This is a genomic window from Kitasatospora sp. NPDC086009 (assembly GCF_044540385.1).
Taxonomy (GTDB): Bacteria; Actinomycetota; Actinomycetes; order Streptomycetales; family Streptomycetaceae; genus Kitasatospora.
In genome coordinates this window covers 435,255-492,925 of sequence record NZ_JBITSA010000004.1, presented here as the reverse complement: position 1 = coordinate 492,925, position 57,671 = coordinate 435,255, and the positions used below count along the sequence as shown (strand labels likewise).

Annotated in this window: 49 protein-coding genes and 3 pseudogenes (2 of these 52 cut by a window edge); 25 read left to right on the top strand and 27 right to left on the bottom strand. The window is 72.7% G+C overall.

The features are described from left to right. The 8 genes from mmsA to ACIF6L_RS14030 form a co-directional block, all read left to right on the top strand. On the top strand, positions 1–413 hold the end of the coding sequence (mmsA, locus tag ACIF6L_RS14065; protein WP_329485145.1) for a multiple monosaccharide ABC transporter ATP-binding protein. It extends 1,135 nt beyond the left edge of the window; 413 of the gene's 1,548 nt are visible here — the last part of the coding sequence; its start codon lies beyond the left edge, outside the window; the stop codon is at positions 411–413. A gap of 3 nt (positions 414–416) precedes the next feature. Continuing rightward, entirely contained in the window at positions 417–1,652 is a 1,236-nt protein-coding gene (gene mmsB / locus ACIF6L_RS14060; RefSeq protein WP_329485146.1) for a multiple monosaccharide ABC transporter permease, read from the top strand. A gap of 430 nt (positions 1,653–2,082) precedes the next feature. After that, positions 2,083–4,731 carry an RICIN domain-containing protein gene (locus tag ACIF6L_RS14055; protein ID WP_396491054.1) on the top strand — a complete coding sequence of 883 codons (2,649 nt, stop codon included), beginning with the start codon at positions 2,083–2,085 and terminating at the stop codon, positions 4,729–4,731. A 139-nt stretch (positions 4,732–4,870) separates the two neighbouring features. After that, entirely contained in the window at positions 4,871–5,917 is a 1,047-nt protein-coding gene (locus ACIF6L_RS14050) for an expansin EXLX1 family cellulose-binding protein (RefSeq protein WP_396491053.1), read from the top strand. A 131-nt stretch (positions 5,918–6,048) separates the two neighbouring features. Beyond that, positions 6,049–6,579 carry a SigE family RNA polymerase sigma factor gene (locus tag ACIF6L_RS14045; RefSeq protein ID WP_396491052.1) on the top strand — a complete coding sequence of 177 codons (531 nt, stop codon included), beginning with the start codon at positions 6,049–6,051 and terminating at the stop codon, positions 6,577–6,579. Further along, positions 6,576–7,385, top strand: coding sequence for a hypothetical protein (locus ACIF6L_RS14040; protein WP_396491051.1), 810 nt, complete (start codon positions 6,576–6,578; stop codon positions 7,383–7,385). The genes ACIF6L_RS14045 and ACIF6L_RS14040 overlap by 4 nt, the downstream gene beginning before the upstream one ends. A gap of 768 nt (positions 7,386–8,153) precedes the next feature. Further along, entirely contained in the window at positions 8,154–9,626 is a 1,473-nt protein-coding gene (locus ACIF6L_RS14035) for an endo-1,4-beta-xylanase (RefSeq protein ID WP_396491050.1), read from the top strand. A 169-nt stretch (positions 9,627–9,795) separates the two neighbouring features. Continuing rightward, the gene (locus ACIF6L_RS14030; RefSeq protein ID WP_396491049.1) at positions 9,796–11,214 is read left to right on the top strand and encodes a non-reducing end alpha-L-arabinofuranosidase family hydrolase; all 1,419 of its coding nucleotides are present in this window, start codon (positions 9,796–9,798) and stop codon (positions 11,212–11,214) included. A gap of 267 nt (positions 11,215–11,481) precedes the next feature. Here the strand turns inward: ACIF6L_RS14030 and ACIF6L_RS14025 are convergent, their stop codons facing one another. After that, positions 11,482–12,210, bottom strand: a complete 729-nt coding sequence (locus tag ACIF6L_RS14025) for an SDR family oxidoreductase (protein ID WP_396491048.1) — start codon at positions 12,208–12,210, stop codon at positions 11,482–11,484. Between the two features lie 174 nt (positions 12,211–12,384). On the opposite strand from ACIF6L_RS14025, the gene ACIF6L_RS14020 reads away from it, so the two are divergent. After that, complete coding sequence (locus ACIF6L_RS14020) at positions 12,385–12,855, top strand: hypothetical protein (RefSeq protein WP_329485155.1); 471 nt, start codon at positions 12,385–12,387, stop codon at positions 12,853–12,855. A 158-nt stretch (positions 12,856–13,013) separates the two neighbouring features. Here ACIF6L_RS14020 and ACIF6L_RS14015 read toward each other — a convergent pair whose 3' ends face one another. The 4 genes and pseudogenes from ACIF6L_RS14015 to ACIF6L_RS14000 all read right to left on the bottom strand — a co-directional run bounded on the left by ACIF6L_RS14015 (position 13,014) and on the right by ACIF6L_RS14000 (position 15,944). Continuing rightward, positions 13,014–13,184, bottom strand: a complete 171-nt coding sequence (locus ACIF6L_RS14015; protein ID WP_396491047.1) for a hypothetical protein — start codon at positions 13,182–13,184, stop codon at positions 13,014–13,016. After that, complete coding sequence (locus ACIF6L_RS14010; protein ID WP_396491046.1) at positions 13,181–13,795, bottom strand: hypothetical protein; 615 nt, start codon at positions 13,793–13,795, stop codon at positions 13,181–13,183. Before ACIF6L_RS14010 ends, ACIF6L_RS14015 begins: the two co-directional genes overlap by 4 nt. Before the next feature lie 624 nt (positions 13,796–14,419). Beyond that, a pseudogene (locus ACIF6L_RS14005) lies at positions 14,420–14,772 on the bottom strand (aldo/keto reductase); the annotation flags it as partial. 524 nt (positions 14,773–15,296) lie between these two features. Further along, positions 15,297–15,944 carry a TetR/AcrR family transcriptional regulator C-terminal domain-containing protein gene (locus ACIF6L_RS14000; protein WP_396488948.1) on the bottom strand — a complete coding sequence of 216 codons (648 nt, stop codon included), beginning with the start codon at positions 15,942–15,944 and terminating at the stop codon, positions 15,297–15,299. Positions 15,945–16,024: 80 nt separating this feature from the next. Here ACIF6L_RS14000 and ACIF6L_RS13995 point away from each other — a divergent pair, with 80 nt between their 5' ends. Continuing rightward, a complete protein-coding gene (locus tag ACIF6L_RS13995; protein ID WP_396488949.1) occupies positions 16,025–16,465 on the top strand; it encodes an ester cyclase in 441 nt (146 codons plus the stop codon). Between the two features lie 146 nt (positions 16,466–16,611). Here the strand turns inward: ACIF6L_RS13995 and ACIF6L_RS13990 are convergent. From ACIF6L_RS13990 to ACIF6L_RS13980, 3 genes and pseudogenes are all read right to left on the bottom strand, one after another. Then, a pseudogene (locus ACIF6L_RS13990) lies at positions 16,612–16,710 on the bottom strand (IS5/IS1182 family transposase); the annotation flags it as partial. A gap of 319 nt (positions 16,711–17,029) precedes the next feature. Further along, positions 17,030–17,548: a DinB family protein gene (locus ACIF6L_RS13985; protein ID WP_359811704.1), complete on the bottom strand. Its 519-nt coding sequence runs from the start codon at positions 17,546–17,548 to the stop codon at positions 17,030–17,032. 94 nt (positions 17,549–17,642) lie between these two features. Beyond that, positions 17,643–17,924 (bottom strand): annotated as a pseudogene (locus ACIF6L_RS13980) (helix-turn-helix domain-containing protein); the annotation flags it as partial. A 790-nt stretch (positions 17,925–18,714) separates the two neighbouring features. Here ACIF6L_RS13980 and ACIF6L_RS13975 point away from each other — a divergent pair. Further along, positions 18,715–18,825, top strand: coding sequence for a hypothetical protein (locus ACIF6L_RS13975; protein WP_396488950.1), 111 nt, complete (start codon positions 18,715–18,717; stop codon positions 18,823–18,825). Positions 18,826–19,132: 307 nt separating this feature from the next. Further along, positions 19,133–19,564 carry a hypothetical protein gene (locus ACIF6L_RS13970; RefSeq protein ID WP_396488952.1) on the top strand — a complete coding sequence of 144 codons (432 nt, stop codon included), beginning with the start codon at positions 19,133–19,135 and terminating at the stop codon, positions 19,562–19,564. A gap of 311 nt (positions 19,565–19,875) precedes the next feature. Here the strand turns inward: ACIF6L_RS13970 and ACIF6L_RS13965 are convergent, their stop codons facing one another. From ACIF6L_RS13965 to ACIF6L_RS13920, 10 genes are all read right to left on the bottom strand, one after another. After that, a complete protein-coding gene (locus ACIF6L_RS13965; RefSeq protein WP_396488953.1) occupies positions 19,876–20,217 on the bottom strand; it encodes a hypothetical protein in 342 nt (113 codons plus the stop codon). 15 nt (positions 20,218–20,232) lie between these two features. Continuing rightward, positions 20,233–20,607, bottom strand: coding sequence for a hypothetical protein (locus ACIF6L_RS13960; protein ID WP_396488955.1), 375 nt, complete (start codon positions 20,605–20,607; stop codon positions 20,233–20,235). Positions 20,608–20,791: 184 nt separating this feature from the next. Further along, on the bottom strand, positions 20,792–21,664 hold the full coding sequence (locus ACIF6L_RS13955; RefSeq protein WP_396488956.1) for a hypothetical protein: 873 nt from the start codon (positions 21,662–21,664) through the stop codon (positions 20,792–20,794). A 1,071-nt stretch (positions 21,665–22,735) separates the two neighbouring features. Beyond that, positions 22,736–23,089, bottom strand: coding sequence for an STAS domain-containing protein (locus tag ACIF6L_RS13950; protein WP_396488957.1), 354 nt, complete (start codon positions 23,087–23,089; stop codon positions 22,736–22,738). Positions 23,090–23,170: 81 nt separating this feature from the next. Beyond that, on the bottom strand, positions 23,171–24,817 hold the full coding sequence (locus ACIF6L_RS13945; protein ID WP_396488959.1) for a SpoIIE family protein phosphatase: 1,647 nt from the start codon (positions 24,815–24,817) through the stop codon (positions 23,171–23,173). Next, complete coding sequence (locus ACIF6L_RS13940) at positions 24,814–26,568, bottom strand: ATP-binding protein (RefSeq protein WP_396488960.1); 1,755 nt, start codon at positions 26,566–26,568, stop codon at positions 24,814–24,816. The genes ACIF6L_RS13945 and ACIF6L_RS13940 overlap by 4 nt, the downstream gene beginning before the upstream one ends. A gap of 32 nt (positions 26,569–26,600) precedes the next feature. After that, positions 26,601–27,806, bottom strand: coding sequence for an ATP-binding SpoIIE family protein phosphatase (locus ACIF6L_RS13935; protein ID WP_396488962.1), 1,206 nt, complete (start codon positions 27,804–27,806; stop codon positions 26,601–26,603). Then, positions 27,794–28,177, bottom strand: coding sequence for an ATP-binding protein (locus ACIF6L_RS13930; RefSeq protein ID WP_359811710.1), 384 nt, complete (start codon positions 28,175–28,177; stop codon positions 27,794–27,796). Before ACIF6L_RS13930 ends, ACIF6L_RS13935 begins: the two co-directional genes overlap by 13 nt. A 38-nt stretch (positions 28,178–28,215) precedes the next feature. Beyond that, entirely contained in the window at positions 28,216–28,596 is a 381-nt protein-coding gene (locus ACIF6L_RS13925; RefSeq protein WP_359811688.1) for an STAS domain-containing protein, read from the bottom strand. After that, positions 28,593–29,438 (bottom strand): STAS domain-containing protein, encoded by an 846-nt coding sequence (locus ACIF6L_RS13920; protein ID WP_396488964.1) that lies wholly within the window; start codon positions 29,436–29,438, stop codon positions 28,593–28,595. The genes ACIF6L_RS13925 and ACIF6L_RS13920 overlap by 4 nt, the downstream gene beginning before the upstream one ends. 300 nt (positions 29,439–29,738) lie before the next feature. On the opposite strand from ACIF6L_RS13920, the gene ACIF6L_RS13915 reads away from it, so the two are divergent. The 3 genes from ACIF6L_RS13915 (at position 29,739) to ACIF6L_RS13905 (ending at position 35,327) form a co-directional block, all read left to right on the top strand. Continuing rightward, complete coding sequence (locus ACIF6L_RS13915) at positions 29,739–33,914, top strand: SpoIIE family protein phosphatase (RefSeq protein WP_396488966.1); 4,176 nt, start codon at positions 29,739–29,741, stop codon at positions 33,912–33,914. Beyond that, on the top strand, positions 33,914–34,228 hold the full coding sequence (locus tag ACIF6L_RS13910; protein WP_396488968.1) for an STAS domain-containing protein: 315 nt from the start codon (positions 33,914–33,916) through the stop codon (positions 34,226–34,228). Before ACIF6L_RS13915 ends, ACIF6L_RS13910 begins: the two co-directional genes overlap by 1 nt. Before the next feature lie 220 nt (positions 34,229–34,448). Next, entirely contained in the window at positions 34,449–35,327 is an 879-nt protein-coding gene (locus tag ACIF6L_RS13905) for a nuclease (RefSeq protein ID WP_396488970.1), read from the top strand. A gap of 97 nt (positions 35,328–35,424) precedes the next feature. Here the strand turns inward: ACIF6L_RS13905 and ACIF6L_RS13900 are convergent, their stop codons facing one another. Continuing rightward, positions 35,425–35,832, bottom strand: a complete 408-nt coding sequence (locus ACIF6L_RS13900; RefSeq protein ID WP_359811616.1) for a helix-turn-helix domain-containing protein — start codon at positions 35,830–35,832, stop codon at positions 35,425–35,427. Positions 35,833–35,932: 100 nt separating this feature from the next. On the opposite strand from ACIF6L_RS13900, the gene ACIF6L_RS13895 reads away from it, so the two are divergent. From ACIF6L_RS13895 to ACIF6L_RS13880, 4 genes are all read left to right on the top strand, one after another. Beyond that, positions 35,933–36,784: an alpha/beta fold hydrolase gene (locus ACIF6L_RS13895; RefSeq protein ID WP_396488972.1), complete on the top strand. Its 852-nt coding sequence runs from the start codon at positions 35,933–35,935 to the stop codon at positions 36,782–36,784. A 195-nt stretch (positions 36,785–36,979) separates the two neighbouring features. Then, positions 36,980–37,306, top strand: coding sequence for a hypothetical protein (locus ACIF6L_RS13890; protein WP_396492521.1), 327 nt, complete (start codon positions 36,980–36,982; stop codon positions 37,304–37,306). Between the two features lie 91 nt (positions 37,307–37,397). Further along, a complete protein-coding gene (locus ACIF6L_RS13885) occupies positions 37,398–37,694 on the top strand; it encodes a DUF3253 domain-containing protein (RefSeq protein ID WP_359811608.1) in 297 nt (98 codons plus the stop codon). A 160-nt stretch (positions 37,695–37,854) separates the two neighbouring features. Further along, the gene (locus tag ACIF6L_RS13880) at positions 37,855–40,200 is read left to right on the top strand and encodes an excinuclease ABC subunit UvrA (protein ID WP_396488975.1); all 2,346 of its coding nucleotides are present in this window, start codon (positions 37,855–37,857) and stop codon (positions 40,198–40,200) included. A 130-nt stretch (positions 40,201–40,330) separates the two neighbouring features. Here ACIF6L_RS13880 and ACIF6L_RS13875 read toward each other — a convergent pair whose 3' ends face one another. Both ACIF6L_RS13875 and ACIF6L_RS13870 read right to left on the bottom strand, forming a co-directional pair. Continuing rightward, positions 40,331–41,806 carry a SulP family inorganic anion transporter gene (locus ACIF6L_RS13875; RefSeq protein ID WP_396488977.1) on the bottom strand — a complete coding sequence of 492 codons (1,476 nt, stop codon included), beginning with the start codon at positions 41,804–41,806 and terminating at the stop codon, positions 40,331–40,333. A gap of 43 nt (positions 41,807–41,849) precedes the next feature. Continuing rightward, on the bottom strand, positions 41,850–42,452 hold the full coding sequence (locus tag ACIF6L_RS13870; protein WP_329485180.1) for a carbonic anhydrase: 603 nt from the start codon (positions 42,450–42,452) through the stop codon (positions 41,850–41,852). 560 nt (positions 42,453–43,012) lie between these two features. On the opposite strand from ACIF6L_RS13870, the gene ACIF6L_RS13865 reads away from it, so the two are divergent. Beyond that, positions 43,013–44,518, top strand: coding sequence for an alkaline phosphatase family protein (locus tag ACIF6L_RS13865; RefSeq protein WP_396488978.1), 1,506 nt, complete (start codon positions 43,013–43,015; stop codon positions 44,516–44,518). Between the two features lie 314 nt (positions 44,519–44,832). Here the strand turns inward: ACIF6L_RS13865 and ACIF6L_RS13860 are convergent, their stop codons facing one another. Both ACIF6L_RS13860 and ACIF6L_RS13855 read right to left on the bottom strand, forming a co-directional pair. Beyond that, on the bottom strand, positions 44,833–45,639 hold the full coding sequence (locus ACIF6L_RS13860; RefSeq protein WP_396488980.1) for an LPXTG cell wall anchor domain-containing protein: 807 nt from the start codon (positions 45,637–45,639) through the stop codon (positions 44,833–44,835). 271 nt (positions 45,640–45,910) lie between these two features. Next, positions 45,911–46,099, bottom strand: coding sequence for a hypothetical protein (locus ACIF6L_RS13855; RefSeq protein WP_329485184.1), 189 nt, complete (start codon positions 46,097–46,099; stop codon positions 45,911–45,913). Positions 46,100–46,386: 287 nt separating this feature from the next. Here ACIF6L_RS13855 and ACIF6L_RS13850 point away from each other — a divergent pair, with 287 nt between their 5' ends. The 4 genes from ACIF6L_RS13850 to ACIF6L_RS13835 all read left to right on the top strand — a co-directional run bounded on the left by ACIF6L_RS13850 (position 46,387) and on the right by ACIF6L_RS13835 (position 50,488). Further along, positions 46,387–46,923: a hypothetical protein gene (locus ACIF6L_RS13850; RefSeq protein ID WP_396488981.1), complete on the top strand. Its 537-nt coding sequence runs from the start codon at positions 46,387–46,389 to the stop codon at positions 46,921–46,923. A gap of 34 nt (positions 46,924–46,957) precedes the next feature. After that, complete coding sequence (locus ACIF6L_RS13845; RefSeq protein ID WP_396488983.1) at positions 46,958–48,259, top strand: NucA/NucB deoxyribonuclease domain-containing protein; 1,302 nt, start codon at positions 46,958–46,960, stop codon at positions 48,257–48,259. Next, positions 48,228–48,758 carry a hypothetical protein gene (locus tag ACIF6L_RS13840; protein WP_396488985.1) on the top strand — a complete coding sequence of 177 codons (531 nt, stop codon included), beginning with the start codon at positions 48,228–48,230 and terminating at the stop codon, positions 48,756–48,758. Before ACIF6L_RS13845 ends, ACIF6L_RS13840 begins: the two co-directional genes overlap by 32 nt. Before the next feature lie 353 nt (positions 48,759–49,111). Next, the gene (locus ACIF6L_RS13835; protein WP_396488986.1) at positions 49,112–50,488 is read left to right on the top strand and encodes a glucose-6-phosphate dehydrogenase; all 1,377 of its coding nucleotides are present in this window, start codon (positions 49,112–49,114) and stop codon (positions 50,486–50,488) included. Positions 50,489–50,552: 64 nt separating this feature from the next. Here ACIF6L_RS13835 and ACIF6L_RS13830 read toward each other — a convergent pair whose 3' ends face one another. Beyond that, positions 50,553–50,903, bottom strand: a complete 351-nt coding sequence (locus tag ACIF6L_RS13830; protein ID WP_359811583.1) for a beta/gamma crystallin domain-containing protein — start codon at positions 50,901–50,903, stop codon at positions 50,553–50,555. A gap of 1,056 nt (positions 50,904–51,959) precedes the next feature. Here ACIF6L_RS13830 and ACIF6L_RS13825 point away from each other — a divergent pair. After that, positions 51,960–52,358, top strand: coding sequence for a hypothetical protein (locus tag ACIF6L_RS13825; protein WP_329485191.1), 399 nt, complete (start codon positions 51,960–51,962; stop codon positions 52,356–52,358). Positions 52,359–52,506: 148 nt separating this feature from the next. On the opposite strand, the gene ACIF6L_RS13820 is transcribed toward ACIF6L_RS13825, so the two are convergent. The 3 genes from ACIF6L_RS13820 to ACIF6L_RS13810 all read right to left on the bottom strand — a co-directional run. Further along, positions 52,507–55,083, bottom strand: a complete 2,577-nt coding sequence (locus tag ACIF6L_RS13820) for a collagenase (protein WP_396488989.1) — start codon at positions 55,081–55,083, stop codon at positions 52,507–52,509. A gap of 240 nt (positions 55,084–55,323) precedes the next feature. After that, a complete protein-coding gene (locus ACIF6L_RS13815) occupies positions 55,324–55,638 on the bottom strand; it encodes a hypothetical protein (protein ID WP_329485193.1) in 315 nt (104 codons plus the stop codon). Further along, a protein-coding gene (locus ACIF6L_RS13810) for an RHS repeat-associated core domain-containing protein (protein WP_396488991.1) crosses the window boundary here: on the bottom strand, positions 55,629–57,671 show its 3' end. It continues 5,211 nt past the right edge of the window; 2,043 of the gene's 7,254 nt are visible here — the last part of the coding sequence; its start codon lies beyond the right edge, outside the window; its stop codon occupies positions 55,629–55,631. The genes ACIF6L_RS13815 and ACIF6L_RS13810 overlap by 10 nt, the downstream gene beginning before the upstream one ends.

Sequence of the window (57,671 nt, the reverse complement as noted above, 5' to 3'; positions counted from 1 at the left end):
TCGACCGGCACGAGGAGACCCGGGTCGCCGAGACCTTCCGACGGACGATGAACATCAAGGCGCCGACGGTGTTCACCCGGACCGGCACGCTCAGCGGCGGCAACCAGCAGAAGGTCGTCCTCAGCAAGTGGATCTTCGCCGGACCGGAGGTGCTGATCCTCGACGAGCCCACCCGCGGCATCGACGTCGGCGCGAAGGCGGAGATCTACACCGTCATCGCCGAACTCGCCGCCCAGGGCAAGGCCGTGCTCGTCATCTCGTCCGAACTCCCCGAACTCCTGGGTCTGTGCGACCGGATCTACACCATGGCCGAAGGCCGGATCACCGGTGAGGTGGCCCGGGCGGACGCCACCCAGGAATCCCTCATGCGGCTCATGACCATGAGCGCCGCATCCAGCAACGAGCAGGTGTGAGGCATGGCCCAGACCGAGATCATCCCGGATTCGTCCCCGAAGGCACCGCGGGGCGGCCCGAGCCCGTCCGTCGGCGGCGTGCTGGCCCGCGCGCTGAGCGGCAACGTACGCCAGTACGGCATGCTGGTCGCTCTCGCACTCATCGTGCTGCTCTTCCAGTTCTGGACCGACGGCATCCTGCTCCAGCCGCTCAACATCACCAACCTGATCCAGCAGAACGGCTACATCCTCATCCTGGCGATCGGCATGATGATCGTCATCATCGCCGGGCACATCGACCTCTCGGTCGGTTCCCTGGCCGCCTTCGTCGGGGCGGCCGCCGCGGTGATGATGGTCAAGCACCACCTGCCCTGGCCCGTGGCGCTGCTGGCCGCGCTGGTGATCGGCGCGCTCGCCGGCGCCTGGCAGGGCTTCTGGATCGCCTACCTGGGCATCCCGTCGTTCATCGTCACCCTGGCGGGCATGCTGCTGTTCCGCGGCGGCACCCAGATCCTCCTCCAGGGGCAGTCGGTGGCGCCGTTCCCCAAGGGTTTCCAGAGCATCAGCAGCGGCTTCCTCCCCGAGGTGGGCCCGCACACCGACTACCACAACCTCACCCTGCTGCTGGGCCTCGCCGTGCTGGCCGTCGCGGTCCTCCAGGAGGTGCGCGGCCGGCGGCAGACCGCCTCGTACGGGCTGGAGCCGCTCCCGCTCGGACTGTTCCTCGCCAAGCTCGCCGTGATCACCGCGGCCGTGGTGGTCTTCACGCTGCTGCTGGCCAGCTACCACGGCGTGCCGATCGTGCTGCTGATCCTCGGCGCGCTGCTGGTCGCGTTCGGCTATCTGATGCGCAACTCGATCATCGGGCGGCACACCTACGCCATCGGCGGGAACGAGGCGGCGGCCAAGCTGTCCGGGGTGAAGAGCAGGCGGGTCGTCTTCCTCGCCTTCACCAACATGGGCGTCCTCGCGGCGCTCGCCGGGCTGGTCTTCGCCGCGAGGCTCAACGCCGGCACGCCGCAGGCCGGCATCAACTTCGAGCTGGAGGCGATCGCCGCCGCGTTCATCGGCGGCGCCTCCGCCAGCGGCGGCGTGGGCACCGTGCTCGGCGCCATCATCGGCGGCCTGGTGCTGGGCGTGCTCAACAACGGCATGTCACTGGTCGGGATCGGCACCGACTACCAGCAGGTGATCAAGGGCCTGGTGCTGCTGGCAGCCGTCGGCTTCGACGTCTACAACAAGCGCAGGGCCGGCTCCTGACCCGGGAACGGCTGCGCGGGGACGGGTGGGGCGCCTCCGCCACCCGGCCCCCGACCGGGGGAACACCGCCGCCCGGCACGGCTCCCCCCTGAATCCCGCGCCCCCGACCGTCCGCCACCGGACGGCCGGGGGCGCGGACGCGTCCCGGCCCGTCGCGGCCCCGCCCCGGCGCGCCGACGACCCGGGACGAGGCGTGGGTGCACCCAGGCGGCAGCCGGCTGCCGGACGCCCGGTGCGCGCTCGCGGTCCGGCCGGCATCGGCGGAAAGTCCCGGCCGCACGGCAACCTTCGCTCCGCCGGCGGCAACTGACGGGTGGCACGAGGGCGGCACACCGCCCACGGGCCCGTCCGATCCCAGCGCCGCCCACCGCCGCGCGCCGCCGACCCGGGCGGCAGCGCCGCGACGGCGCCGAAGCAAGGAGTAGCCCCCATGAACGAGACGGATCCCACCGCGGACGGCCGCACCCGGCACGACCGCGCGGCCGGTGGCCGGCGACGTACGCGTGGGCGCCACCGCCGGCGCTGGACCACGCTGGGCCTGGCCCTCGGCGTGCCCGGCGTGCTCGGCCCGTACCTGCTCCTCGTGCAGGCCGACTCGAAAGCCGCGTCGGTGGACCCCACCGCCTACTACACGCTGGTGTCGGTCCGCAGCGACAAGGCGCTGGACGTCCCCGGGGCGGACGCGGCCGACGGCGTCCGGATCCGCCAGGCGGGCCGCGCTGCCGGTGCCGCGAGCCAGCAGTGGCAGCTGAAGCTGGTGGGGGACGGCTTCTACGAGGTGGAGAACCGCAGCAGTCACAAGGTCATCGGAGTGCGGGGGGCTTCCACCGAGCCGGCCGCCGCCGTCGAGCAGCAGACCGACCACGGCTCCGCCGCGCAGCAGTGGAGGATGCAGGACGTCGGCGGCGGCGCGGTGAAGCTGGTCTCCCGCAGCAGCGGCATGGTCCTGGACGTGTGGGGCGGTTCCGACGGCGAGGGCGTGCCGCTCATCCAGTACGCCGACCGGGGCAGCACCAACCAGCACTGGCGGCTGGTGAAGGTCGACGGCACGGGCGGGTACGCCTGGCACAACGCCCAGATCGTCGGTGGCGGGTTCGTCACCGGGCTGGTCTTCAACCCCGCGCGCAAGGACCTCCTCTACGCCCGGACCGACATCGGCGGCGCGTACCGCTGGGACGCGGCCGCCGCCCGGTGGACCTCGTTGACCGACTGGATCGGCGGCGACGACTGGAACCTGCTGGGGATCGAGAGCCTGGCGACCGACCCGGTCGACCCGGGCCGCCTGTACCTCGCGAGCGGCACCTACACCAACGACTGGGCGGGCAACGGCGCGATCCTCCGCTCCACCGACCAGGGCCGGACGTTCCAGCGCACCGACCTGCCGTTCAAACTGGGCGGCAACGAGGACGGCCGGTCCATGGGCGAGCGCCTGGTGGTGGACCCCGACGACCACCGCACGCTCTACCTCGGCACCCGCAAGAACGGCCTCTGGCGCAGCACCGACTACGGCGTGACCTGGAGCCAGGTCGGCGGCTTCCCCGTCAGGGACGGCGCGAGCAGCGGCGCCGGCCTGTCCTTCGTGACCTTCGGGCCGGCCGGCAGCAGGACGGTCTACGTCGGCGTGGCCGACCGGACCACCTCGCTGTACCGCTCCACCGACGGCGGCGCCACCTGGCAGGCCGTACCGGCCCAGCCCACCGGGCAGCTGCCGCAGCACGGTGTGCTGTCCGGCGACGGCTCGTTCTACCTGACCTACACCAACGCGCCCGGCCCGAACGGGGTGACGGCCGGCTCGGTGTGGAAGTACACGCCGTCCACCGGGGCCTGGAAGAACATCTCGCCGTCCAGCGGCGCTTACGGCTTCGCCGGCCTGGCCGTCGACCCGCAGCACCCGGCCACGGTGATGGTCACCACGCTCGACCGCTGGTGGCCCTCCGACGAGCTCTACCGGTCGACCGACGGCGGCGCCACCTGGAAGCCGCTCGACGCGAGCGCCGTGCGCGACAACTCCGCGGCGCCGTACGTGGGTACCGGCATCGGGCACTGGATGGGCACGCTGGCCATCGACCCCTTCGACTCCGGACACGTGCTGTACGGCACCGGATCGGGCCTGTGGGGCAGCAACGACGTGACGGCGGCGGACACCGGGCGTCCGACGCACTGGACGATCCCGGCCAGGGGCCTGGAGGAGACCGCGACGCTCGGACTGGTCAAGCCCCCCGGCCTGCCGCTGATCAGCGCGCTCGGGGATGTCGGCGGCTTCCGGCACGACGACCTGACCAAGGTTCCCGCCAAGGCGCTGACCGGGCCGCTGTTCACCAACACCACCGGCATCGACTTCGCCCAGGGCAAGCCGGAGTTCCTGGTGCGGGTCGGCCTCGGCGGTGCGCAGCACGGCGCCTGGTCCACCGACGGCGGGGTCGGCTGGACACCGTTCGCGAGCGTTCCGGTGGGCGACGCGGGCGGTGGTTCCACGGCCGTCTCGGCGGACGGCGCCACCGTGGTGTGGACCCCTTCGGGCCAGGCTCCGTTCCTCTCCACCAACCGCGGCGCGTCCTGGACGCCGGCCGCCGGCCTGACCAAGGACACGGCCGTGGTGGCCGACCGGTCGGCGGCGAACACCTTCTACGCGCTCAGCGGCGGCACCCTGTACACCGCCACCGACGGCGGAAGGCACTTCACCGCCCGCGCCGCCGGTCTGGGCGACGGGCAGCTCAAGGCGGTTCCGGGCGTCGCCGGCGACCTCTGGATCGCCGGCGGGCGCAACGGGCTACGGCACTCCACGGACGGCGGGTCGAGCTTCCGCAAGCTCGACGGCGTGGAGCAGGCGAGCGCCGTCGGCTTCGGCAAGGCGGCGCCGGGCGCCGGCTACCAGGCCGTCTTCCTGAGCGGGAAGGTCAACGGCGTCACCGGCCTGTTCCGTTCCACCGACGGCGGCTCGACCTGGACCAGGATCAACGACGACCAGCACCAGTTCGGCGGAAGTGTCATCAACGTCGTCGCCGGCGACCCCGACGTCTACGGCCGGGTGTACCTGGGCGGCTACGGGCGCGGCGTGCTGTACGGCGACCCTTCCTGACCGGCGCTGCCCGGGCGGGCGGCGTGGCCCGCCGCCCGCCCGGGCAGCCCTCGGGAATTCCGCGCCGGAGCGGCAACCTTTCCGGCTCCGGCGGCCACTGAGCAGTGCAACGTCGAGTCGATCTACCGAATGGATGGGAATGAGGGCAACGAAGCACGCCGCCCCGCCGTCGAGGCGCGGGCTGGTCATGGGCGTTCCGCTGGTTCTGGTGGCGGCCGGGGTGCTGGCGTTCCTGGCCTTCGCGCTCCTGCCGGGGAGCGGGGGCGGCGGGGGTAGCGGGGAGGCCGCTGCCGGACAGCCGGCCGCCGCGTCCGTCGCGGCCACCGCACCGAGCACAGGACAAGCCACCGGTCCTGCCGTCGGGACAGCGGCCGAGACGGCCGCACCGACCGCCTCCGCCGCCCCGCCCGGGACCACGCCCATCGTGGCGACGGCTTCGGCCGCCGGTACCCCGTCCCCGCCGACCGCCGCCCCCTCCCCGCCCGCCACCACCACGCCGCGGCCGTCGACCGCCGGGGCCACCCCGTCGCCCTCGGCCACCGCCCACCCGGTGCCGGCCACCGCGTCCCTGGCCGGGCGGATCAAGCCCGGGGCGAGCTACCCGGGCGTCGCGACGTCCTACGACGCCGCCGACGGCAACGGCGCCTGCTCGTTCGGCCCGTCCGGCGACCTCATGGTCGCGGCGATGAACCACACCGACTACGAGTCGGCCAAGGCGTGCGGGGCGTCCGTGCTCGTCCGCGCCGCCAACGGCGCCACCCTCACGGTCCGGATCGTCAACGAGTGCCCGCTGCCCTGCGCACCGGGGCAGCTCGACCTCAGCCACGAGGCCTTCGCCGAGCTCGCCGAGCTCTCGGTGGGCCGGCTCCCGATCACCTGGACGCTGCTGAGCCCGGGCGCGCCGGAGGCGATGTCGGTCCGGTACAAGACCGGGTCGACCCAGTGGTGGTGCGGTATCCAGGCGATCGGTCACCGCAACCCGGTCGCGACGTTGGAGGTCCGGGCGCCCGGCGGCTGGCGACAGCTCCCCCGCAGCGACTACAACTACTTCCTCTCCGCCGACGGCACCGGGTGCGGGGGCCCGATCAGGGTCACCGACATCTACGGGGAACAACTGACCGTCGACGGGATCGCGTTGCAACCGGGCATCGCGCAGCCGGCCCGGGTCCAGTTCGCCCGGCATTGACCGCGCCGCTCGCCGGCCCGCCGTCCGGGCTCCGTCTCCGGGGCGGCCACCACCCGGAGCCGGTCACGGCCCCTGCTACGCTCAGCCAGGCTGTTAACGCTCACATTGCTAGGAGAGGGCGACCGGGGGAAATGCTCCTCGATGACGCGTCCGCGGAGTTCCACGACTTCTTCGAACGCCACCACGCCGAACTCGCCCGTCTCGCCCATCTCCTGACCGGCGAGACGGACGCGGCCGACGACCTCGCCGCCGACGCCCTGATCGCCCTGTGGCAGCGCTGGGACCGGCTCCGCGCAGCCGACCACCCCCTCGCCTACGCCCGCGGGGTGGTCGCCAACATGGCCCGGGAACGGATCCGCAGCGCGGTTCGCGAGCGGCGCCGGATCCTGCTGTTCTGGTCCCGGGCCCCCGAGCGGACGGAGGGCCCGGACGTCGCCGCCGTGCTGGACGTCCGCGCGGCGCTCGCCCGCCTGCCGTTCCGCAAGCGGGCGTGCGTGGTGCTGCGCCACGCCTTCGACCTGTCGGAGAAGGACACCGCCGTGGCACTGGGCATATCGGTCGGTACGGTGAAGAGCCAGACCTCGAAGGCGATGGCCGAGCTGGAAGGCGCACTCGGCGCACGAGCGGTCGGCGAACTGGCGGCAGGAAGGCGGAACCGGTGAACGACGACATCACCCGTCGGCTGCACGAGGCCGCCGAGGCCCACCAGCCCGACCGGGCACGGATCCTGGCCCGCGTGGAACGCGGTGCGGCCGGCCCTCCCGTCCGCCACCGCACACCGTCGTTCGCGAGGTCGTGGCCCAAGGCCGCCCTGGCCGGCCTCGCCGCCGCCGGCATCCTGGCGACCGGTGGTCTCGCCGTCGCCGGCATCGCCCGGACTCCGCCGTCGGAGCCCGTCACCACCCCGGCCGTCCCGCCTCAGGCGGTCGCCTCCTCGCCCCCGGTGGCGACTCCCCCCGGTGCCGCCGACCCGACCCGGGCACCCACCGCCACCCCGCCCACCAACGCCCCGCCCACCAACGCCCCGCCCACCAACGCCCCGCCCGCCTCGCGCCCGACCCCCACGGCGAGCACCCGGCCACAGAACGGACCGCTGTGGTCGGAGGGCTCGGTGGACGCGCACAGCACCGTCTACTGGGCCCAGAGCGACCTCGTCCTCACGTCCGCCCAGCCGCTCACCTCGCTCACCGTGGAACTGCGCGTCGCGCAGACCGGCGACGTGCGGGACACCGGCAACTGGCGAACCCTGCCGGCCGAGGACTTCTCCGTCACCGTGCAGGAGTCGGACGGCGTGCTGGTCTACCGCTGGACCCTCAGGCCCGGCCGCACCGTGCCGGCCGGGCAGCACGAGTTCGCAGGCCAGTACAACCACGCCGCCGGCACGCGCAGCGCCGCGAACGACAGCTACCGGGTCGAGGCCCGGAGTGCGGGCGGCCCCGCCTCCGTCTGGGGAGGGTTCGCCCGATGAGCCGGCCGATGCACGTCCGGGGAAGTGCCGAGCGGCGAGAGCCACCGCCCGGCGGGGCCCTCCTCCGGGAGGCAGGCGTCCGCCGCGCCGGGTGGCCGGGTAGTCGGGTAGTCGGGTAGCCGGGCAGCCGGGTAGTCGGGTAGTCGGGTAACCGTCCGGTCGTATCGCGCCGCCCCGGGGGCGGCCGAGCGCGACCTGAAGGCCGGGCGGCACCGCCCGGGTGGGGTCCGGCGGGCCGGCGGTGCGAGGCACCCGGACGGCTACCCGGCGCCTTCGGGCCGGTGCCGGCCCGCGCGGCGGCCACCGTCCCCGTCCCGCGTCGGGTCGCCGACAGCGAGCGCTCCGGGCCACCGCGCAGGCCGGCCTGCCGGTGACGCCGCCGAGGGGACGGCGGAGGCGTCGGCGCCCGGGCGAGTGCCGCGGCGAATCCGGTCCGCCGCTGCGCGAGGTATTGACAACTCGCAACGCCTGTTGGAGATTTCACCTGAACATGTCAGGCAGGGCGCGCTCCCCACCGCGGAAATGTTAGCGCTAACAGAAGGTGCCGGCACCCCGGTTGATCCCCGGATCCGCCGAACCCACAGGGGTGCGCTCGGTGCGTCGACCGGCGCTACGGCTCCTGGACGGGACCAAGCTCCGCGCTCGGGGCACGCACGGCCCGCCCTGCCCGGCAGGACCGGCTCGGCCGCGTCCGCGCACGATCGTCACGACGAGGCCCCGGTCCCCACCGGTGTGCAGTCATCCCCCACCCAAGGAGAACGATCCGTCATGCCATGGCTCACCCAGAAGCCCCGCCTCGGCAAGGTCCTGACCGGGGTCGCGGGCCTGGTCGTCAGCTCGGTCACGGCCGTCGCCGCGAGCCCCGCGGCCGGCGCCGCCGGTGCCACCACGCTCGGTGCGGCGGCGGCCGGCAGCGGCCGCTACTTCGGCGCCGCAGTGCCCGCCGGAAAGCTCGGCGACCCGACCTACTCCACCATCCTCGACCGGGAATTCAGCATGGTCACCCCGGAGAACGAGATGAAGTGGGACACCGTCGAACCCTCCCGCGGGTCGTTCGACTTCGGGCCCGCCGACTCGATCGTCGGCCACGCCTCCGCGCACGGCCAGCGCATGCGCGGCCACACCCTGGTCTGGCACTCCCAGCTGCCCAACTGGGTCACCGGCATCACCGACGCCAACACCCTGCGCAGCGTGATGAACAACCACATCACCACGGAGATGGCCCACTACAAGGGCAAGATCTACGCCTGGGACGTGGTCAACGAGGCCTTCGCCGACGGCGGCAGCGGCCAGCACCGCGGCTCCGTGTTCCAGAACGTGCTGGGCAACGGCTTCATCGAGGAGGCCTTCCGCACCGCCCGGACCGCCGACCCCTCGGCCAAGCTCTGCTACAACGACTACAACATCGAGAACTGGTCCGACGCCAAGACCCAGGGCGTCTACTCCATGGTCAAGGACTTCAAGGCCCGCGGCGTGCCCATCGACTGCGTGGGATTCCAGAGCCACTTCGGCGCCGGCGGGCCGCCGGCCAGCTTCCGGACCACCCTGTCCGCCTTCGCCGCCCTCGGCGTGGACGTCCAGCTCACCGAGCTCGACATCGCCCAGGCGTCCGCCGGCGCGTACACCACCGCCGTCCAGACCTGCCTCGACGTCGCCCGCTGCACGGGCATCACGGTGTGGGGCATCCGCGACAGCGACTCCTGGCGCACCGGTGAGAACCCGCTGCTGTTCGACAACAACGGAAACAAGAAGGCCGCCTACGGCGCGGTGCTCTCCGCCCTGAGCCGCGGTAGCGGCGGGACGCCGCCCGGAGGCATCACCCCCGGCACCGTCTACACGCTCTCCGACGTTGCCGCCGGACGCGTGCTCGACGAACCCGCGGGACAGAACGGCAACGGCACCCCGCTCCAGGTGTGGGACGCCAGCGGCGCCGCCAACCAGCAGTGGCGGGCCGCCCAGAACGGCGACGGCTCCTACACCCTGACCAACGTCGCCAGCGGCCGGGTGCTGGACGAGCCCGCGAACCAGACGGGCAACGGGACGAGGATGGAGGTCTGGGACGCCAACGGCGGCGCCAACCAGCACTGGCGGGCCGCCCGGAACGGCGACGGCTCCTACACCCTGACCAACGTCGCCAGCGGCCGCGCGTTGGAGGTCGCCGGGGGTCAGACCGCCAACGGCGCTCCCGTCCAGATCTGGGACTCGACCGGCGGGGCCAACCAGCACTGGAAGTTCGGCTGAGTCGAGCCGCCGGCGCGGCGGGTGCCCCGCCGGGCTCCTGTCGCGACCGGGCACCCGCCGCGGGGCAGCGGGTGTGAAGACGCTCGATGCGCGCCCTCACGGCGGCGCGCACAGGTGAGCGATGACAAGGCCGTGTGACAACTCCCTCCCTTCACGAAAGAGGTCTCCCATGCGCAGACGGAATTCCCGTCGCGGGCACCTGTCGGTGGTGCTCACCGCCGTGCTCGCGGCCATGGTGGCGTTGGCCGCGATGCTCGTCGCCAACCCGGCACAGGCGGCCACCGGCAGCGCCGTGCGCGGTGCCGGTTCCGGCCGGTGCCTCGACGTGCAGAACGCCGGCCAGGCCGACGGCACGTCCCTGCAGATCTACGACTGCTCGGGCGGTACCAACCAGCAGTGGACGTCGACGTCCACCAACCAGCTGACCGTGTACGGCAACAAGTGCCTGGACGTTCCGGGCCACGCCACCACGGCCGGCACCAAGGTGCAGATCTGGACCTGCAGCGGCGGTGCGAACCAGCAGTGGCGGGTCAACTCCGACGGCACGATCGTCGGCGTGGAGTCCGGGCTGTGCCTGGACGTCACCGGCGCCGGCACGGCCAACGGCACGGCCGTGGGGATCTGGACATGCACCGGCGCCGCCAACCAGAAGTGGACCGGCCTGTCCGGGACGACGCCGGGCGGCACCTGCCCCCTCCCCTCGACGTACCGCTGGTCGTCGACGGGCGTGCTGGCGCAGCCGGCGAACGGGTGGGGCGCGCTGAAGGACTTCACCACCGTGACGTACAACGGCAAGCACCTCGTCTACGCCTCGGACGTGTCGGGTTCCTCGTACGGTTCGATGGCGTTCGCTCCGTTCACCGACTGGTCGGGCATGGCGTCGGCCGGGCAGACCGGGATGAACCAGAACGCGGTGGCACCCACGCTGTTCTACTTCGCCCCGAAGAACATCTGGGTGCTGGCGTACCAGTGGGGCGCGTGGCCCTTCATCTACCGCACGTCGAGCGACCCGACCAACCCCAACGGCTGGTCCGCGCCGCAGCCGCTGTTCACCGGCGGCATCCCGGGCGCCGCCCCGATCGACCAGACCCTGATCGCCGACGACCAGAACATGTACCTGTTCTTCGCCGGTGACAACGGCAGCATCTACCGGGCGAGCATGCCGATCGGGAACTTCCCGGGCAACTTCGGCGCCTCCTACACGACGGTCATGAGCGACACGGTGAAGAACCTCTTCGAGGCACCGCAGGTGTACAAGGTCCAGGGCCGGAACCAGTACCTCATGATCGTCGAGGCCCGGGGCGCGAACGAGCAGCGCTACTTCCGCTCCTTCACCGCCACCAGTCTGAACGGCTCCTGGACCCCGCAGGCCGCCACCGAGAGCAACCCCTTCGCGGGCAAGGCCAACAGCGGCGCTTCCTGGACCAACGACATCAGCCACGGGGACCTCGTCCGCAACAACCCCGACCAGACCATGACCGTCGACCCCTGCAACCTGCAGTTCCTCTACCAGGGCAAGTCCCCCAGCGCGAGCGGCCCCTACGACCAGCTGCCGTGGCGGCCGGGTGTCCTCACCCTGCAGCACTGACCGACCCGCCCCCGGTGAACTCGGGCGCGTGCGGCCGGCGGTGCCCGGACGCTCCTCCCTCGGCACCGGCACCTCCGCCTGCTGACCGCTCCTGACCGCTTCTGACCGGCCCGAGGGACCCCGGCCGTACGTCGGCCGGGGTCCCTCCCTTCGCGGACCGTCGGCGGGGGGTGCGGACCGCGCCGCACGGACGGCGCGCTCGGCCGGGGCCCGCTGCGCGGCGACCCGACGGCGCCCCACGGCCACTCGAAGTCTCGAAGTGCCGCTCTACAGCTGCTCGAAGTGGAAGGAACGGATGAAGCAGTCGCGCGGCTGGCCGATCGCGAAGAGGACGCAGTCGAGGACGGACCGCGCGGTCAACGGGTCGTCCGTGGTCCGGGAGGCGTCGTCCCAGCGGGGGTGGAGCGGGTCGCCGTCCGTGAAGTCCGGCGGGTAGAGCGAGATCACGCGGATGCCCTCGGGGCGGAGCCGATGGGAGAGGACGTCCGCGAATCCGGCCTGGGCGGCCTTGGCCGCGTAGAACGCGGGATGCGCCTGCGACCGATGGTTCCTCGCTTCCGCGGCCGAGGAGACCAGGTTGACCACGTCCGCGCCCGCCGAAGCGCGCAGCAGGGGCAGGAAGTGCTTGACCGTCAGCAGGGTGCCGGTGGCTCCGGAGGCGACGGTGTCGGCGATCGCTTCGTCGTCGGCGTCCCACAGGTCAGGGCCTTGCAGGTATCGGGCGCCGTTGTTGACCAGCACATCCACCTGGGCCGTTCGCGCGGCGACCCCCTCCGCGAAGCCCCGCACCGTGGCCGGGTCGGCCAGGTCGCAGGCGAACGCGTCCACCTGGGCACCGCTGTCGGCCGCCACCTCCGCGGCCGTCTTCCGCGCGGCGGCCGGCGTGCGGGCGGAGACGAACAGGCGCGCACCCATCCGGCCGGCGTGCACCGCGAACGCCCTTCCGAACCCGCGCCCCGCGCCGGTCACCACCACGGTCCTCCCGGCGAGACCCATGCCCGCACCTCCTTCGACGCTCTCAGTGGATCAAGGGTGAGCCTAGCCGCGGCGTCGATCCGTTCCGCCCAGCGGGCCCCGCCGGCCGCCGAGTGCGGAGCCACGACCGGGTTCCACCACGACTCCCGGCTCGCCGTAGAGCCCGTCTCCGGGGACGGGAGCTAGGGTCTGCGAATGGACGCACCCACGGAGCAGGACCAGGACTCCCCGCCCAAGCCGGACCGTCGCCGCCCCCGGCGCTGGCGCGAGGTCTCACCGACCCGCCGCGGGCTGGTCCTGGCGTGGTGGGGATTCACCCTCACGTTCGCCTTCCTGCGACTGCTGACCTGGCTGATCCACATCGACGCCGCCGGCGTGGGCAACGTCTCGGCGGGGGGTGTCCACATCCACCACTACGTGTGGGGCATCCTGATCCTCATGATCGTCGGAGCGCTGGGCCTGGTGGAGCGCTCACCGCGCTGGCGCACCTGGATGGGCCTGGCCTACGGCATCGGCGCAGCCCTCGTCATCGACGAGACCGCCAACCTCATCGACCTCAGCGACGTCTACTGGCAGCGCACCGGCGGCATCAGCATCGCCGTCGCCCTCCTCGTCATCGGGCTCACGGGCAGCATCCTGGCCCTGACCCGCAGGGACGAACCGTAGCGCCTGGGCGCGGACCGACGGCCGCACTCCTGTGGTCTCCAGGTGACCCCACGCTTCGCCCGTCGCCCGATCCGGCCCGCCCTCATCGTCTGAGCCGTCGTCCTCGCCGCCGCGACGGCGGGCGGTGGCGCGGCGGTTCGACCGGGAGGGACGGCCAGTCAACGGAGGCGGCGGGCGCGGAGCCGGTAGGCGCGGAGCCGGTGGGCGCGGAGCCGGAAGCCGTCGTTCCGGAAGAAGACCACGGCGATCACCGCACCGAACAGCCAGAACACCGCCGAGAGCAGTAACGCGAGCCAGGACGCACCACGGCCCGTCAGCAGCCCGGTCACCGGCCAGAGGGTCCAGACCGCGAACCACACCCAGGCGAACGCGCGGTGACCCATGATCCCGAAGAAGGTGATCGCCCGCCCCCCGCCGAACACGGCCCACAGCAGCAGCCCAGCCCCGACCAGGCGAGCAGGAGGTCCCACAGCAGCCGACCGGAGGCCGAGGGCGGCGCCCGGTGGTGCCGGCCGGCGACCGTGATGCCGACGACCTCGGCGTACCACGTCTCCAGGTCGGCCGCGGCCTCCCGGTCGGCCCCGTCGTACAGCGCGGAGTCGACCTCGATCCGCTCGACCGCCCCCGAGGCGCGCCGGACGGAAAGCTCGTAGACGGTCTCCGTGGTCGTGGACGAGGTGTCGGTGCTGCCCGTGGTCGTGGTGCGGGTGGAGGTGTCCTTGTCCACCACCCGGCCGGTCTCGTGCCCGATGCAGCCGCGACCCTCGTCCGCCGCCGCTCCCCCGCCGGACCCGGCGCCGTCCGTCGTCGCGACGGGACAGGCCGCGGCGTGCCGGAACCGCACGGTGTCCCGGTAGGGCTCCCCCGCCAGATCGATCCCCGCCCAGAACCCCGCCACACCGAGCAGGGCCGCACAGCACCGCACGATGATCCGCAGCATCCCGGCACCTCCCGCCTCGCCCCCATTCTCGCGGGCGGCCCGGTCGCCCGGCAACGCGTTCGCGCGACCGGCTGACGGAGCATCTGGTCGGCCGACTTCCGCCTCCGTTTCGGGAGTTGGGCTTCGAACCACGGGGGATGCCGACCCCGGCGCCGTACCAGGCTCGGGCCACCCGTGGTCGTGACGGCGGTTGACCCGCGGCTCCCGGTCCGCGGGCGGGCCGGCCGGCCGATGACTGTGCGCGGCGGCGGGTCGGCCCTCGCGTCGTCCGGCAGGGAGTGGAGGGAGTGGAACGCGGTCGCCTCGATGCCGCCCTCGACCGTGCGCCACGCCCCGGCCGCGCACGCGTCGGGCAGCAGAGCCGACGGCACGTCATCGGCGTGGCGCGCCGTGGTCGAGGAGGGACGGGCGAGCCCGCGGCGCCCGCAGCAGGTGAGTACCGCCCTGAGGAACGCCGGGACGACCTCGGCGGTCGGGGCGAGAAGCCACGGCACGGAGGCGCACACGCGTCGCCCCCGCCGGCTCCGCGGGGGCGGGGGCGACGCGGGCGACGGGCCCGGCTCAGTTGAACTGGTCCGGGTGCGGGCCGGTGCGAAGGTCGCGGTCGGTGGCGCCGATGCCCGTCATGTCCTCGTCGGTCAGCCGGAAGCGGATGAGGTACAGGTCGACGTACTCCAGGCCCAGCTTGGCGAGGCTGGCGTCGAAGGCGCGCAGCGTGGCGTCCTGGCCCTGGTCGGCGTTCCACCGCTTGGTGGTGACGAACAGTTCCTCGCGCGGCACGCCGCCGGAGGCCAGGGCCCGGCCCACGCCGGTCTCATTGCCGTAGTTCACGGCGGTGTCGATGCCGCGGTAGCCGGCCCCAGGGCACGGGAGACCGCTGTGGCGGTCTCGTCGTCAGGGACCTGGAAGACGCCGAAGCCGAGCTGGGGGTCCGGGTCGAACGGGGAGGACGGACGGGACCGGGCCGTCGGCGGCATCCGTGCAGAACCGAGCCGGGGGGGGGGGCGGGGGGGGGGGGGGGGGGGGGGGGGCGCCCCCCCCGCCCCCCCCCCCCGGCGCCGCGCCGCCGCGCGCGCCCGCGCGGGGGGGGGGGGGGGCGCCCGCGCGGGCGGGGGGGGGGGGGCCGCGGCGGGGGGGGGGGCCGCGGGGGGGGGCGGGGGGGGGGGGGGCGGGCGGGCCCCCCCCCCCCCCCCCCCCGCCCCCCGGCACAGCGCGGGCGACCCTTAGGAACGGGCGTGGCGCGGGCGGCGGTCCCCGGCTCGGCGCGCCGGCCGGGGGCCGGCCCCTCGGTGGTTACCGGGGGGCGCGAACGCGGTCACGAGGGCAGCGACGATGAGCGGCACGACCAGCAGCACCATGGCAGTGGACATGTGCACCTCCGGGAGAGGAGTCGGGCAGGTGACGTCCGTCTGCCCGACCCGCCCGGGGTCATGCCGACGGCCACCCGTCCGGACGAGAACCCCGTTCCCCGGGGCGCCCCAGGGCCGACGGTCGCGGCCGCTCAACGGCGCTCGTCGGCTCCTACCGGCAGGCCGGTCAGCAGGGCGTCCAGCGCGAGGTCGAAGCGCGCCTGGTGGTCGGCGGGGGTCCCGAGGCCGCCGGCCACCGCGGCCGCCAGGACCGGGAACCGCGCCGCGTCCACGTCGACATCGGTCGGCTCGTCCTCGTGCCCCGGCGTGGCGGCGGCCTCCGCGAGGCAGTGCCCCAGCACCAGGGTGCTCACCGCGTTGACGATGCGCAGCGCTCGGACCGGCGGGATCCCCGCGCGGCCGAGGGCGGCTGCGGCGTCCTCCGCCGCGCGCAGTGCGGCCGAGGAGCGCACCGGCCGGGTGGCGACGAGGGCGATCACCCCGGGATGGAGCAGCAGTTCGGCCCGGAGGGCCACGGCGAACTCCCGCAACCGCTGCGGCCACTGGTCGGCGGGGCCCTCGAAGGACGGCCGGACGGCGGAGAGCACCAGCTCCACCAGGCCGTCGAGCAGGGCGGCCTTGTTGGGGACGTAGTGGTACAGCGTCATGGCCTCGACGCCGAGCTCGGCACCCAGCCGGCGCATGGACAGCTTCTCGACACCCTCCCGGCCCGCCGCTTCCAGTGCGGTGCGCAGCACCCTGTCGCGGGTGAGTCCCACCCGCCTGCCGGTCGTCGCCATTGGCCCTCCTTGACATTCTTACGCCGTAAGGACAGGGTATCCCCAGATCGATCCTTACAGCGTAAGAGAGAGCCGGGAACATGACCTCCGCCCTGACCGTGGAACAGAACAAGAAGCTCGTCCGGGAGTTCTTCGACGCACTCAACGAGGTGCGGATCGGGGACTTGGGGGACTATCTCGCGGCCGACGTGGTCGACCACAACAAGATCATCCACGGCGAGCCCGATGAGCCGGGCGCGGCCTTCGCGGCCATCGAGACCCAGCTCACCGCTCTCGCCCCGTACCGCGCCCGGGTCGACGCGCTGATCGCCGAGGGCGACTCGGTCGTCGCCCGGATCACCCAGACCGGTGTCAGCTCCGGCAGCCATCCCCGGATGCCCAGCCCCACCGGCCGCGGCTTCGAGAACGAGGCGATCTTCGTCTTCACCCTCACCCACGGCCGGATCAGCGAGATCCGCGGCGTCTCCGACCGGCTCGGCCTCTTCCTGCAGCTCGGCTGGGACTGGCCCACCACGGACTGAGGGGGGCCGATCCGCCGGGCGGTGCGGCACCCGACGTGGCGCGGGGCGACGCGACGATCGGGCCTCGTGCCGGTGGGGCCGGGGCGGAGAAGAATTCCGCAAGGTCCCGCAGCTCATGCTCGGGGGGGTCGGCCGAACGCGAGGGCCCGTTCGGTTCGAGCCTGGTGCCAGGCGGTCAGGGTGGGCTCGACGAGGGCCCACCGGGCGTCGGACAGGTCGCTCGGATACGGTCGACGATCCGTCATGATGACGGCATAGTGCGGGATTGCCGATATGCCCAGAAGCCGCCGAACTGGGGATGCTCCAGCCCGTGGGAATTGGACTTCAAGCAGATCCTGACCAGGCGTCCGACCATGGGTGCCGAAAACTCCATCCGTAGGTTGCGGCCTTGTCCGAGTAGATCGGGGTGGCGTTGCCGCCAGCGTCCCCATTGCGGCAGGCACACCGCCGGCGAACGCCTGCGCGCGGTCGTCGCCTGGGCAAACGTTGCCTGATGCGGCAGCGCGGCAGCCAGGTAGGCGGTCGCACGGGAAGTCGGCGGGGCCGACTTCCCGTGCGCGGGTGTCACTCGCCGGTGGCGCCGTCGGTGAGTTCGCGGACGACGTCGAGGTGGCCCGCGTGGCGGGCGTACTCCTGGAGGACGTGGAACAGGATCCAGCCCAGGGTGGGGCGCTCGGTGCCGTCGTCGGGGAAGCGGCCGCCGGCTGCGGCCACGGCGGACAGGGGCGTTCCCGAGGCGACGGCCCGGGTGTACTCGCCACCGGCACGCAGGGCGGTGAGGAGGTCGGCGGCGCTCTCCTGCGGGGTGACGTGCCAGCGGTCCTCCGGACCGCGGTCGCCCCAGGGGGCCGGGACCGGCTCGGCGCGGAATCCCCATCGCAGCCAGCGCTGCTCCATGTGGACGAGGTGCTTGAGGAGTTCGAGCATCGTCCAGCCGGAGGGGAGGCGGCTGGTGCGCAGCTCCTCGTCGGCCAGTCCCTCGATCTTGGCTCCGATCACGGAGCGGTAGTAGTCGAGGTAGTCCAGCAGCAGGGTGCCGGGGTCGGAGAGTCGCGTGCTGGGCTCGGACAGGGGGGTGATCATGGCGTCGAGTCTGCCACGGGGTGTCACATCACTTGCCTTGCGCCGCCGTCGTTGCGGACCTGGGAAGCGAGAGAAAGGATCGTGAGGACGAAGGACGCCATCGTGTGCGCAGGCCCTCGTGGCTGACGTCGTCGACCACGCCCTCGGCGACCAGGAACTCGGCCAGCTCGGCCAGGCTCCAGGTCGAGAAGGGCAGGCCGTGTTCGGCCTGCTTGGATTTGGCGGCCTCTCTGATCCCCCGAACGCTCGGGCAGGGTGAAGGTCCTGGGCCGTCCGCCCTCATATTTAGGCGGAGCGAGTCGAAGCCGTCCGTGGTGAAGTTGTGGATCGCGTCGCGGACCCGGTCCGCGCCGGTGAACGTCACCTCGGCGATATAGCTTGCGCCGATTCTGGAGGCAGACCCCTTTGAGCCGCTACAGCATCGACACCGAACAGCGTGTGTTGACACGGTGCTCGGCCAGCGCCTGCACGCGCTCGCGTTCCTCGAGCACGGTACCCGGCGCTCGCACATCGCCGGCGTCCCCTCCCACCCCACCCGGTACCGGGCGGTGCAACAGGCCCGGAACACGGCCGGCGACCCCGGCAGGCGCACGGAGTCCCTGCGCTTCCAGCCGCGTGACCGCGTGACCGCGGCGACACGTACGGGCAGACCTTCGACGCCGTCTTCGAGGCCGAGGAGATGGAGATCCTCACGAGAACACCGCGGGTTCCCCGGATGAACGCCCACTGCGAACGGGTGATCGGCAGCATTCGGCGCGAGGCCTTGGCTTGACTCTGTCGGTGATCTTGGTGATCTCCGAGTGGGCTGGGTGATCAGCGGGTCCACCTGGAGCGAGCCGCCCGCGAACACCAGGTCACCGTCACCGGGCCGCTACCGGGCAACCCCACCCGCCAGCACCGCAGGAACGAGGGCTTCGACCGGGACGACTTCGACATCGACTTCGACCTCCGACAAGTCACCTGCCCCCAAGGGCAGGTCAGCCAGGGCTGGCACGGTCCCTATCCGACCTCCTCACCCACCGCGGGACCCCCGATCGTGGCGCGGTTCACCAAGGGCCAGTGCCAGCCGTGCCCGGACCGCCCCCGCTGCACCAACTCCCGCGAGGGCGCCCGGAACGTGGGCTTTCCCCGAGGGCACCATCAACGAGTTCGCCCATCGACACGGCATGCGCCGTTGCCGCTACCGAGGCCAGTCCAAGGCCCACGTGCGACATGTACTCACGGCCATCGCCGTGAACATCGAGTTGTCTGACCTCGCTGGTCACTCGACCTGCTGATCTGCGGTTCTTCCTGGGACAGCGAAGGTGGCCGTCGTCCACGCTTCGAGATGTCGAGTCACGAAGAAGCCGGAGAACGGCCACTGCCTATGAGTTTCCCCAAGCAGCACCGAGCCGTCGCCACCCGCTACGACGAACGCTGTTACGTCTACCTCGGCACAGCCACTGTGGCAGCCCTCACCATCTGGCTCCGAGGATGACCGGCCGGACAAGTCCTGGGCGGCGGACTCCGCGTACGGAAGGATCCCCGACGGCTCCGGGTCCCAAATCGATTGCCTCGGGACCCGGCACGGTGTGACATGTGGGTATGAGCAGAATGGCGCAGGTCATCGTGTTGGCGCGGTACGAGGACGAGGTGATGGAGCCGCTGACGCGGCCGGACGAGGCTCGCACCTGGCACGGCTGCTTCGTGCAGATTCCCTGGTTTGTAGGGGGTTGGCACATCGAGTTCGAGCGGTGGAACCGGCGGCGCGGGGTACTCAGGGACTTGGAGTCCCTGCCGTGGAACGAGCCCGCCTGCGTGCAGGTCATGCTCCACGACGAGGACGACGACCTGTTCGGTCTGTGGATGTTCAGCGAGGGGGTCCTCGTCGAGGTGGGCATCCCCGGCACCCAGCGGGTGCACACTGCTGCCCCGTTGTGGGAAGCGGACCCGGGCTTCCTGGTGCGGACCGGCCTGGGTAGGGGCGAGGACCAGCACTCACCAGAGCGCGTACAAGACCCGCGGTCGTGCTGGTGACCCGGTCCCGACCGGGGCCGGGCAGGTACTGAGCTTGGCGTTCAACCTCGCTGGTCACCCGACCTGCTGATCTGCGGTTCTTTCCGGGACAGCAGAGGCGGCCGTTCTCCACGCTTCGAGATGTCGAGTCAGGAAGCACGAGAGAACGGCCGCCGCCCATGAGTCTTCCCGTCGAGGCGCCCGTAGGTGACGCGTTGGGCATCTTGTCCCGCTTTCGGGTTGAGTGCTATGAGTGTCTGTACAAGCAAGCGGATGTGCTCTTCGAGTCGGCCGGATCGATCTGTACAGCAATGACAAGAAGTACGACGGTGTCAGCGCGCCGCTGCCGACATCCCCCAATGCGGTCTTCCCCCGGCCCTGATCACGGCGGGGAACGGCGGCAAGCCGTGCAAGCCGACCCCGCCGACCAGCCCCAGCCCCACCGCCACCGCCACGGTCAAACCGTCGACCTCGCAGTCGCCCACTGCCACGGTCACCCCGACCACCAGCGCCGGCCCATCGGCCTCGATCTCGCCGTCTGCTGAACCGACCACCGCGGCGAGCCCCAGTACAGCCTCCTCGGCCCCACTGCCGACTCCCACCGACGGGGGGCCGGTCGGTAACCCGACCGTCGCGCCGGTCTCCACCACGCCGTCCGAGAGCCTCGCCACCACCGGTGGCAACACCTCTCAGACCATCGCCATCTCGGCCGGTGGCGCCGCCCTGGGCGGCGGCGCGGTGCTCCTCAGCCGCCGCCACACCCGCCGCAGCTGACCGTCCGCCTGCTCGGGGTGGCCGGATCGGGCGTGCAGCCGCAGGCCCGGTGTCCGCAGGAGTCTTCGCTGGTGGATGGGCGGGGTGCGGGGGGCCAGGACCCCGGACAGCCGACGTGGTACGGACAGTTGACCGACGTCGGCGGCCCGCACGGGCGCCGACGGCCCGAGCCGCTGGAGGAGGGCCCGGCGGGTGGGCTCGTGGCCGCGAGCGAGGGCCGGGAGCCCACGGCTGACCGCGCTCTCGTCGAGCCTGCCTCGGTGGGTGTCGTCGGCAGATCGATGATCCACCGGCCTCGCACCGAGGTCTCGCCGCGCTCGACGCGGACGGTCAGGGCCGCAAGGACCTCGGTGCGAGGGGGCGCTTCGCACCGCGTGTGCGGCCCAGGCGGGCCGGCGGTGGACTTCGCGGTGCGTCGCCCCCGCCCGCAGGCCCCCGGTGCGGCAACGCTCCAGCCGACCCGCACCCCGTCGCTCAGGCCGGGCCGGCCGGCTCCTGACGCACCGGCTCGTCCGCCGTCGTGAGACGGGCGACCCAGCCATCGGGGTCCAGGAGCTCCCGGCGGTCCGGGACCAGCGTCGGATCGGCCCGAAGGCGGAGCAGCAGGTCGGTGACGCCGTACTCCACCGCCTTCCGTACGCAGTCCTCGCCGCGGTCATACACTGCCAGACCCCGGTTCGGTCCCCACAGCAGACGCAGGAGGCGGCCGGCCTTCCGTTCCTCGACGTAGTCGGCCGCGAGCAGTTCCCTGGTCGTGAATCGTGCGTGGCCCTCCAGTACGGCGCTCAGGCTCCGGAACTCCTCGACGGCGGCGCGCGTGGCCCGATGGACCAGGTGCGCGGCCCGCAGGTCCATACTCAGCGACGGCCCCCACAGTGCGAACTGCGCCTGGTGGACGAGCTGGTGGGCGAGGACCGACCGGAGGGCGTCCCGGCTCACCGTCCCGGCACTCCGCCGGAGCAGTGCCGGGACCAGCAGGATCGTGGAGCCGCCGTCGGTCCCCGGGACCGCCCGACTGGACGGCAGACAGCCGAACTTCCGGTTTCCGCCGGAGTACGAGCCGTCGGCGCGGCGGAGGTCCGCCTCCAGCCGCAGCCGACGCGCCTGGTCCGGGATCGCGTAGAGCAGGTCGCTCGCGAGCAAGGCCTCGTTGACCCGCCGCTCGTGCGCCTCGTGCGCCAGGGCATAGGCGTCCGGGTTGAGCAGCCGGACGTGGAGCTCGGGCCCGAGCCCGAGGCCCGTTCGCCTCCCCACCCGCTCGGCCAGCCCCGTCGCCACCGCCCGCACCTCGTCGGCGACGGCGTCCCAGCGCCGCCCGGCCTCCTGTGTGACGACGATCTCGACCACGCCTCCCCCTTCCGACCGCCGAGGCGCCCTCGCGGTCCACCCACATCTGCGGCGAGCACTCTAGCGGCAATCTTGTCCCGCTCATGCGCCGGCTCTCCCCGGCTCGGTGCCCCTTTGGTACACCGGTCCGGTCCCGGGGCGGGACCCGCGCGAATCATCCGGGCGCGTGTCCGGGAGCGCCTCTACGATCGTCGGGTTCGCCCGCCGGCAGTCCGCTGTCGTCAGGCCGGACCGTTGTCGAGACAGAGCCGGGGGTGCGGTCGTGGAGTGGCGATGGCGCAGGACGACCAGCACGGGGCCCGAGACCGCAGACACGCCCGAGGCCGTGCCGCCACCGGACGAGGCCCCGGTGAAGGAGGCGGCGCACCAGTGGACCCATCGCTGAGGGCCCTGGGGCGAGCAGTGGCAGGACTGGCTGCGCCGTTCCCCCACGGGCGTCGACCTGCTCGTGTGGTGGCGGGACGAAGGAACCAACGACTCCTCTGACGGGGAGGTGGTGTCCGTCCTCGCCCCAGCGGTCGTCGTCGGCCGGCGGGGCGGAGGGTGCACCGGCCGGGCCAGGTGCAGCAGTCGCGGCCGGGCCACGTGCAGCGGCCGTTGCAATGGGCGCGGCCGCAGCCGACCGGGTTCCGGTGGATGCTGGAACCGCCGGCACAGCGGGGCCGGCTGCTGCTACGCGGGCGTTGGCCTTGGCGCGGTCGACCTTGCTGCGGCGCGAGCGGGAGCAGTACACCGGCGGCCTCCATCGCCAGGAGGCCGCCGCGGTGGAAGTCGAACGGGCTCTGGCGGCCGAGGCTCCTGCCTCCCGGAGTGCGCGTCACCCGCGGCCTGTGCGTCGGCCAGTACGAATGCCCCGCCGACTGCCGGCGCCGCTCGCTCTCCTGTGGGGGCGTCGACGACGCGGCTGCTCCGGGAACGGCGCGCGGTGACGATCGAGGGCGGGTGAAGCCTTGGTCGTCCCGGTCGGCGTTCGGTGGGCCCGGCCACCGGGTAGCCGACCGGACGGGCCGGGTGCCGGCGGGTCTGCTCCCTGTCCTGTCGCATCAGCCGCCGGCCCCGCGGCCGGCCCGGTCAGCCGCAGGCCGCGACGGCCTGGTCCACGCTCTCGTAGAGGCCGAAGATCCGGTCGATACCGGTGATCTGGAGGATCTGCGTCAGGTCCCGGCCCGCGCCCGCGACGGCGAACGGCGCCGAGGCCGCGGTGGCGCGCTGGTAGCCGGAGATCAGCGCCGAGACCCCGATCGAGTCGCAGAACGACAGGCCCCCGACGTCCAGGATGAGCGGGACGGCGGCGGCCAGCGGCAGCCCTTCCACCATCCGGCTCAGCCGCGGGGCCGTGTGGTAGTCGAGCTCCCCGGTGACGGTGAGGACCGTCGCCCCCGACGGATGGGTGTGGACGGCCATGGCCAACGCGAAGTCGGGCACCGTAACTCCTGGAAGGACTGGAACGGGAGCCGGGGACGCCCGTGCGGTACGCACCGGCTCGGATCGGCTCGTGCGGGACGGTCAGTGGATTCTCGCTGCGAGAAGGGCGATGTCGTCCGTCTTCGCCTTGCCGAAGTCGTCCAACAACTGGTCGCACAGCTCATCGAGCCCCTGCCCGGCGGCGGACACCGCACGCCCGAGGGCGACGAGACTCTCGTCGAGATCCTCACCGGGCACCTCCACGAGACCGTCGGTGAGCAGCAGCAACGTGGCACCGGCCGGAACGGCGTGGGAGACGGCCGGCGGGTGCGGCAGGTTCAGACCCAGCAGGATCCCGTGCTCGGTGAGGTAACGGGTGGAGCCGTCGGGAAGGCGCAGCAGCGGCGGCAGGTGGCCGGCGTTGGCGATGTGGACTTGCCGTCCGCCGGGTTCCACCAGCACCAGGCAGACGGTGGCGGTCATCGTCGGCCGCAGGCGCACGAGCAGCGCGTCCAGCCGCTCCAGCAGGGTCCGCGGGTCGTGCCCCTCGATCGCGTAGGCCCGCAGCGCGTGGCGCAGCTCGCCCATGACCATCGCGGCCTTGAGTGAGTGCCCGGCCACGTCGCCGATCGCCAGCAGCAGGCCGGCCGGGGTCTCGATCGCCTCGTAGAAGTCGCCACCGATCTCCGTGTGGTCGGCGGCGGGCTTGTAGCGGACGGCGAGGTCCACCCCGGCGACCTCGGGCAGCCGGTCGGGCAGGAAGGTGCGCTGCAGGGTGAGGACGAGCGCGTGCTCCTCACTACGGGCGCGCATCGCCTCCAGCGCCAGTGCGCAGGCCTGGCCGAGCTGGGAGAAGAGCCCGCGGTCGTCGGGGCCGGTGGTCGCGGGCGCGTCCACCACGAGCGCGACCGGCGGCCGGCCGTGCTTGGTCCGGGTCAGGAGCACCGCGACCTCCCCGGGCAGGAGCTCGGTGAGCCCGGCGTCCAGACGCGCGGCCAGGGCGTGCCACTCCGCGCGGGACAGGACGGCGGTCTCGGCGCCGGTCGCGTCGCCGAGCGCGTGGTCCGTCAACCGGTCCAGGAGCCCCGCGTCCGCCGTGCTCAGGCGGGGGGCGGTGGTGGCGCCGTCCGGGGCGGGCCGGTCGACGACCGCCACCTGCAGGGCTTGCTCGTCCGGGCTGAGGGCGAGGGCGACGGCAGGCGAGGACATCAGGGTGGCCGTGCCGGCGGCCGCTCGCGACGTGAAGGCCTCCGCGCCGCTCACCCCGTGGACGGCGAGCGTGGTGCGGTTGAGGATCGCCACCCGGGCGGCCAGCCGCTCGGCGCGACGGCGGGCGCGGGCGTAGCGCAGGGCCGCCGTGACGGTCGCCAGCAGCTCGGACGGGGCTATCGGCTCGGTGAGGTAGGCGTCCGCGCCGCGGTGCAGGCCCTGGGCGCGGTCGTCGACCTCGATGGCGGTGGCCGAGATGTGGATGACCGGGACGGACGCGGTCCTGGGGTCCGCCTTGATCCGTTCGCAGACCTCGAACCCGCTCATGTCCGGCAACCGGACGTCGACCACGGCGAGTTCGGGCAGGTCCTGGTCACCGGCCGCCGCGAGCAGGGCGAGGCCCTCGGTGCCGTCCGCGGCCTCCACCACCGTGTGGCCGCCGCGCACCAGCCAGCTCCGGACGAGGTAGCGGTTGATGTCGTTGTCGTCCAGGACCAGGATGGTGGCGGCCGCGCCGTCGGCGGCGGGACCGGCGCTCACCGGACGCTCCGTCCATCGGCGACCGGCCCACCGGGGTGGTTGCCTCGGGCGGGCGCCGCGAAGGCGGCGGCCAGCTGGTGGGACCTCAAGGTGGCCTTCTCCAGGACGGCGCGGGCGTGGACCAGCCGGTCGTGCTCCAGACCGGCCGTGCTCGCGGAGGTGATCACGACGACGGGGACGGCGCACAGCTCGGCGTCCGCCGCCAGCTCCGCCAGGACCTGGTACCCGTCCAGGTCCGGCATGTGCAGGTCGAGCAGGACGGCGTCCGGGCGCTCGCGCCGGACAGTCTCCACGGCCCGGCCGCCCTCGGAGACCTCGACGATCCGCTCGGCCAGTTCACCGAGCAGCGGGCGGACGCTCGCCCGGTAGGCCTCGTCGTCGTCGACGCTGACCAGTACCGCCACACGGGCCGGCGGGTCTTCGACCGGCGGTCCCGGCACCGGCAGCCGCACCACGACACGCGTTCCCTCGCCCGGGCCGCTGGTGAGCGTCAGGGTGCCGCCGAGGAGCCCGGTCAGACGGCGGGCGTAGGGCAGGCCGAGGCCGGTGCCGGAGCGGCCCCGCTGGTGCGCGCCGCGCACCTGGTAGAACTCCTCGAAGACGCGTTCCTGTTGTTCCTGCGGGATCCCGACGCCGGTGTCCGCGACGGTGAGGACCAGTTCCTCGCCCTCCGGACTCTCCCGCAGCGCCACGTCCAGCGTGACGCTGCCCCGTTCGGTGAACTTCAGCGCGTTGGACAGCAGGTTGCGAAGGATCCGGGTGAGCATCACCTCGTCGCTGACGAACGCCGGTACCGTCGTCGGGTCGGCGATGCCGAGCGTCACACCCTTACCGGCGCGCACGCCCAGGGTGCCGCGCAGTTCGGCGAGCAGGGCCCGCAGATCCACCCGGGCCCAGACGGGCTCCAGCCGCCCCGACTCCGCCTTCGCGACGTCCAGCAGTTCGTCCACCAGCGTCAGCAGAGTGCTCCCGGACGCCGAGATGAGCCCGATCTGCTCACGCTGATCCTCGTCGAGACGCCCCGCGCCGCTCGCCAGCAACAGCCCGGCCAGCCCGACCACGGAATTGACGGGCGTACGCAGTTCATGGCTGACGTTCGCCCAGAACCTGGTCTTCGCCTCACTGGCCACCCGGAGCTGACGCGACTTCTCCTCCAATTCCCCGTACAGGGCCACCACCCCGCGATTGGTCTCCTCCAACTCCTGCGACAACTCGGAGTAGAGCGCCACCACCCCGCGATTGGTCTCCCCCAGCTCCTCGTTGAGTCGCTGCAGTTCCTCGCGTTGGGCGCGGGACTCCCCCAACGCCGCGATGAGGTCCCTGGTCTGCGCCCGCGCGTCCTCCGACGCCGACGACCCGCCATGCGCGCCGAGCACCTCACGTGCCCCTTCCATCAGACCGGCCAGCGACTCACCGGACGCGAGGAGCGGCTGCTCGACGACCAGACACTCCGCCGCCGGCCCCTCCCCCCGCCGGACCTGGACGAGGCGGGCGACAGCACCGAGCGCCTCCGGGCTCGGACCCGGGCCGCCCTGCCAGCGCATCGTCACCTGCAACGCCGCCGCAACCCCGCCCGTCACGGCGAACTCCACCGTCAACGCGGTCGCGGTCAGCAGGTCACGCCCCAACTCACTGAGCGCGGTGGCCAGCCTGACCTGGTCCTGGTTCTCGATACCGAACACCCCGGCGACCGCCCGGCCACAGCGCCGCAACGCGAAGGTGTCCTGCTCGGTGGCGACCGAGATGGTCATCAGATGGACGGTACCCGTACCGCCCGGCAAGCTCACCACGCTCCCTTCGCCACGAGCACACCCGCGTCATCCCGACGCACGCCCGCCTCACGCAGCAGCTGGCCCGCCGCCACCAGCGGGATGTGTCCGAGCAGTCCGGGCAGGTCCGCCGGTCGCCACCGTTCGGTCAGCCCGTCCGAATGCATGATCACCGCGCTGCCGGGCGGCAGGTCCTGCTCGATCGTCCGCAGGGACGGCAGGTGGTGGCCGACGATACCGGGCGCCGAGGGCAGCGAACGCCGGCCGCCGGTCGCCGGATCGAGGACGAAGGTACTGACGTTCCCGACCCCGCAGAACACCACCCGCCCCGCCGACGGCCCGATCAACGCCACCGCGACCGCGCCACCACGACCCGCGCTCAACGCACGGTGGATGTCCGCGAGCACGGCGTCCGGCCTGGTCGCCCGCGAGGCGTGGAAGGCGTCGACCGCCGCCCGGGATGCCCGGGCCGCCAGCGGCCCGTGTCCGAGGCCGTCGCAGAACATCAGGAGCAGGGCGTCGGAATCCGGGGCGGCGCCCCTCTCCTCGCGCACGGGCGCCGTTCGCGGCGCCGCGGGGGCGTCGACGCCGGCCAGGGCCGCCCAGCTCAGGGAGACGCGGGAGGCCGCGCCGCCACGCGGGGCCGGGTCGGTACCGGCCACCCCCGGGCCGTCCCCCGGCGCCGCCAGGGACCGCGCCGCCCACGCGTCCCCACAGACCTCCTCACCACTGATCGCCCTCGTCAACCCCGCCACCACCGGCTCACCCGCCACCCGGGCCGCCGCCGCGGCCTCCCTCGTCCAGAACCGGGCCGCCAGCACGGTCCCCCGCCCGGGCAACGAATGCACGTCGAAGGTATCGGCCAACCGGGAGATCGCACCCAGCCCGATCCCCAGCGTGCTCGCGGACGACACCCCGTCGGTCAGCGCACGCGAGACGTCCGCCATCCCAGGACCCGCGTCGACGGTCACGAATTCCAGACCGGCGTCCGTCGCGGTACGGACCACCCTCAACAGCAGCGCACCGTCGACGGCGTGGCGGCACAGGTTGGTCGCCGCCTCGCTCACCGCGAGCGCGACCTCGGCCGCCCGCTGGTCACCGAGGCCGATCCGGCGCGCCAGCGCGGCGGCGGCACCGCGCGCCGCCGCCGGCATGGAATCCTCGTCCCGGAACCAGGCGACGTCCTCGGTTCCCAGCAACACCGCACTCACCGGGCCCACTTGATCACCGACACCAGCGTGCCGCGGCCGACCTCGGTGTCCAGGACGAAGTCGTCGACCAGACGCCGTGCGCCGCTCAGACCCAGACCCAGCCCGCTGCCCGAGGTCCAGCCGTCGGTCAGCGCGAGGTCCACGTCGGCGATGCCCGGCCCGTTGTCCTCGAAGACCGCCGCCACACCCAGACGCATGTCCCGCCGGACCAGCCCGGTCCGCATCACCCCGCCCCCGCCGTAGACCAGGGTGTTACGGGCCAACTCACTCGCGGCGGTCACCAGCTTCGTCTGGTCGACCAGGGAGAGCTTGCAACGCTGGGCCAGCGAGCGGACCAACTGCCGGGCCCGCACCACGTCGTCATTCGACCGGACCGGAATACACTCCTGCTCACCCTCGGGCGTAGGCGCGAGACCGCTCACGACCGGACCGAACCGCGGTCGCCCGCCGACCGGCCCAGCATCGCCAGGCCCTTCTCCAGACTGAGCGCGGTACGCACGCCCCCCAGCGAGAGCCCGAGCTCGACCAGGGTGATCGCGACGGCGGGCCGCATGCCCACCACCACGGTCTCGGCGTCCAGCATGCGGGAGATCGCGGCGGTGGTGGCGAGCATCCGGCCGACGAACGAGTCGACGATCTCCACCGCGGTGATGTCGATCACCACCCCGCTCGCACCGGTCGCCACGATCCGTGCGGCCAGGTCGTCCTGGAGGTCCAACACGGTCTGGTCCTCCAGATCCACCTGGATGGACACCAGCAGCACATCGCCGATCTTCAGAACAGGTACGCGCTCGGTCACGGCCGGCCACCAGCCGTCATCGGGTCGACACCACCACGGCGCAGCGCGTGCTTGAGCGCGTCGGCGAGCGTCGCCTTGGTGACGATGTCCCCGAACTGGATGCCCAGCGCGACGATGGTCTGCGCGATCTGCGGGCGGATGCCGGAGATGGTGCACTCGGCGCCCATCAGCCGCGCGGCCACCACCGTCTTGAGCAAGTGCTGGGCGACCTCGGTGTCCACCGCCGGCACCCCGGTGATATCGATGATCGCCTGCTCCGAACCCGTGTCCACGAGCGTCTGGAGCAGCTTCTCCATCACCACCTGAGTGCGGACCGAGTCGAGCGTGCCGACCAGCGGCACCGCCACCACACCGTCCCACAGCTTCACCACGGGGGTGGAGAGCTCCAGGAGCTGCTCCGACTGCGCGCTGATCAGCTCCTCACGGGTCCGCGCGTACACCTCCATCGTGAACAGCGCCAACGCGTCCATCAACTGTGACAGTTGCAGGTAGACGGTGATGTCCTGCGCCGAACTGTCCGTCGTCGGCGCCAGGATGGCCTTGAACGCGAGGACGCTGGTCGCGGTCTCGGTGGTGGTGAAACCCTGACGGGCCCGGTTACGCGACAGCTCGGTGAGCAGCGCGCGCACCTCCGCGAAGTCCTCGCCCTGCCAGTCGAAACCCCCCTGGCGCAGGCCCTCCACCAGGGCCGTGAACAGCTCCTGCAACTCGCGGTCGAGTTCGGCCTCACTGATCCGCCCCCGCAGCGTCCGCGACACCGCGTCCACCCAGGCCGAACCCAGCGCCTTCCGCTGCTCCGTCAAGAGCTCCACCAAACGCACCGACATTGCCTTATCCGCCACTTGGGCACTCTCCATTGATCATGCCCGACCTCACGGGCTCTCCGGCACCCGTATGCCACGGACGCGGCGGGCCAAACCTGCGTCTTCGCGCACGGGTCCGGCTCCCTCCCGCGCGGCGGGGGCGGCGCCCGCGGCGCTGTCATCGGACGACTCGGAACGCCCGTCCGGGGCAGACGGGGGCGTCGTGGCTCCTACGATGGGGCCAAGTGCCTCGACACGGACGAGGCGACGGTCGGGGCCGGTGGCGAGAGGTGCGGATGGTCGCCGGTGCGAACCGTACGGAAGGAGAGGACGCGTCGGATGGGCCAGCCCGAAGGAGTCGAGTACGGGGCGACGGCGGGTGCCGGTGTCGACATCTTCGAAGGCGACCGCGAGGTCGGGCGCGATCTCGCGGCGGTGGACTGGACGGCGACTCCGCTGGGCACGCCGACCGGCTGGCCGCAGAGCCTGCGCACGGCCGTGAGCATCCTGCTCTCCTCCCGGTTCCCGATGTGGATGGCCTGGGGCGAGGACCTGACGTTCTTCTGCAACGCCGCCTACCGGCGCGACACCCTCGGCCGGAAGTACCCCTGGGCGCTGGGCCGGCCGGCGAGCGAGGTGTGGGCGGAGATCTGGGACGACATCGGCCCGCGGATCGGGACCGTGCTGACCACGGGCCGGGCGACCTGGGACGAGGCGCTGCTGCTGTTCGTGGAGCGTTCCGGATATCCCGAGGAGAGCTACCACACCTTCTCCTACAGTCCCCTGCGCGACGACGGCGGCCTCGTGAGCGGCGTGTTGTGCGTGGTCAGCGAGGAGACCGACCGGGTCATCGGCGAGCGGCGGATGGCGACCCTGCGGGACCTCGGCTCGGACCTCAGCGTGGTGCGCACCGAGGAGGAGACGCTGGCCTTCAGTACCCGCCAGCTCGCCGCCAACCCTCATGACCTGCCGTTCGTCCTGACCTACCTGACGTCGCCCGACGGGTCCGCCCGTCTGGCCGCCGCGACCGGCCTGCCCGCCGGACACCCCGCCGCCCCGGCGCTCCTGCCCCCGGGCGGCACACCCGGGGTGTGGCCGTCGGCGCGGGCGGCGCAGGCCGACCCGGTGGTCGTCGCCCTCGACGGTCCCGCGTTCGCGGACCTTCCCACCTTCGGCCGGCCGGCTCCGCCCACCCATGCCCTGGTCGTCCCGCTGCTGCGGCGGGGCGACGCGCCCTACGGCTTCCTGGTGGCGGCGCTCAACCGCTACCGGGCAGCGGACGAGGGCTACCGGGGATTCGTCGAGCTGGCCGCCGGCCACGTCGCGGCAGGGGTCGCCGGCGCCCGCGAGTACCAGGCCCAGCAGCAGCGCGCCGACGAACTCGCGGCACTCGACCGGGCCAAGACCGCCTTCTTCTCCAACGTCAGCCACGAGTTCCGCACCCCCCTGACCTTGATCATGGGCCCGCTCGAAGAGCTTCGGACCAGGCTGGCCGACGCCGATCCGCGCACGAGGGAGGAACTGGACGTCATCCATCGCAACGGGCTGCGGCTGGGCAGGCTCGTCAACACCCTGCTCGACTTCTCCCGCATCGAGGCCGGCCACCTGCGGGCCAGCTACGAACCGGTCGAGCTGGCCGCGACCACCGCGGAGCTGGCCAGCGTCTTCCGCTCCGCCGTCGACAAGGCCGGCCTGGCCTTCACGGTGGACTGCCCACCGCTGGCGGAGCCCGTCCACATCGACCGGGACATGTGGGAGAAGGTCGTCCTCAACCTGCTCAGCAACGCCCTCAAGTTCACCTTCGAGGGCTCGATCGGCGTCGCCGTGCACCGTGAGGACGACCACGCGGTCGTCACCATCACCGACACCGGCGTCGGGGTGCCCGCCACCGAGCTGCCGCGCCTCTTCCAACGGTTCCACCGGATCGAGAACACCCGCGCGCGCTCCCACGAGGGCAGCGGCATCGGACTCGCCCTCGTCCAGGAACTCGTCCAGGCCCACGGTGGCACCATCACCGCCCGCAGTCGGGAGGGCGAGGGCACGGCCTTCACCGTCCGCCTGCCGTTCGGCCACGCCCACCTCCCCCAGGACGCCCTGGCCCCCGCGCCCGCGGCGCCCGCCCGCGCGTCGGCCGCGGCCGACCCCTACCTGGAGGAGGCGCTGCGCTGGCTCCCCGGGAACGACCGGGCCGACCCCGCCCGGTCCGCCGAGGTGCCGGACGGCGCCGCGCCCCTCGGCGGGCGGTCGGCCCAGCCCCGCGCCCGGGTCCTGATCGCCGACGACAACGCCGACATGCGCGAGTACCTCAGCCGGCTCCTCACCGGCCCCGGCTACCTGGTCCGGGCCGTCGCCGACGGCCTGGCAGCGCTGGAGGCGGTCCGGGCCGAGGCCCCCGACCTCGTCGTCAGCGACGTCATGATGCCCGGCCTCGACGGTGTGCGGCTCGTGGCCGCGCTGCGCGCCGACCCGCGGACCGCCGCCGTCCCCGTCATCCTGCTCTCGGCCCGCGCCGGACAGGAGGCCTCCATCGAGGGCCTCGACGCCGGCGCCGACGACTACCTGGTCAAACCCTTCGCCGCCGCGGAACTGCTCGCCCGGGTCCGCGCCACCATCGACATGACTCGGCTGCGCAACCGCCACGCGCGCTGGCGCACGGCCCTGGTCGACTCCCTCCAGGAGGGGTTCTTCGTCTGCGACGAGCACGGCGACGTCATCGAGGTCAACGCCGCGTTCACCGCCATCCTCGGCCACGGGCCCGAAGGCCTGCCCTACCGGTACCCCCAGCCGTGGTGGCCCGAGCGCGACGCCGACCCCGACGCCCACCGGCTGGTGGCCGACGCCCTCGCCGAACTGACCGGCCGGGAGCACGGCACCTGCACCATCCCGGCCACCCACCGCGACGGCCGTCAGGTGTGGGTGGCAGCCGCCTTCAACCGCGTCCAGGAGCCGGAGAGCGGGCGCCGCGTCATCGTCGGCACCGTCCGTGACGTCACCTCGGAGCACCACGCGGCGCAACGGGCGACGGCCCTGGCCTCGCTCGGCACGCGCCTCGCGGAAGCCGCCACCCTGCCCGCCGCCATGGCCGCGGCCATGGCCGAGCTGCGACGGGTCTGGCGGGCCGACACCGTCCTCGCCGTGCTGTTCCCGCCCGACGGGGCCCCGGTGCTGACCGCCACCGACCCGGAACAGCGCTGGGACGACCTGCCGGCCGAGCTGCGCGAGACCCTCACCGCCCTGGGCACGCGCCCCGCCCTCACCCCGGTCACCGACCGGGCCGACGGATCCGGCATCGTCCTCGAACACCCGCGCGGCACGCTCCTCCTGTGGATCGACCGCGAAGGGCCGCGACCCTTCACCGAGCAGGACCGGCTCCTGCTCTCCCAACTGGCCGGCCGCCTGGCCCAGGGACTGGCCCGAGTGCACCGGATCGACCAGCAGCGCGAGACCGCGATAGCCCTGCAACGCGCCATCCTCGGCCCCTCCAACCTGCCCGGCGGCTTCGCCGTACGCTACGAGCCCGCCACCCGCCCCCTGGAGGTCGGAGGCGACTGGTACGACATCGTGGCCCTCCCCGACGGCCGCACCGGCATCGTGGTCGGGGACTGCGTCGGGCGCGGGCTCACCGCGGCCACCGTCATGGGCCAGCTCCGAAGCGCCTGCCGCGCCCTGCTCCTCCAGGACCCCTCACCCGCCCGCACCCTCGCGGCCCTGGACCGCTTCGCGGCCGACATCCCCGGGGCGATGTGCACCACCGTCTTCTGCGGAGTGCTCGACCCCGCCGACGGCCACCTCGTCTACTCCAGTGCCGGCCACCCTCCCGGCGTCCTCACCCACCCCGACGGGACCACCGTCCTCCTCCAGGACGGCAACGCGCTGCCCCTCGCCGTCCGGACCGGTGCGGACCGGCCCGAAGTCCGGTGCACCATGCCGCCGCGCTCCACCCTGCTGCTCTACACCGACGGTCTGGTGGAACGCCGCCGCCGCCCCCTGAGCGAAGGCGTCGACCGGGCCGGAACCATCCTGCGGGAAGGGCGCGCGCTGCCGGTCGACGATCTCGCCGCCCGCCTCATGGCCGCGCTCGCCCCCGCCGACGGGTACGACGACGACGTGGCCATCCTGCTCCACCGCCACCCCGCCCCGCTGGAGGTGACCTTCCCCGCGGAGTCCGGGCAGCTCGCCCCCGTCCGGAACAGCCTCCGCGGCTGGTTGAACCGGTGCGGGCTGCCCGCGCCCACCGTGCAGAGCGTCCTGGTCGCGGCCGGCGAAGCGTGCGCCAACGCCATCGAACACGGTCACCGTGACGCGCCGGGCGCCCGGATCCGCCTGTCCGCCGTCGCCACGGCCGCCGAGCTGCGCCTGACCGTCGCGGACACCGGCCACTGGAAGATCCCCGGACACCGGGCCGACACCGACCGCGGTCGCGGCGTCGCCCTGATGAACGCCCTCATGCAGCAGGTCACCATCACCCCCGGCAGCGGCGGCACCACCGTCGACATGCAGCTAAGGATCGCCTGATGACCACCGCGCTTGTCCTCACCCCCGGCCGCGGCCCGGGCGGCTTCCCCGTGCTGCGGGCGGCCGGCGAGATCGACCTGGCCAACGCCCACGAACTCGCCGCGGCCATCGACCGGATCCCCGAGTCCGACACGCCCCTGACCGTCGACGTCAGCGCCGTCGAGTACCTCGACAGCGCCGGCCTCACCGTCCTCTTCGCGCGTGCCCACCGGATCCGGCTGATCACGAGCCCGCTCCTGAGCCCGCTGCTCACCGTCTCGGGCCTGAGCCAACTCGTCTCGGTCCGCGAGGTCATCGACCCGCCGCCGAACTGAGAGCTCCCCACGCGCGGGGCCGTGCCGCCACGGGGGATGTGCCGCGCGCGGCTCCGCACCGGGCGCCGGCCCCGGCGCGCCCTGCCGAACGTGCCGAACGCGCCGAACGCGCCGAACGCGCCGAACGCGCCGAACGCGCCGAACGCGCCGACGGCACGGTCCCACCGTCCGTCCACGAAGAGCATCACAATGAGTCACAGTCCAGCCACCGGAGGCACTCATGACCATGATGCTCGTCAAGGGCCGCTACGAGATCAAGAACTTCGAACCGGACGGCGACACCGTCCACTTCCTCCCCGACGACCCCGGCTTCTGGCCCGAGCTGCCCGGTGAGCACAAGGTCAAGCGGAACGCCCACGGCGGCGCCGGCCTCCGGCTGGACGGGATCGACGCACTGGAGACCCACTACCAGGGAGTCGGCCCCGACTTCGTGCACCAGCCGCTCGATCTGGGAGCCCACGCGGCCCGGGACGCCCTGCTGACCTGGCTGGGCTTCACCGACGTCACGCGCGGGGCGGACGAGAAGGTGACCTCCGCCACCCCGGACACCGTCCCCGGCTTCGTCCTCGCCGGCGGCGCCGACACCTACGGCCGCTGCATCGCCCTGGTCGGCCGGGGAACTCCGACGCCGGACGCCAGGAGCGGGACGATGATCAGGGTCGACGTACCGCTCCTCCGCCAGAGCGCCAACCACGAACTGCTCTCCCGCGGCCTGGTCTACCCGACGTTCTACTCGAACCTGCCCCGGGAACTGCGCCTCGACATGGCGGCGACCGCCCGGCAGGCGCAGGCCGCGAAGGCACCCGGCAGCGTCTGGGCCACGGACGTCACCCACAGCGGCGCCCAGATCGAGGACCTGAGCTCGATCACCGACCACCTGGTCATCCTGCCCAAGCTGTTCCGGCGCCTGGCCGACTACCTGCGCCTGTTCGGCCCCTCCCTCGACTCGCTCCCCGCCTACCTGGCCGGCGCGGACGACGAGTTCTTCCTCTCCGAGCAGACGACCTCCACCAGAGGCCTGCACCGCGTCATCGACATCAACGCCGGCACGGTCAAGCTGCGCCCCGGCATCGAGGACATCGTCTTCGTCGAGAAGTGAACGAGAAGTGAACCGGAGGGCCGACGGCAGGTGTGCCGCCGGCATCCTCGGTCCGTGACGCCGCGTTGGCTCGACGCCCTCGTCCTCGACGCCCTCGTCAGGGTGACTCGTCGGCGAGGCGGTTGCTGCGGTCGATCTCCGCCATGTGTGTCTCGGCCCAGACCCGCAGGGCGGAGAGCGGCTCTTCGAGGGAGAGGCCGAGTTCGGTGAGCCGGTAGTGGACGGCGGGGGGCACGGTGGGCTCCACCCGGCGCGCGACCAGGCCGTCGCGGACGAGGCTCTGCAGGGTGACGGACAGCATCTTCTGGGAGATGCCCGGGAAACGGCGCCGCAGTTCCGCGAAACGGAGCTCGCCCGGCGCCTCCTCGGCCAGCACCTTGACCGCCATCGACGTCCACTTGGTGCCGATCCGGTCGAGCAACTGGCGGGTCGGGCAGAGCGGATCCAGCAGATCGCCCCGCTCACCGGGCCGCCGACCGGGTTCGCCGGGCCTCGATGTGGTCACTCCGGGCTCACCACCTGAAGGAAAAGTGCCGTCTTGGAGGAGTCAGCGTAGTTCCTTAGCGTGACCTGGTCACCATTCCTCACCACCTCTGGAGCCCTCCATGCCCGAGTTGCGGCGCGTCCCCGTCAACGGTGTCGAACTGAACGTCGCCCTCGCCGGATCGGGCCCGGCCGTCCTGCTGCTGCACGGTTTCCCGCACACCTGGGAGGTGTGGACGGACGTCATGGCCGGTCTGTCCGGCCGCTACCGCGTCATCGCCCCGGACCTGCGCGGGTTCGGCGCGAGCGGCGGGACCGCCGCCGGGTACGACGTGGGAACCCTGGCCGAGGACGCGGCGGCGCTTCTCGCCACGCTCGGCGTGGCCTCGGCCGCGGTGGTGGGCATCGACGCGGGTACCGCACCGGCCTTCCTCCTCGCCCTGCGCCGCCCCGGTCTCGTCCGGCGCCTGGTCGTCATGGAGGCCCTTCTGGGCAGGCTGCCCGGCGCCGAGGAGTTCCTCGCCGACGGCCCGCCGTGGTGGTTCGGCTTCCATGCCGCCGCGCCCGGCCTCGCCGAGTCCGTACTTGAGGGCCACGAAGCGGCCTACGTCGACTGGTTCCTGAGCTCCGGCACACTCGGCGACGGGGTGCGCCCCGCCCTCCGGGACGCCTTCGTCCGCGCGTACACCGGCCGCCAGGCGCTGAGCCGCGCGTTCTCGTACTACCGGGCGCTGCCCGAGAGCGCGGTACAGGTCGAACAGGCGGTCGCCGCCGCGCGCCTGACGGTGCCGACGATGGCGGTGGGCGCCCGGCCCGTCGGTACGGCGCTGGAGCGCCAGCTCCGCCCGATCACCGACGACCTCACCGGACACGTCGTCGAGGACTGCGGCCACATCATCCCGCTGCACCGCCCCCGCGCCCTGCTCGGGCTGCTGCGTCCGTTCCTGGCCGGTGCGGAGGCGAAAGCAGGGTAACCATGTCCGGGGGCCGGCGTCCGATGCACGCCCCGGCCGAGGTGCCCTTCTCCCGCTCGCGCATCCTCGGCCCCGAACCGGGTCAGGACTGCCGTGATGTCCCTTCTCCTCCCCCACCGGGCCGGCGGAGGCAGACGGCTCGGCGGTCAGCTCCTCGGCTCGCGCCGATGGCCCCCGTCCCCGAGGATCATGCCTGTGGGCACCCAGCGGCAGGGACCTGAGAAGACGGCCGACGGGCACTTCGTCGTGATCGACGGCCGCCGGTGGCGGGCGACGGACCCGTCCCTGCCCGAATCCACGGCCGATCGTCTCCGACACCACCTGATGGCGGCCCGGCGCGCGGTGCGTGCCGGGCTGGCGGCGGGGGACTCGGAGGCGGAGCGCGACGCCCGGTCCCGCGTGCATGCGGCGAAGACGGCCCTCGGGGAACGGGGGACGCCGTGGTGGGAGCAGTCCCCCCGGGAGCGCCGCGAGCGATGGGAGCGGGGCCTCGCGGACCTGGACGCCAGCAGCGAGCGGTGACGGCCACGGCCACCCGCACCGGCTCTCCGAGCACCGCTCCCACCCGCGCCTGGTCGGGCCGGCCCGACCGGCACAGTGCGATACTCGGGTGGTGGCGAAGGATCCGCAGAAGGTCGACCGGCTCGTCGAGCGGACCATTCTGGCTCTGCTGGAGCGTCGTGGGCCGACCTCGTCGATCTGCCCCTCCGATGCCGCCCGGGCGGCGTACGCGGGAGAGGGCGAGGGATGGCGCGCGTTGATGGAGCCGACTCGCCGGGCCGCGTGGCGGCTGGCTTCGGCGGGTGAGGTCGAGGTCACTCAGGCCGGGCGCCCTGTCACGCCCGCCGAGGCCCGTGGCCCGATCCGCATTCGTCGAGCGCGGGGACGAACGACCCGCACCGAGCCGTAGGCCATCCCCGCGGTCCCGATGGTGGTGGCCGGTGAAGGGCGCCGTGCTGTCAGAGCGCGCGCGGGCGGCTGCGGCGCGCGGGCCCCCGCCGGGGGCTCGCCGAGTGCGGCGCGTCGCGCGCAGCACCCCGTCCCCGTGGGCCGCGCCTACGATGGCGGCCATGGCCGATCACGCTGCAGCAGGCGAGTCCCTCATCCGTATCGTCGGAGCGGCCGCCAACAATCTCGCCCAGGTGAGCGTCGACCTGCCGAAGAAGGCGTTGACCGTGGTCACCGGGGTTTCCGGGTCCGGCAAGTCCTCACTCGTGCTGGACACGATCGCCGCCGAGGCACAACGTCTGGTGAACGACTCGTACCCGTCGTTCGTGAGGAACCGCCTTCCCCACATGCCGGCGCCCGAGGTGCAGTCGATGAGCGGTCTGACGTTCACGGTCATCATCGATCAGCGCCGCTTCACCGGAAACGCCCGGTCGACGGTGTCGACGGCTTCCGACCTCGCTCCCCTGCTCAGACTCGTGTTCTCACGGATCGGCGTGCCCTCCGCCGGATACTCGCCGGCCTACTCCTTCAACGATCCGACGGGCATGTGCCCCGCGTGCGAAGGCCTCGGCACTGTCGTCGACATCGATGTCGAGGAGTTGATCGATCCGGAGAAGAACATCGACGAGGGACCTGTTCGATTCAGCCAGTTCCGCCCCGGCGTCTACCGCTGGAAGCGCTTCGCCTACTGCGGCCTGTTCGACCGGGCGAAGCCGCTGAAGGACTACACGCGGGACGAGATGCGGCTGTTCCTCTACGCGGATCAGCTGAAGCTGCCGAATCCGGATCCGCGCTTCCCCAAGACCGCCCGCTTCGACGGCGTCGTCACCCGGATGCGGGACGTGTACGTCAAGAACCGTCCGACCAAGATCTCGCCGCAGGTGCGGGAGGAGCTGGACCGTCTGACGACGCACCGCGTCTGCCATGAGTGCGGCGGAGCGCGCCTGAACGCCGCGGCCCGCGCCAGCCTGATCGAGGGGCGCTCGATCGTCGACTGGTCGGCGATGCCGGTGGCCGAGCTCCGCGAACTCCTGGCGGCGCTGGCGGATCCGCGGGTGGAACCGGCCCTCGACGGGATCCGGCGGACCTTGGACGCACTGCTCTCCGTCGGGCTCGGATACCTCTCGCTCGACCGCGAGTCATCGACGTTGTCCGGCGGCGAGGCACAACGGGTCAAGATCGTCCGACACCTGGGCAGCGCCCTCACCGACATCACCTACGTCTTCGACGAGCCCTCGACGGGCCTGCACCCCGCCGATGTGCAACGTCTCAACCACCTCCTGCTGCGGCTGCGCGACGCCGGCAACACCGTGGTGGTCGTGGAGCACCACCCCCAGGTGATCCGAATCGCCGACCATGTGATCGACATGGGACCGGGGGCGGGCTCACGGGGCGGGCTGGTGCAGTTCGAAGGTACGCCGAAGGCTCTGGCCGGCAGCGACACCGTCACCGGACGGCTGCTCTCGACGCCCCTGCCGCTCGCACGCGCGAACCGCCGGCCGCGAGCCTTCGTCCGCGTGGAGAACGCCTCCGCGCACAACCTCGCCGGCTTCGACGTCGACATTCCGCTCGGCGTCCTCACCGCGGTCACGGGCGTGGCGGGTTCCGGCAAGAGCTCGTTCGCCACCAACGAACTCCCCCGGCAGCACCCCGAGTTCACGGTCGTCGGACAGGACCCGCTGCGCGGCGGGGTACGGTCGATGCCGCTCAGCATCCTCGGCGTCGCGGACAGCGTGCGCGAGGCGTTCAGTGCCGCCTCCGGGCTCGAACCGGCCTGGTTCAGCTTCAACTCCAAGGGCGCCTGCCCCACTTGCCGGGGCAGGGGCTACATCACCACCGAACTCGCCTTCCTCGACGATGTCGCGACACTCTGCGACGTCTGCGGGGGCGAACGCTTCAACCCCGCCGCCATGAAGGTCCAGCTCGACGGCCGAACGATCGCCGACGTCCTGAGAATGCCGGCGGGCCCCGTGGCGGACCTCTTCGCGGACCGCTCCGACATCGTGCGGACGATGGGCTGGCTCGAACGCGTGGGGCTCGGCTACGCCGCCGTCGGACAGTCGCTCGACACCCTCTCCGGCGGCGAGAAGCAACGCCTCCTGCTGGCCCGGCACCTCAGCAGCTCGCCCGGCTTCGCCGAGGAGCGGATCGTCCTGGACGAACCGACGACCGGTCTGCACCCCAGCGACGTCGAACGGCTCGACCTGCTGTTCGCCGACCTCGTGGACGCCGGTGCGACGCTGGTGGTCGTGGAGCACAACCTGCGCGTCGTCGCCCAGGCCGACCATGTGATCGACATCGGCCCCGGAGCCGGGACGGACGGCGGCCGCCTGCTCTTCGCCGGCCCGCCCGCCGAACTGCTGCGCCGGACGGACTCCCTCACCGGGCGCGCGCTGGCGGCGGCCACCGAACAGCGGGCTACCGGGGCCGCGTCCCGCGGCAGGGCCGGAGCCACCGCCCCCGGGTGACGCGACGCGACCGTTCCTGAGTACCGCGGGTTCGGCGGGGCGGCACGGTGCGGGCAGCACGGCAGCGACGGCCGATCCGCCGCTACCGCGCCGTCGCCTCCTCGGAAGCAGCAGACCCTGGCAGCGGCGGTCAGACACCGACCGGGACGCGCACCACGAGCGCCTCACCCACCCGGTTGTGGCGCTCCTCCCAGGTCTCCAGCGCCGTCCGGCAGGCGTGGTCGAGGTGGCGCAGGCCGGTCAGGTCCAGGTGGACGGTCCGGCCGGCGGGCAGTCGCTCCAGCGTGTCCAGGAGCCGGGGCAGGCGGAGGAAGGTCGCGTTGCCGGCCAGTGTCACCCCGACCGTTCCGTCCCCGCGCTCGTCGACCTCCACGTGCAGGTGCGAGGTGTCCCAGGCGCTCTTCAGCACGGAGAGCAGCAGGCCGAGCAGCACCCCCTCGAAGAGGTTGGTCACCACGACGGCGACCGCCGTGGCCATCAGGATCAAGGCCTCCCCGCGGTGCGTCCGCCACAGCGGAACGAGCGCCTTCGCCGGCACGAGCTTGGCCCCGGCGTGCACCAGGACCCCGGCCAGCGCGGCGAGCGGGATGACCGCCAGCGCGGCGGGGAACAGCGCGGCGAACAGCAGCAGCCAGAGGCCGTGCAGCACGCGGGAGGCCTTGGTCCGCGCCCCGGCCTGGACGTTGGCGGCGCTGCGCACGATGACGGCGGTCATCGGGAGCGCGCCGAGAGCGCCGCAGACCGTGTTGCCGACCCCCTGGGCGATCAACTCCCGGTCGTAGTGGGTGCGCGGGCCGCCGTGCAGGCGGTCCACCGCCGCGGCGCTGAACAGGCTCTCGGCCGAGGCGATCAGGGCGAACGCGAGCACGGTGCCGAGGACGCCGACATCGCCGAGCGCCGCCAGGTCCGCGCCGCCCGGGAGGTCGATCACCCCGGCCGGACCGGCGACCTCGACCTTGCCGACGGAGAGGTCGAACAGCGCGGTGGCGGCGGTGGCCGCGGCGACGGCGGCCAGCGGCGCGGGCACCGTCCGGACCCGGGCGGGCAGCCGGGGCCAGAGCACCAGAACGGCTATGGTGCCGATGCCGATCGTGGCGGCGGTGAGCGCCCGCGTCGAGGTCACGGTGTCGAGGACCAGGCCGGGAAGGCCCGCCAGCTTGTCGAGTCCGCTCCTGGGCGCTTTCGCGTCGGCCAGCGCGTAGAGCTGCCCGGAGATCAGCACCAAGCCGATGCCCGCCAGCATGCCCTGGACGACCGAGACCGAGATGGCGCGGAACAGGCGCCCGAGCCGCAGCGCGCCCATGCCGATCTGGAGCAGTCCGGCGGCCGCGGTGATCACGCCGAGGGTGGCGAGCCCGTATTCCTGCACGGCCGCGAACACCAGGACGGTGAGGCCCGCGGCGGGGCCGGACACCTGGAGGCTGCTGCCCGGCAGCAGCCCGGTGAGAAGCCCGCCGACGATGCCGGTGAGCAGGCCGAGTTCGGCCGGGACGCCGGAGGCGACGGCCACACCGACGCAGAGCGGCAGCGCGACCAGGAAGACGACGAGGGAGGCGGCCAGGTCTGCCCGCAGGTCGGCGGGCCGGAGGGCGGGACGACGGATCATCAGGTCCTCGGTTCGATGGAGTGGACGGAGGGCAGGCGGCCGGTCACAGCGGGAGGAAGAGTCCGGAGTCGGCCCGGTGCGCGAGCACCAGCCCGGTGTGGACCTCGTAGAACCATCCGTGGATCCGGACCCGGCCGTCGACCAGTCGCCGTGCGATGCCCGGGTAGCCGCGCAGCTGTTCCAGCTGGGCGAGGACGTGCCGCTGCACGGGCCCGGCCACGGTCGGGTCGAAGACGTCCGTCCCGTCGGCCCGCAGAACACCGCGGTCGGCGTTGCCCAGCCAGGAGCGGACGGCGGGCGCCAGGCTGAGGTCGTCTCCGCGCACCACCGCGCCGACGGCCCCGCAGTGCGAGTGGCCGCACACCACGATGTCGCGCACGCCGAGGACGTCCACGGCGTATTCGATGGTGGCGGTCTCACCGGAGGCGGAGTCCGCACGGTAGGGCGGGACGATGTTGCCCGCGGTGCGGAGTTCGAAGAGGTCGCCGGGCGCGGCCCCGGTGATCAGGGCCGGCACCACCCGGGAGTCCGAGCAGGTGATGAAGAGCGCCTGCGGCGACTGACCGGTGGCGAGGCCGTCGAGTTCGCGGCCGGCCCGGCCGGCGCGCTCGGGGAAGGCGCGGGCACGGTCGATCAACGGTTCCATGAGGGCATGCCTCCTTCTGCCTCCCGCTACGGACGGCGGGCGGGCGATCGGGATCGGGCAGGGGACGTTCGGCCCAGGCCCCGGGCCCGGACCGGCCGTCGGGCACGGCGGAGCCGCACGGCCGGTGACCTTCGGTGATCCCCCGATGACCTGATGCATCGTCAAGCGCTAGTAAAGCACGGCCATGAAGAAGGTAAAGCCCGCATCTGGGAGGAAAGTGCGCCGGTCCGGTTAACATCTTGTTACCGCGTAGTGCCGGAGCGGTACGGGGCGCGGGCGGCGCGTCTGGCGCCGCGCCGGCGCTCCGGCGCGCACCTCGTCCGTCGCGCGCCTCGTCCGTCGCGCACCTCGTCCGTCGCGCACTGATGATCACGAACAGGTAACCGGTCTGAACCCAAGTTCGGGAGTTGTTCACGCAGCCGTGCGTTGGGTGAGGCCGGGGGATCGCCGTGCGGCTCCACACTCTTCGGCGGGCGGCCACCCCGAGCACGTGTTCCCCCGGCCGTCCCGTCCCGCACCTCCCCCCATCTCCCCATCTCCCCAAGGGAGTTCCTGTGCACATGTCCCGTTCCGTCCGGGCCGCCCTCGCCACGGTCACGCTCACCGCGGCACTGCTGCCGCTCACCGGCGTCCAGGCCTCGGCCGCCACCGGCCCGTACAAGGGCCTGCCGAACGGCACCAGGACGGCCAAGACCCTGGTGATCGGCGTCGACGGCACCCGGTACGACAAGCTGCTGACCGCCGACGCGCCCACCCTCAAGGCGCTGATGGCCTCGGGCCTCACCGCGACCGGCAACCTCTACGCCAGCCCGTTGGCGCCCACGCTCTCCGGGCCGGGCTGGTCCACCATCGCCACCGGCGTCTGGCCGGACAGGCACGGCGTCAAGGACAACACCTTCGCCGGCTCCCGCTTCGACCTCTACCCGGACTTCGCCACCCGGCTGGAGACGGCCTCGCCCAGCGCCTCCACCCTGGTCGCCGCCTCCTGGAACCCGATCGCCGACAACGTCTTCCACGGCACGGCGGACCTGCGGATCGACGAGAGCGAGAACGACGTCAAGACCGCCTCGGACGCCGCCGACTACCTCACCAACGGGAACCCCGACACCACCTTCCTCCACTTCGACGAGGTCGACGAGGCGGGCCACAGCTACGGCGGCACCAGCTCCCAGTACGCCGCCGCGATCCACTCGGTCGACGCGCTGGTCGGGCAGGTCGTCCAGGCGGTGCGCAACCGCGCGACCTACGCCTCCGAGGACTGGCTGATCATCGTCACCACCGACCACGGCCACACCGACGCCGGCGGCCACGGCGGGAACAGCGCCGTCGAGCGCCAGACCTTCCAGATCGTCAACGGAGCCGGCTACGCCGCCGGTTCGACCCGCTTCGACGTCAAGCCGGTCGACATCGCGCCCACCGTCCTCAAGCACGAGGGTGTCGCCCTCCAGCCGGCCTGGCAGCTGGACGGCAAGCCGATCGACGAGATCGTCCCCGACGCCTTCGACGCCCTGCGCCCCGGCCTGCAGACCCGGGTGGACGAGACCGGCATCCCCGCCACCACCAAGGGCTGGACCCACACCCCGCCGTCCGGCTGGACCATCGACAACTCCCGGATGCCCAGCGGCGGCGTCACCGAGTGGCGGGGCTGGGCCTTCGCCACGGACGAGTTCTGGACGGCGGCCCAGCTCGGCCAGTCCCGGGAGACCAACGTCCGGGCCCGCAACGTCTTCGCGGTCGCCGACTCCGACGAGTGGGACGACAAGTCGCACGGCACCGGGCAGTTCGACTCCACGCTGATCAGCCCGGCGTTCCCGGTCAGCGGCACCCGGGCCACCGTCTCCTTCGCCACCGACTACAAGGTCGACGGCCCGCAGACCGGCGACCTGTACGTCGTCTTCGGCACCGGCACCCCACAGCTGGTGAAGTCCTACCGCAGTGACCTCAACACCTTCGAGAAGCTCCAGGTCACCGTCCCGGCCGGCGCGACCACGGCACAGCTCCAGTTCCGCTACACCGGCACCAACAGCGCGTTCTGGACGGTCGACCAGGTCTCCGTCACCTCCTGACGCACCACCCGCCCGGGACACGTCGGCCCGGAGCAGCGGGCCGCCACGGCGGAGGGCGGTGGCGGGAGCAGCGACACCTCCCGCCACCGCCCTCCCGCCACCGCCCTCCGGCCTACCGTCGTGGGCTCCGGCCGCCGGGGGCGCCCGTCATCCGCCCCTCACCCGCCTGCCGTAACACGGCCGCCAGGGCCCGGGTGGTGGTGGTGTCGCGACGCGGTCGCGCCGGCGGCGCCGCAGCCCGACCGGCTCGGGACGGTGCGGGCGGGACCGGCCGGTGGGCCGCCCCGCCCGCACCGTGTCGGACGACGGTCAGGTCAGTGCCGGCCCGCCTTGCGGCGGCGCATGACCAGGACGGAGCCCGCCCCGACCAGCACGACGGCGGCGAGCAGGGTCAGGCCGACGTTCGCGCCGGTCGAGGCCAGGCGGTCCGAACCACTCGCCGCCACCGACTCCGAGGGCGAAGCCGAGAGCGAGGGCGAGGCCGACTCGCCCGCGGTCACGCCGGTGGTCGAACCCGTCGAGGGGGCGACCGTCGCGGTGGGGCTGGAGGAGGCCTTGCCGGTGGGCGACGCGGAGACGGAAGCGGTCGTCGTGGCGCCCGGCGAGGTGGAGACGCTCGGCGAGGTGGAGGCCGACGGGGTGGTCGAGGCCGACGGAGTGGTGGAGGCGGGCGGCGCGGGCGTGGACGGCGTCGGGCTCGCGGTGGTGCGCACCGCCGGGCAGGTGTGCGAGAGGTTGAACCACTTCACCTCGCCGCCCGTCACCTCCGCGCTGGCCGAGGTCAGCTTGGCGCCCGGGGCGGATCCGACATAGGCGTGCTTGCCCGTCGGCGGCCCGAACACGGTCACCACCTGCGGCGCGCCGTTGTCGAAGGAGACCGTGAGCTTGACGAAGTCCGTCGAGTTCCCCGGGAGGACGAAGTGCCAGCCGTCCTGGTCGGCGCCGATCGACCCGCACTTCGCCTCGTGCTCGCCGAAGCCGGCGGCCGTGACGGGAAGGTCCTGGTGGACGGGGACGGTGTAGGTGCCGGCGGTGGCGAAGGCCGAAGGCGCGGTGGGGAGGATCAGGAGGCCGGCGGCCGCCGCCGTGAGAACGGCGCGGGTAGTGAGGGAAGCGCGCATGGTCACCATTCGCTGTCAGAGGTGGTCGCAGAGGGGACGCCGACCGGTCCGACCGGACCGGTCACGGTCGTCTCATGTCCCTCAGCGCCGTCGCCGTCCGGCGCGTCACACCCCGGACGTAACAGTTCGGACACCCCTGTGCGCCGACCGCCGCATCGCCCCCGACTACGTGGCGCCACCGACCACCGGGGCACCGACAGCCGGACAGCCGAACCCTCCGGCGCGATGCGAGGGGCCGGTGGGTGAGCCGCCCCCTGCCGAGGGCCGTGCCTCAGGGGGCCGTCCGCTCGGCCGGTTCCTCCAGACCGAGCACGGCCAGGAGCAGCTGCTCGTCCTCCAGGTCGCGGGCGTAGGCGGAGACGACCTCGCGGGCCCGGTCCGCGACCGTCCCGTCCGGGGGCCGGGCCACCCGTTCCAGCGAGCCGCCGAGTGTGGAGAGGTCACGATTCACGGCTGACACTGCTACCTCCTCGTTGCCTTGTTCGGAAGCCGACCGCCCACGCTACTGCGACCGGCCGGCGCGGGCACGTCCGGCCGCGTCGCCCCCCGCACCCCGGCGCCGAGCGGAACGGACGGTCCCCGCCCCGCCCCCTCGGCGGGACCCGGACCCGGCCCGGCCGGGGAACGGCGCGAACCAGGGCGCACGGGGGCGAAGGCGATCCACTCGGATGACAGCATGTGTCCGCGCGATGACTGGATGTCACGTTGAATGGGTAGTCCACGAACAGCCAAGCGAGGAGAAGCCGGATGAAGGGCACGACCCGGATGAACAGCACGACCCCCCGCACGGCGCTCCGCCTCGCGGCCGCCGCCCTGACGATCGCCGCCGCGACCGCCTTCACGCCCAGCACCACCGCGCGGGCCGACCAGGCCGTCACCGCGTGCGCCCCCTCCCCCACCTACCACCTGCAAGCGCTCAACCGCTACGGCGACTGGGAGCGCGCCGCGGAGGTGGACGCCTCGATCAACGCGTGCGCCTTCACGCCCGCCAACGAGTGGACGTTCGACGTCGCCCAGGCCGCACCGAACCGCGGCTACGGTCTGGCCGGCTGGAGGATCCGCGCCTGGTTCCAGAACCAGGACCAGACGCCCGACTACCGCACCGTCGTCCTGAAGATCCGCGTCGACCACTGCTACCCCAGCGGCACGTGCGCGAACGACCTCGCCGCGTTCGACGTGAAGCACCGGCTCTTCCGCGACTCCTACACCCGGCAGGTCATCACCGACACCTCCACCGAGGTGATCGGCGACCCCCGCGGGTGGCGCATCGACCCCCGCTCCTGAGCCCCGGACTCCCAGAACAGGAATCGAGGCAACGATGCGCTCGGACCGCCCCACCCACCGCCGGCCCCGCCGGCGCGGCGCCGTGACCGCCCTCGTCACGGCGCTGCTGACGCTGGCCACCGCCGTCGCCGTCACCCCCGCCCGCGCGGCGGGCGCCGGCGACGCCGCCGCACGCCGGGACTACGTCCTGCTGGCCCCCGCCCACGTCCCCCTGACCGAACGCGGCCACGAACAGCCCCTCGACCAGCTCCTCGGGCGCATCCGCGCCATGGAGCCCGGTCCCCACGAGAACCACGCCCCCCGCACCGCCCAGCGCTCCGGCCAGGACGACCTGCCCGCCTACGAGTGCCGCGAGCAGGACGCCGCCTTCCACGACCAGGGGTACGGCAAATCGCGGTTCGTCACCTGCCAGGCATTCCACCTCCACCCCACCCACGTCACCTGCTGGTGGATCTTCTGCTCCGTCACCGGCAGCGCGGACGCCGAGATGACCGACGTCCAGTACGGCCACAACGTCCGCCGCGAGGTCGACGTCGTCCAGGTCCTCGACAACTGGCGGCTCGAAGGCGACATCGCCGAGGTACCGCTCAGCATCGACGTCACCTGTACCGCCCGGCCCGGGTTCGGCCCCTGCGTCGTCGACAGCGGCTTCGGCGGCCCCTACGTCCAGCCGATCGGGCTGTGGGCCGCCGAGGGCTCGATCACCAGCCGCTACTACTCCTTCCGCCAGGACTCCGCCGGCGGCATCGGCAGCGCCCTCATCAGCTACGCCGACCTCGCCGCGCACGTCTCGGTCATCGGCGAGGGCGCGGCCAACCCCTACGACGGCCCCAACAGCGGCATCCGCTGCGACTCCGCCTCCTACCTCGTCAGCACCGCCTCCGGTGAGGGCTGCGTCTTCCCCTGGGTCACCGAGACCCTGCACCTCCACCGCGCCGACCACCCCGAGTCCGCCGACCACATCGTCACCGCCCAGTACCACCCGGACCAGACCGTCCCCGACGCGCCGAACAAGCAGATCCCCGGCGCCCCCGGCGCGGCCCCGCTGCACCGCGTCGCCGACCAGAACGCCATCGACGCGCACCGCGTCGTCGCCGTCGCCGCCTGCCTGAAGTACTTCCCCGACTACGCCCACGAAGGCCTGGACTGTGACGAGTACCCCTTCGCGTCGACCCTCGAAGGCGCCGACGACAACCTCAAGAACTACAGCGTCGAGCCCATCCACGACTGGGACAACCGCGGCTCCGGCGGCCGGCTCAGCGGCTTCTACCAGAACCGGCGCATCCTCGGCAGCGACTTCACCAATGACCCGTTCCACGTCCAGATCGACCCCTGACCCGCTCGTGGACCCCCGCGCCGACCGGCCCCCGGCCGCACCCGTCGGCGAACCCGCCGCCGAACTCGCCACCGAGGTGCGCGCGGAGAACCACCTCTTCCACCTCGTCGACACCGCCGCCCCGCCCAGCGGCGACGCCGACGACCGGCCGCCCACCCCGGGCCCCGGCCGGCTCGCGACCACCGCGGGCGCCACCGTCACCTTCAACAGCGCCCTGTCCGACCACTACCCCCACGTCACCCTCCAGTACTGGACGGCCCGGCCCCCGGCCCCGCCCGGCCACTGGCCCCAGCACATCCGGCTCACCGTCGACCTCGAAGGCGGCCGCCTCGCCCTCACCTCCGGTGTCTCCCACCTCCCGGCCGCCGCCGCGCTGCCGCTCCCACCCGGCCGCTACACGCTCGCCGCCCACCGCGGCGCCCTCCACCCCACCCCGTCCCTCCTCCCCCACCGGGCCGAGCACTGGCTGCTCCAGCTGTGGCCCCACCGGCACCCGTGATGATCCTCGTGGGCACCGCCCGGGCGGCTCGCGGCAGCCGGGGGCCGTCCGGTGGGCACCGGGACCGGTGACCGGCGACCCGAGGCGCGACGCCGCTCCGCAGTGCGAGCAAGTCGACACGTCGGGTTATATCGTCCCTCCATGAGCGATCGTCAGTCGGGGCCGGGCCGGGCGCACCTGAGGGGCCCCGGCGGTGTTCTCACAGAGACGGCCCCGGTGCGAGTGCCGCAGCGGCGGGGGCCGTCCGACGGTTCCGCGTGGTCAGGGGCCGGGCCGGATGAGGCGACCGGCGCCCGGGCGGCCCGCCGCGGCCGGCCGGGCGGCCGTGGATCCGTGCGACCGGGAGCCCGACGGTGACCGCCGACGCCCTGGTGATCTTCGGCATCACCGGCGACCTCGCGCACAAGATGACCTTCCGATCGCTCTACCGCCTGGAGGCGGCCGGCCTCCTGGACTGCCCGATCATCGGCGTGGCCCTGGAGGACTGGTCGCACGACCACCTGGTCGCCTCCCTGCGCGAGGCCCTGCGGACAGCCGGTGAGGAGGTGGCGGCCGGGCCGCTGGAACGGCTGGCCCGACGGCTCTCCTACCTGCGGGGCGACTTCACCGACCCGGCCACCTACCAGGCGCTGGGCGCGCTGCTGGAGGGCGCCGCCAGGCCGCTCTTCTACCTGGAGATCCCGCCCTCGCTGTTCGGCCCGGTCGTGGAGGCGCTGGCGGCGGCGGGCCTCACCACGCACGCCACGGTGATGCTGGAGAAGCCCTTCGGCCATGACCTGGCCTCCGCCAGGGCCCTCAACGCACGGCTGCACCGGGTGCTGCCCGAGGACCGCATCCTGCGCATCGACCACTTCCTCGGCAAGCAGCCCGTGCTGGACATCCAGTTCCTGCGGTTCGCCAACTCGCTGCTCGAACCGGTCTGGAACCGCGACCACGTGGCGGCCGTGCAGATCACCATGGCCGAGGACTTCGGGGTGGAGGACCGGGGAGCGTTCTACGACCCGGTCGGCGCGCTGCGCGACGTGGTCCAGAACCACCTCCTCCAGGTGCTCGCCCTGGTCGCGATGGAGGCGCCGGTCGGCCCCGGACCGGACGCGCTGTGGGACCGGAGGGTCGATGTCTTCCGCGCGACGGCGGACGTCGATCCGGCGCACTGCCTGCGCGGCCAGTACGAGGGCTACCTCGACGTACCCGGCGTCAAGTCCGGCTCGGTGACCGAGACCTACGTCGAACTCGGCCTGGAGGTGGACAACTGGCGATGGAGCGGAGTGCCCTTCTCCATCAGGGCCGGCAAGGCCCTGGCCGCCAGGGCCACCGAGGTCCGGGTGGTCTTCAAGCGCCCGCCCCGGCTCGCCTTCCTGGACCAGCCCGCGCACCCCGACGCCAACGAACTCGTCCTGCGGATCGACCCGGACCCGGCGCTGCGGCTGGGCATGCTCTCCAAGGAGGCATCCGGCCGCTCGGCCCGGAGCGTCCACCTCAGCCTGTCCTTCGCCGCCGAACTCGGCAGGCCGCCCGAGCCCTACGAGCGGCTCCTCAACGACGCGCTGACCGGCGACCGTTCGCTGTTCACCCGGCAGGACGTCGTGGAGGAGACCTGGCGGGTGATCCAGCCCCTGGTGGACCACCCGCCGGCGCCCGTGCCGTACGCGCGCGGGACGTGGGGACCCACCCCGGGCCTCGGCCGCACCACCTGGCGGCCGCCCTGGCTCCCCAGCCCCCACCCGTAGGATCACCACGCGCCGCACCGCCGGCCGGCCGGTCGGCAGTGCGGCGCGTCCGAACTGCGGTCCGTCAGAGGATCTCGATGGACTTCACCAGCGGCGGACGGTTCGGGAAGGTGATGTCGGTCCACCGGTTGATCCGGACCGAGTCGCCGTTGGCGTCGTAGTAGATCAGGTCGTTGTTCCCGGTGGAGATCCGGTCGACCCACCAGCTGCCGAAGTCGGTGCGGCCCCCGTTCGCGTAGCAGTCCACGCTCTGGCGCCCGTCGAGGTGCGACCAGATCTTCAGGAAGTTCTCGCCTCCCCGGCACTCGACGTGGTCGATGGCGTACGCGCTGGACGGCACCGCCACCGTCAACGCGGCCGCCGCGGCGAAGGTGGCGACCGCGGCACTCACGAGCTTCCTCGTTTTCGAGATCACGCATTCTCCTCGGACGAATCGAAAACCGAATCGGATACGTACAACACGACCAACATTCGGTTGAGTCGTACTCGACCCAGCATTGGGGCGGTCGGCGGCGTGGTCAATGACGGCTGCGACGAACTGACCGCGTATCGGTCACATCCATCCGGCTTTCCTCGTACCGGACGGGGCCGCTGGGACCGCTGGGCCATGAGTGGTGATTATCGGCGCGCCAGGGCCACCCCCGCGCGACCGGTACTCGCGCCGATCACTCCCGCCCCGACCTGGGGAAACGGGAGCACCGCCCGCCGGCCGGACCGAGCGGTGGGACGCAGGGCCGCGGCGACCGGTCGGCGGATGAGTGGAACCCGCCACCGCCCGTCCGCACAAGAGGCGTTCCGCAGACGTACGACCTATCCTTCGTTTCCTCGCCACGAAGCCATGCCACGGAACAGCAGGAGCACCGGGCGGAAACGGACCGTCGAATTTCCCGGAATCGGGCATTTTCCCGTCGGCCGCCCCCGCGGACCGGCTCGTCCGGCGGCCGGGCCGGCCGGGAGCACCGCCCAGGGGCTTGGGCTCGGCGCCGCCGCCGTGAACCGGGAGAATCCGAACGGGACCTCCGTCCGAGTCCGCGGCCTCGCCCCCGGCCGGCCCTCCAGCCGCGAGGGCTGCCACCGTCCCTGACCCCCCGGGCGCGCGGCGAGAGGCTCCGGCGCGCGGATGTCAGTGCCCACCGGTAGGTTCTGCGGTGGTCCCGAGAAGACCAGGTCGGCCCCGGCAGGGCACTGCCGGGGCCTGCTGATCTTCGGGTCGGGTGTCCCCAGGGGCGGCGCCCGCTACGTGGTCGAGCAGGTGCCGCGGGCGCGGGTGGAGGCGGTCCGGACGGACTCGCGGCGACTCTTCGACGCGCAACGGGCCGGGTGTCGGGCGAGGACCGTGCACGGCTGCCGGCTCCGGGGCGGTCGATCAGGCACGTGCGCGCCCTGCAGTCATCTGACGGATGCCGCCCGGGTGACTGCGCCGGGACAGTGGAGGCGTTCCGCACACCAGCACACCCGAGGAGTCATCACCATGAGGAAGTCGTCGAACGGGCTCGCCAGGACGGCCGGTGCCCTGGGCCTCGCCGTCGCCGCGCTGACCGGCCTGTCGGCCGCCCCGGCGTCGGCGGGCACCGCCGCCACGGCCGGCTGCACCAAGTACTACTCCAATGAGAACATCCAGGTCCAGGTCGACAACTGCTCGTCCGGCTGGGTGTGGCTGTACGCCGCCGACCCCGGCACCTACTTCAAGGCCACCGTCGTCGTGACCGACTCGTTCGGACACGTGCAGCCGGAACTGGCCGTCGACCGGGGCAAGTCCACCGCGAAGAAGTTCGAGCAGGTCCACAGCTTCCACCTCTGCGGCACCAAGTACCTCAGCTGGGCTCCCCCGACCTGGAAGACCTACTGCACCAACGAGATCTACGTGTGACGGGCCGACCGTCCCTGCCGTGGCCCGGGCCCGGGCCACGGCAGGGACGGTCCCGCCGTCGGACCGAGCGGCTCCCGGACGGCGCCGACACGTCCCGATGAGGATTCGGTCGGACCCCGCCGGGAGCCGCTCGTGAACGGTCTCGGGGTCAGAACTGCGTGCTGACCGTGACGCCGCTGAAGTCGGTGACGGCGTACAGGCTGAGGTAGCGGTAGCCGGCGGTCGGGTTGGTGACGGTGAGGGACTGAGTGGTCCCGGCGCCGGTGGAGGAGGCGGTGAAGGCGCTGGGCGAGGCCCAGGTGCCCGGGTTGTAGTACAGGTGCGCGGTCCCGGTGCCGCCGGAGGTGGTGACCTTGAGCGTGGAGGTGCCGGCCGGCAGGTAGACGTACAGGTAGTCGGTGTTGCCGGCGGTCGCGGCGCGGCCGGTGCGCGAGCAGTTCCGGCCCATCGCGTCGGCGCGCTGCTCGGTGCAGTTCGGCAGGGTGACCGGGGCGGCTGTCACGGTGACCGAGGCCGGGGTGGTGGCGGTCCTGCCGGTGTCGTCGGTCGCGGTCAGGGCGACGGTGTAGGTGCCGGCGGCCGCGTAGGTGTGGCTCGGGTTGCGCTCGTCCGAGGAGGTGCCGTCGCCGAAGGTCCAGTGCCAGGCGGTGATCCGACCCGGGCCGGTCTGGACGGACCGCTCGGTCGCGCTGACGGTGGCGCCGTTCACCGACGTGTCGAACAGCGCGGTCGGGCCCGCCGCGTAGCAGGCCCCGGCGGCGCAGGCGGTGAGCCAGGCGTCGAAGTCGGCGTCGTAGGAGGTGCCGAGGCCGTTGTAGACCGCGTAGCCGCCGGTGTAGTCACCGACGCGGAACCGGCCCAGCATGGCCTGGACATCGGCGGGGTGCTTCTCCAGCATGTACCGGACGGCCAGGTAGCCCCAGGCGTAGATACGGGTCGAGTCCGAGTTGCCGTAGGTGTTCTGGAAGACCGTGCTGAGCTTGTAGGTGTGCTTGGCGGCCTGGGCCATCGCGTCGGTGTCGGTGGTGGCGCGGTAGCTGTAGGACATGTACTCGGCGAGGCCCTCGACCCACCAGATGTCCGGGACGGACGTCTGGGTGGCGAAGCTGCCCTTCATGTCGTAGATGCCGTCCAGGTAGTGGGTGTACTCGTGGTTGAGGTTCCACACCCGGGCGGGGTCGCCGTTGTTCCACGCCTTCTGGTACATGACGTTCGCGGCCCGGTTGTTCGGGTCGGTCGGGTCCATGACGGTCTGGCCGCCGTTGTCGGTCGAGTTGCCGAAGATCGCCCACGAGTAGGTGGTGTAGTCGGTCTTGTTGGCGAAGACCCCGAGGGTGACGGTCTTGTCGTACTGGTTCGGGATCGGACCGTTGTCCTTGACCACGTTGTGGAAGAACGCGTCCTCGTTGCGCAGGCTGGCGCAGACGGTGGCCAGCTCGGCGGCCGACAGCGCCTGGGTCTGGATGGTGCGGTTGTCGCAGACCAGTTGGTGCGGCAGGACCACCGCGGTGAGCTTGGCGGGCAGGTCGCAGATGCCGTAGTACGAGCACTGGCCGTTGTCGTAGACGGTGGCCTGGAAGGCCGTGTGGACGTACAGCGACGCGTCGGCCGTGAGGAGCGGCGCGGCGTCCAGCACCCGCTTGACCAGCGGCTTGGCCACCGCCTCGACGGTGGCGCTGGTCCCGGCCATCCGGGCCAGGTCGTTGCCCGCGTTGGTGTCGAGGACGGCGTTGGGGCCGCTGAGCAGGTCCTTGTGGTTGACCGCGAAGTTCGCGAGGGAGGTGACGAGGCGCGGGTCGGCGCCGAGCGCGCTGACGAAGGCCGGGTTCGTGTTGCCCCGCCAGAGCGGGAACCGCAGCACGGAGTTGACCGCACCGACCATCTTCGGCAGGGCGTTGTAGGAGTTGTCGAACTCGTCCAGCACCCGCTGGTAGACGCTCAGGTAGGCGCCCTGGATGTTGGCGCTGTCGGTGAGCGTCAGCACCTCCCTGAGCACCTCGCCGTTGTTCTCGGTGACGTCGTGCCAGCGGGCGCCGGCGAAGAAGGCGTCCAGGCCGGCCTTGACGCCGCTGGTGAGCGTGGCATCGTACGGGCCGGTCGCGTCGGGGTAGTACGACTGGATGTAGTAGCCCACCCGCAGGAAGAGCACCAGTTGCAGGATGCCGGTCGAGTTGTCGCCGGTGTAGCCGGCCGCCAGGTCCTTGAACGCGGCGGCGACGGGCAGCATCCGGGCCTGCTTGAAGATGCCCGGGTCGGCGCTGCCGTTGCCGAACAGCGTGGAGACGCAGTCCGTGGTCGAGCTCTTGAGGAACGCGACCAGGTCGGCACCGGAGCGGGCGGCGAAGTCGGCCGGGGTGCAGCTCTGCTCGGCGGCGCCCGCGAGCGCGGCCGAACGGGAGCGCGCCGCCTCGGAATCGGGGCGGGCCGGGGCCGGCTCGCCCATGAGGGTCTCGCTGAGCAGGGCCGGGGATATCGGGACGGCGGGGGCGGCGAGGTCCTCGGACCGGGCCGTCGCCCCGCCGGGGCCCGAGGGGCCGGCCGGCTTCGAGGCGCCGGCGGCCGCGGCGGCCGGGGTGGCCGTCGGGGTCGGGGTGGCCGTCGCGATCCGGATCGGTCCGTCGGCGGCGGGTGCCGCGAAGGCCTGGGCCGGGAGCACGGCGGTGGCCGTGGCGCAGCAGGCGATGACGCCGGCCGCGAGGGTGGAGAGCCGTGTGCGCAGTTGCACGCCGAGTCCTTCTGCGAGTGGGGGCAGCCTGACGTGAGGTCGGGCTGAACGAAGGAAATCGACACGGATCCTGCCATCGAATGGGCATCAGAACAATGTCACAGGTCATATTGCGCGACAGATTCCAGCCATGCCCAGGTCACCGGCCTCGCCACCTCCGACGGGGTGGTCCGCTCGGGCCGTCGCGAAAGGCCGGTGCCCGGGTGCGCCGTAGCGCACCCGGGCACCGGCCTCGGGGGATCAGTCCTGCGGCTTCGCCGCGTCCCGGAGTGCGAAGTACTCCGTGACGCCGGCCACGAAGCGGCACGCGCCGGTCTCCCGGTCCACGATCACCGGGAGGTTCCCGCCGACCCGCAGTCGCCCGCGCGCGTCGGGGACCGTCGGCAGGTAGCCGAAGACGTAGGCGCCCTCGACGGCGACCGTCTCGTCGATCCGCAGCCGGTACGCGCGCTCGTCCCAGCCGCGGACCCGCTCGCGGCAGTACGCGTCCGCCGCCAGCCGGGCCGACTCCTGGTCCATGCTCACCATCCGCTTCCTCTCCTGGCTCACCACCATGTGATCATCATTTCGAGATTCTCCCACTGCGAGGTCACGGCGTGCGTCTCGCTCTGGTAGTCGAGGAACTTGATCACACCGGCGTCGTTCACCACGTTGAAGTAGTGGCCGACGTCGACGCCGTCGGTCCAGCCGAACACGATGCCCCGGGTGCCGTAGCCGAGCACAGTCAGCTGGTGGCTGATGTCGTCGACCCCCTCGGTCATGTGGAACAGGGAGTCGTACTTGTACTCCAGTTCCTCCGGGGCGAGGATGCCGCTGTCCCAGGCCGTGGCACCGTCGTGGGTGCCCGCGAGACGGCTGTCGCCGGCCTGGGCGCAGGCGCCGCAGTTGTCGGTGTAGCCGCCGGGGTTCGCCCCCGCCAGGGTGTCCTCCGCCTTGCCGGGCTTCGGCCCCTTGGTACCGGTGCCGCCGCCACCGCTGTCGGGCGAGCCGCCGCCGCTGGGGCGCCCGGCGTCCTTGCCGGCCGCCGGCGTCTCGGAGGCCGGAGCGCCCGGGTCGTCGCCGCCCTTGCCGGTGCCGGACTTCGGGCTGCTCGGCTTCTCCGTCTTCGGCGTGGTCGGAGCCGGGTCCGCCTTGGTGGTGGTGGGCAGGTCGCCGGAGAGCAGCTTCTTGACCGCGCTGACGACGTCCTCTCCCTCGGACACCGCCGTCTTGATCGCCTTGACGGCCTTGACGCCGCCGCTGATCGCCTTGACCGCGCCGTAGCCGTCGATCGCGAACGAGCCGACCACACCGGTGACCTGGCCCGCGAAGTACGAGGTGGAGCTGGTGTCCACCTCGAACAGGTCCGCCAGCGGCGTGTCGTCCACGTACCCGGTGTGGCCGAGCCTGAACGGGGACTCGTTGGAGTACCCGAACATGTCGTTGAACACCTGGTTGTCGCCGTTGGCGATGTCGGCGAAGGAGTTCCAGCAGTCGGAGAGGGTGTTGACGCTCCACTGGTACGGGTCGCCGACGATCGAGTCGCCGACGCCGGTGAAGAAGCTCCCGACGTCGCCCCAGCTCCACCAGAGGCCGTTGGGGTCGCTGCCGGAGGTGGGGTTGCCGGCCGCGTACCCGTAGCCGCCCATCTGGTTGGGATCGCCCGACTCGAAGACCGGGTCGACGGTGAGGAACCGTCCGATCATCGGGTCGTAGACGCGCACCCCGAGCAGGTCCAGCCCGCTGGTGGCGTCCGTGGGCTTGCCGAGGTAGCCCCGGTTGTCGGCCCAGGCCGCGGGCGCGGCGCCGCGCGCGTTCCCGTACGGGTCGTACGCCCGCCGGACGACGGCCAGGCTCGCGCCGTCGACCTGGAGCTGGGCGGTGCCGTGCGGGGTGGTCGGCTGGTAGCTGACGGTACCGGCCGAGGAGCGGACGATCACCGTGCCGTCCGGGCTGTGGTAGTACCGCAGGCCGGTGACGGTCTTCTTGACGGTGTCGAGCCTGAGCTGCTCCGCGCCGCCGAACAGGTAGAGGAGGTTGGTCCCCGGGTTGCGCTGGATCAGCAGGCTGCCGTCGGCGTCGTAGAGGTAGCCCGCCTCCGTGCCGTTGGTGGTGACCGCCTTGGTGCGGCCCTCCTCGTTGTACTCGAAGGCCTGGCTGGTGCCGGGCCCGGTCCGGGTCTTGGTGTTGCCGGCGCTGTCGTAGTCGGGCACGACGGTGGTGCTGCCGGACGGCCCGGTGGTGGTGACGGCACTGGCCGCGTTGGGCTTCTTCGCGGGAGTGACGCCGGCGCCCGGGTAGGTGATGGTCTGGGTGACGTCCTTGGTGGCCGCCCCCTTCACATCGTGGGCGACCTGCTGGGTCCGGTCACCGAGCTGGTTGAACTGCCAGTCCAGCCAGTACGGGGACGGCCCGCCGATGGTGCCCGGCGACGGTGCCGCCGTGGCGCACTTGGTGAGCTGTCCGGCCGTGACCGCGCCCAGGCCCTTGGTGTCCGTCCAGGCGGTGGTCAGCCGGTTCTGCGCGTCGTAGCCGAAGCACTGGGTGTCGGTGACCCGGTCGGTGCCGCCGCTGGACTGGACGTCGGAGACCGCGGTGACGCTGCCCGC

Coding starts and splice junctions, on each gene's coding strand:
- ACIF6L_RS14000 (WP_396488948.1), bottom strand. CDS start 15,944: ATGGCGACGACCGGCAGGCGGGTGGGACTCACCCGCGACAGGGTGCTG.
- ACIF6L_RS13840 (WP_396488985.1), top strand. CDS start 48,228: ATGACCCGTTCCACGTCCAGATCGACCCCTGACCCGCTCGTGGACCCC.
- ACIF6L_RS13815 (WP_329485193.1), bottom strand. CDS start 55,638: ATGGTGGTGAGCCAGGAGAGGAAGCGGATGGTGAGCATGGACCAGGAG.
- ACIF6L_RS14010 (WP_396491046.1), bottom strand. CDS start 13,795: ATGCTGCGGATCATCGTGCGGTGCTGTGCGGCCCTGCTCGGTGTGGCG.
- ACIF6L_RS13905 (WP_396488970.1), top strand. CDS start 34,449: ATGACCATGATGCTCGTCAAGGGCCGCTACGAGATCAAGAACTTCGAA.
- ACIF6L_RS14050 (WP_396491053.1), top strand. CDS start 4,871: ATGAGGGCAACGAAGCACGCCGCCCCGCCGTCGAGGCGCGGGCTGGTC.
- ACIF6L_RS13850 (WP_396488981.1), top strand. CDS start 46,387: ATGAAGGGCACGACCCGGATGAACAGCACGACCCCCCGCACGGCGCTC.
- ACIF6L_RS13915 (WP_396488966.1), top strand. CDS start 29,739: ATGGGCCAGCCCGAAGGAGTCGAGTACGGGGCGACGGCGGGTGCCGGT.
- ACIF6L_RS14020 (WP_329485155.1), top strand. CDS start 12,385: ATGGACGCACCCACGGAGCAGGACCAGGACTCCCCGCCCAAGCCGGAC.
- ACIF6L_RS13895 (WP_396488972.1), top strand. CDS start 35,933: ATGCCCGAGTTGCGGCGCGTCCCCGTCAACGGTGTCGAACTGAACGTC.
- ACIF6L_RS13825 (WP_329485191.1), top strand. CDS start 51,960: ATGAGGAAGTCGTCGAACGGGCTCGCCAGGACGGCCGGTGCCCTGGGC.
- ACIF6L_RS13870 (WP_329485180.1), bottom strand. CDS start 42,452: ATGGAACCGTTGATCGACCGTGCCCGCGCCTTCCCCGAGCGCGCCGGC.
- ACIF6L_RS14045 (WP_396491052.1), top strand. CDS start 6,049: ATGCTCCTCGATGACGCGTCCGCGGAGTTCCACGACTTCTTCGAACGC.
- ACIF6L_RS13875 (WP_396488977.1), bottom strand. CDS start 41,806: ATGATCCGTCGTCCCGCCCTCCGGCCCGCCGACCTGCGGGCAGACCTG.
- ACIF6L_RS13985 (WP_359811704.1), bottom strand. CDS start 17,548: ATGATCACCCCCCTGTCCGAGCCCAGCACGCGACTCTCCGACCCCGGC.
- ACIF6L_RS13975 (WP_396488950.1), top strand. CDS start 18,715: ATGCGCCGTTGCCGCTACCGAGGCCAGTCCAAGGCCCACGTGCGACAT.
- ACIF6L_RS13860 (WP_396488980.1), bottom strand. CDS start 45,639: ATGCGCGCTTCCCTCACTACCCGCGCCGTTCTCACGGCGGCGGCCGCC.
- ACIF6L_RS14025 (WP_396491048.1), bottom strand. CDS start 12,210: ATGGGTCTCGCCGGGAGGACCGTGGTGGTGACCGGCGCGGGGCGCGGG.
- ACIF6L_RS13865 (WP_396488978.1), top strand. CDS start 43,013: ATGTCCCGTTCCGTCCGGGCCGCCCTCGCCACGGTCACGCTCACCGCG.
- ACIF6L_RS13880 (WP_396488975.1), top strand. CDS start 37,855: ATGGCCGATCACGCTGCAGCAGGCGAGTCCCTCATCCGTATCGTCGGA.
- ACIF6L_RS13995 (WP_396488949.1), top strand. CDS start 16,025: ATGACCTCCGCCCTGACCGTGGAACAGAACAAGAAGCTCGTCCGGGAG.
- ACIF6L_RS14055 (WP_396491054.1), top strand. CDS start 2,083: ATGAACGAGACGGATCCCACCGCGGACGGCCGCACCCGGCACGACCGC.
- ACIF6L_RS13845 (WP_396488983.1), top strand. CDS start 46,958: ATGCGCTCGGACCGCCCCACCCACCGCCGGCCCCGCCGGCGCGGCGCC.
- ACIF6L_RS13970 (WP_396488952.1), top strand. CDS start 19,133: ATGAGCAGAATGGCGCAGGTCATCGTGTTGGCGCGGTACGAGGACGAG.
- ACIF6L_RS13940 (WP_396488960.1), bottom strand. CDS start 26,568: ATGACCATCTCGGTCGCCACCGAGCAGGACACCTTCGCGTTGCGGCGC.
- ACIF6L_RS14030 (WP_396491049.1), top strand. CDS start 9,796: ATGCGCAGACGGAATTCCCGTCGCGGGCACCTGTCGGTGGTGCTCACC.
- ACIF6L_RS13910 (WP_396488968.1), top strand. CDS start 33,914: ATGACCACCGCGCTTGTCCTCACCCCCGGCCGCGGCCCGGGCGGCTTC.
- mmsB (WP_329485146.1), top strand. CDS start 417: ATGGCCCAGACCGAGATCATCCCGGATTCGTCCCCGAAGGCACCGCGG.
- ACIF6L_RS14035 (WP_396491050.1), top strand. CDS start 8,154: ATGCCATGGCTCACCCAGAAGCCCCGCCTCGGCAAGGTCCTGACCGGG.